At 42.4% G+C, this 57671-nt stretch carries 55 protein-coding genes and 1 riboswitch (1 of these 56 running past the window's edge); of the genes, 29 read left to right on the top strand and 26 right to left on the bottom strand.

Annotation, left to right across the window (positions count from 1 at the left end):
• The 3 genes in view from FTT73_RS11990 to FTT73_RS11980 are tightly spaced (at most 12 nt apart) and all read left to right on the top strand, a layout consistent with a single transcriptional unit that may run on beyond the window.
• Positions 1-324 carry the 3' portion of a capsular biosynthesis protein gene (locus FTT73_RS11990; RefSeq protein WP_180072067.1) on the top strand. It extends 48 nt beyond the left edge of the window, so the window shows 324 of its 372 coding nt (coding positions 49-372); its start codon lies beyond the left edge, outside the window; the stop codon is at positions 322-324.
• 12 nt (positions 325-336) lie between these two features.
• The gene (locus FTT73_RS11985) at positions 337-1074 is read left to right on the top strand and encodes a glycosyltransferase family 2 protein (RefSeq protein WP_180072066.1); all 738 of its coding nucleotides are present in this window, start codon (positions 337-339) and stop codon (positions 1072-1074) included.
• Positions 1075-1079: 5 nt separating this feature from the next.
• The gene (locus FTT73_RS11980) at positions 1080-2642 is read left to right on the top strand and encodes a hypothetical protein (protein WP_180072065.1); all 1563 of its coding nucleotides are present in this window, start codon (positions 1080-1082) and stop codon (positions 2640-2642) included.
• A gap of 45 nt (positions 2643-2687) precedes the next feature.
• Here FTT73_RS11980 and FTT73_RS11975 read toward each other — a convergent pair whose 3' ends face one another.
• From FTT73_RS11975 to FTT73_RS11950, 6 genes are all read right to left on the bottom strand, one after another.
• A complete protein-coding gene (locus FTT73_RS11975; protein ID WP_180072064.1) occupies positions 2688-3701 on the bottom strand; it encodes a WavE lipopolysaccharide synthesis family protein in 1014 nt (337 codons plus the stop codon).
• Between the two features lie 10 nt (positions 3702-3711).
• A complete protein-coding gene (locus FTT73_RS11970; RefSeq protein WP_180078608.1) occupies positions 3712-4602 on the bottom strand; it encodes a hypothetical protein in 891 nt (296 codons plus the stop codon).
• Between the two features lie 80 nt (positions 4603-4682).
• Complete coding sequence (locus tag FTT73_RS11965; protein ID WP_180078606.1) at positions 4683-5546, bottom strand: lysophospholipid acyltransferase family protein; 864 nt, start codon at positions 5544-5546, stop codon at positions 4683-4685.
• An 18-nt stretch (positions 5547-5564) separates the two neighbouring features.
• Entirely contained in the window at positions 5565-5786 is a 222-nt protein-coding gene (locus FTT73_RS11960) for a hypothetical protein (RefSeq protein WP_004733007.1), read from the bottom strand.
• 114 nt (positions 5787-5900) lie between these two features.
• A complete protein-coding gene (aspS, locus tag FTT73_RS11955; RefSeq protein WP_180191478.1) occupies positions 5901-7685 on the bottom strand; it encodes an aspartate--tRNA ligase in 1785 nt (594 codons plus the stop codon).
• A 162-nt stretch (positions 7686-7847) separates the two neighbouring features.
• The gene (locus FTT73_RS11950; protein ID WP_180191477.1) at positions 7848-8612 is read right to left on the bottom strand and encodes a DUF4184 family protein; all 765 of its coding nucleotides are present in this window, start codon (positions 8610-8612) and stop codon (positions 7848-7850) included.
• A 137-nt stretch (positions 8613-8749) separates the two neighbouring features.
• Here FTT73_RS11950 and znuD point away from each other — a divergent pair, with 137 nt between their 5' ends.
• Together znuD and FTT73_RS11940 are read left to right on the top strand one after the other, a co-directional pair.
• Positions 8750-10927: a zinc piracy TonB-dependent receptor ZnuD gene (znuD, locus tag FTT73_RS11945; protein ID WP_180191476.1), complete on the top strand. Its 2178-nt coding sequence runs from the start codon at positions 8750-8752 to the stop codon at positions 10925-10927.
• A gap of 105 nt (positions 10928-11032) precedes the next feature.
• Positions 11033-12496: a phospholipase D-like domain-containing protein gene (locus FTT73_RS11940; protein ID WP_180191475.1), complete on the top strand. Its 1464-nt coding sequence runs from the start codon at positions 11033-11035 to the stop codon at positions 12494-12496.
• 83 nt (positions 12497-12579) lie between these two features.
• Here FTT73_RS11940 and FTT73_RS11935 read toward each other — a convergent pair whose 3' ends face one another.
• A complete protein-coding gene (locus tag FTT73_RS11935; RefSeq protein WP_005172612.1) occupies positions 12580-13032 on the bottom strand; it encodes a hypothetical protein in 453 nt (150 codons plus the stop codon).
• A 179-nt stretch (positions 13033-13211) separates the two neighbouring features.
• Here FTT73_RS11935 and FTT73_RS11930 point away from each other — a divergent pair, with 179 nt between their 5' ends.
• Positions 13212-13667: an RcnB family protein gene (locus tag FTT73_RS11930; RefSeq protein ID WP_005095740.1), complete on the top strand. Its 456-nt coding sequence runs from the start codon at positions 13212-13214 to the stop codon at positions 13665-13667.
• Between the two features lie 38 nt (positions 13668-13705).
• Here the strand turns inward: FTT73_RS11930 and FTT73_RS11925 are convergent, their stop codons facing one another.
• Positions 13706-14203: a phosphate-starvation-inducible protein PsiE gene (locus FTT73_RS11925; protein WP_005095743.1), complete on the bottom strand. Its 498-nt coding sequence runs from the start codon at positions 14201-14203 to the stop codon at positions 13706-13708.
• Positions 14204-14376: 173 nt separating this feature from the next.
• Here FTT73_RS11925 and FTT73_RS11920 point away from each other — a divergent pair, with 173 nt between their 5' ends.
• Positions 14377-14583 (top strand): hypothetical protein, encoded by a 207-nt coding sequence (locus FTT73_RS11920; protein WP_005095746.1) that lies wholly within the window; start codon positions 14377-14379, stop codon positions 14581-14583.
• A gap of 62 nt (positions 14584-14645) precedes the next feature.
• Here FTT73_RS11920 and FTT73_RS11915 read toward each other — a convergent pair whose 3' ends face one another.
• The 3 genes from FTT73_RS11915 to FTT73_RS11905 form a co-directional block, all read right to left on the bottom strand.
• Positions 14646-16427, bottom strand: coding sequence for an acyl-CoA dehydrogenase C-terminal domain-containing protein (locus tag FTT73_RS11915; RefSeq protein ID WP_180191474.1), 1782 nt, complete (start codon positions 16425-16427; stop codon positions 14646-14648).
• Positions 16428-16595: 168 nt separating this feature from the next.
• Complete coding sequence (locus tag FTT73_RS11910) at positions 16596-18398, bottom strand: acyl-CoA dehydrogenase C-terminal domain-containing protein (protein ID WP_005095752.1); 1803 nt, start codon at positions 18396-18398, stop codon at positions 16596-16598.
• 303 nt (positions 18399-18701) lie between these two features.
• Positions 18702-19313, bottom strand: coding sequence for a hypothetical protein (locus FTT73_RS11905; RefSeq protein ID WP_179999695.1), 612 nt, complete (start codon positions 19311-19313; stop codon positions 18702-18704).
• A gap of 135 nt (positions 19314-19448) precedes the next feature.
• On the opposite strand from FTT73_RS11905, the gene baeS reads away from it, so the two are divergent.
• From baeS to FTT73_RS11890, 3 genes are all read left to right on the top strand, one after another.
• A complete protein-coding gene (gene baeS, locus FTT73_RS11900; protein WP_180191473.1) occupies positions 19449-21101 on the top strand; it encodes a sensor histidine kinase efflux regulator BaeS in 1653 nt (550 codons plus the stop codon).
• Positions 21102-21114: 13 nt separating this feature from the next.
• Positions 21115-21801, top strand: a complete 687-nt coding sequence (locus FTT73_RS11895) for a response regulator (protein ID WP_004278304.1) — start codon at positions 21115-21117, stop codon at positions 21799-21801.
• An 85-nt stretch (positions 21802-21886) separates the two neighbouring features.
• Positions 21887-22393, top strand: coding sequence for a GNAT family N-acetyltransferase (locus FTT73_RS11890; RefSeq protein WP_180191472.1), 507 nt, complete (start codon positions 21887-21889; stop codon positions 22391-22393).
• An 80-nt stretch (positions 22394-22473) separates the two neighbouring features.
• Here the strand turns inward: FTT73_RS11890 and FTT73_RS11885 are convergent, their stop codons facing one another.
• The 7 genes from FTT73_RS11885 to FTT73_RS11855 form a co-directional block, all read right to left on the bottom strand.
• On the bottom strand, positions 22474-22845 hold the full coding sequence (locus FTT73_RS11885; RefSeq protein ID WP_180191471.1) for an MmcQ/YjbR family DNA-binding protein: 372 nt from the start codon (positions 22843-22845) through the stop codon (positions 22474-22476).
• 76 nt (positions 22846-22921) lie between these two features.
• The gene (locus FTT73_RS11880) at positions 22922-23719 is read right to left on the bottom strand and encodes a hypothetical protein (RefSeq protein WP_218955704.1); all 798 of its coding nucleotides are present in this window, start codon (positions 23717-23719) and stop codon (positions 22922-22924) included.
• A gap of 129 nt (positions 23720-23848) precedes the next feature.
• On the bottom strand, positions 23849-25294 hold the full coding sequence (locus FTT73_RS11875) for a YdiU family protein (RefSeq protein WP_180191470.1): 1446 nt from the start codon (positions 25292-25294) through the stop codon (positions 23849-23851).
• A gap of 139 nt (positions 25295-25433) precedes the next feature.
• On the bottom strand, positions 25434-26597 hold the full coding sequence (locus FTT73_RS11870) for an acyl-CoA desaturase (RefSeq protein WP_005095770.1): 1164 nt from the start codon (positions 26595-26597) through the stop codon (positions 25434-25436).
• Positions 26598-27037: 440 nt separating this feature from the next.
• Entirely contained in the window at positions 27038-27751 is a 714-nt protein-coding gene (locus FTT73_RS11865; RefSeq protein WP_100329210.1) for a glycerophosphodiester phosphodiesterase, read from the bottom strand.
• Between the two features lie 142 nt (positions 27752-27893).
• Positions 27894-28478 (bottom strand): cob(I)yrinic acid a,c-diamide adenosyltransferase, encoded by a 585-nt coding sequence (locus tag FTT73_RS11860; RefSeq protein WP_005172582.1) that lies wholly within the window; start codon positions 28476-28478, stop codon positions 27894-27896.
• 91 nt (positions 28479-28569) lie between these two features.
• On the bottom strand, positions 28570-30393 hold the full coding sequence (locus tag FTT73_RS11855) for a TonB-dependent siderophore receptor (RefSeq protein ID WP_180191469.1): 1824 nt from the start codon (positions 30391-30393) through the stop codon (positions 28570-28572).
• A gap of 36 nt (positions 30394-30429) precedes the next feature.
• Positions 30430-30642, bottom strand: a riboswitch (cobalamin riboswitch).
• Positions 30643-30786: 144 nt separating this feature from the next.
• Between FTT73_RS11855 and FTT73_RS11850 the strand changes: the two genes are divergently transcribed.
• The gene (locus tag FTT73_RS11850) at positions 30787-31431 is read left to right on the top strand and encodes a phosphoribosylanthranilate isomerase (RefSeq protein ID WP_180191468.1); all 645 of its coding nucleotides are present in this window, start codon (positions 30787-30789) and stop codon (positions 31429-31431) included.
• A complete protein-coding gene (gene trpB, locus FTT73_RS11845; RefSeq protein ID WP_005095779.1) occupies positions 31412-32656 on the top strand; it encodes a tryptophan synthase subunit beta in 1245 nt (414 codons plus the stop codon). The genes FTT73_RS11850 and trpB overlap by 20 nt, the downstream gene beginning before the upstream one ends.
• A gap of 123 nt (positions 32657-32779) precedes the next feature.
• On the opposite strand, the gene FTT73_RS11840 is transcribed toward trpB, so the two are convergent.
• Positions 32780-34420 (bottom strand): acyl-CoA synthetase, encoded by a 1641-nt coding sequence (locus FTT73_RS11840; RefSeq protein WP_180191467.1) that lies wholly within the window; start codon positions 34418-34420, stop codon positions 32780-32782.
• Between the two features lie 233 nt (positions 34421-34653).
• Between FTT73_RS11840 and FTT73_RS11835 the strand changes: the two genes are divergently transcribed.
• The 4 genes from FTT73_RS11835 (at position 34654) to infC (ending at position 39823) form a co-directional block, all read left to right on the top strand.
• Positions 34654-35937, top strand: coding sequence for a D-arabinono-1,4-lactone oxidase (locus FTT73_RS11835; RefSeq protein WP_180191466.1), 1284 nt, complete (start codon positions 34654-34656; stop codon positions 35935-35937).
• A gap of 12 nt (positions 35938-35949) precedes the next feature.
• Positions 35950-37119 carry an alanine racemase gene (locus FTT73_RS11830; RefSeq protein WP_005172567.1) on the top strand — a complete coding sequence of 390 codons (1170 nt, stop codon included), beginning with the start codon at positions 35950-35952 and terminating at the stop codon, positions 37117-37119.
• Positions 37120-37343: 224 nt separating this feature from the next.
• Positions 37344-39266, top strand: coding sequence for a threonine--tRNA ligase (thrS, locus tag FTT73_RS11825; RefSeq protein ID WP_005095787.1), 1923 nt, complete (start codon positions 37344-37346; stop codon positions 39264-39266).
• Between the two features lie 59 nt (positions 39267-39325).
• The gene (gene infC / locus FTT73_RS11820; protein WP_004647518.1) at positions 39326-39823 is read left to right on the top strand and encodes a translation initiation factor IF-3; all 498 of its coding nucleotides are present in this window, start codon (positions 39326-39328) and stop codon (positions 39821-39823) included.
• Between the two features lie 43 nt (positions 39824-39866).
• On the opposite strand, the gene FTT73_RS11815 is transcribed toward infC, so the two are convergent.
• Positions 39867-40418 (bottom strand): hypothetical protein, encoded by a 552-nt coding sequence (locus tag FTT73_RS11815; RefSeq protein WP_159516258.1) that lies wholly within the window; start codon positions 40416-40418, stop codon positions 39867-39869.
• 103 nt (positions 40419-40521) lie between these two features.
• Positions 40522-40977, bottom strand: a complete 456-nt coding sequence (locus tag FTT73_RS11810; protein WP_005095791.1) for an Hsp20 family protein — start codon at positions 40975-40977, stop codon at positions 40522-40524.
• A 281-nt stretch (positions 40978-41258) separates the two neighbouring features.
• Between FTT73_RS11810 and FTT73_RS11805 the strand changes: the two genes are divergently transcribed.
• The 5 genes from FTT73_RS11805 to rplT all read left to right on the top strand — a co-directional run bounded on the left by FTT73_RS11805 (position 41259) and on the right by rplT (position 43436).
• On the top strand, positions 41259-41879 hold the full coding sequence (locus tag FTT73_RS11805; RefSeq protein ID WP_005095793.1) for a glutathione binding-like protein: 621 nt from the start codon (positions 41259-41261) through the stop codon (positions 41877-41879).
• A 74-nt stretch (positions 41880-41953) separates the two neighbouring features.
• The gene (locus FTT73_RS11800) at positions 41954-42244 is read left to right on the top strand and encodes a hypothetical protein (protein ID WP_005095794.1); all 291 of its coding nucleotides are present in this window, start codon (positions 41954-41956) and stop codon (positions 42242-42244) included.
• Between the two features lie 7 nt (positions 42245-42251).
• The gene (locus tag FTT73_RS11795; protein ID WP_180078584.1) at positions 42252-42674 is read left to right on the top strand and encodes a YqaA family protein; all 423 of its coding nucleotides are present in this window, start codon (positions 42252-42254) and stop codon (positions 42672-42674) included.
• Positions 42675-42870: 196 nt separating this feature from the next.
• A complete protein-coding gene (gene rpmI / locus FTT73_RS11790; protein ID WP_004278281.1) occupies positions 42871-43065 on the top strand; it encodes a 50S ribosomal protein L35 in 195 nt (64 codons plus the stop codon).
• An 11-nt stretch (positions 43066-43076) separates the two neighbouring features.
• Positions 43077-43436 carry a 50S ribosomal protein L20 gene (rplT, locus tag FTT73_RS11785; protein WP_005095799.1) on the top strand — a complete coding sequence of 120 codons (360 nt, stop codon included), beginning with the start codon at positions 43077-43079 and terminating at the stop codon, positions 43434-43436.
• A gap of 455 nt (positions 43437-43891) precedes the next feature.
• Here the strand turns inward: rplT and FTT73_RS11780 are convergent, their stop codons facing one another.
• Positions 43892-44914, bottom strand: a complete 1023-nt coding sequence (locus tag FTT73_RS11780; protein WP_180078582.1) for a hypothetical protein — start codon at positions 44912-44914, stop codon at positions 43892-43894.
• A gap of 158 nt (positions 44915-45072) precedes the next feature.
• On the opposite strand from FTT73_RS11780, the gene pheS reads away from it, so the two are divergent.
• The 3 genes from pheS to FTT73_RS11765 all read left to right on the top strand — a co-directional run bounded on the left by pheS (position 45073) and on the right by FTT73_RS11765 (position 48864).
• A complete protein-coding gene (gene pheS, locus FTT73_RS11775) occupies positions 45073-46053 on the top strand; it encodes a phenylalanine--tRNA ligase subunit alpha (protein ID WP_005095803.1) in 981 nt (326 codons plus the stop codon).
• 136 nt (positions 46054-46189) lie between these two features.
• The gene (gene pheT / locus FTT73_RS11770; protein ID WP_180191465.1) at positions 46190-48571 is read left to right on the top strand and encodes a phenylalanine--tRNA ligase subunit beta; all 2382 of its coding nucleotides are present in this window, start codon (positions 46190-46192) and stop codon (positions 48569-48571) included.
• Positions 48568-48864: an integration host factor subunit alpha gene (locus FTT73_RS11765; protein ID WP_004783565.1), complete on the top strand. Its 297-nt coding sequence runs from the start codon at positions 48568-48570 to the stop codon at positions 48862-48864. Before pheT ends, FTT73_RS11765 begins: the two co-directional genes overlap by 4 nt.
• A gap of 103 nt (positions 48865-48967) precedes the next feature.
• Here FTT73_RS11765 and FTT73_RS11760 read toward each other — a convergent pair whose 3' ends face one another.
• From FTT73_RS11760 to trxA, 3 genes are all read right to left on the bottom strand, one after another.
• The gene (locus FTT73_RS11760; RefSeq protein WP_004647530.1) at positions 48968-49255 is read right to left on the bottom strand and encodes a hypothetical protein; all 288 of its coding nucleotides are present in this window, start codon (positions 49253-49255) and stop codon (positions 48968-48970) included.
• A 402-nt stretch (positions 49256-49657) separates the two neighbouring features.
• Positions 49658-50926: a transcription termination factor Rho gene (rho, locus tag FTT73_RS11755; protein ID WP_005095808.1), complete on the bottom strand. Its 1269-nt coding sequence runs from the start codon at positions 50924-50926 to the stop codon at positions 49658-49660.
• A gap of 322 nt (positions 50927-51248) precedes the next feature.
• Positions 51249-51575, bottom strand: coding sequence for a thioredoxin (trxA, locus tag FTT73_RS11750; RefSeq protein ID WP_004278266.1), 327 nt, complete (start codon positions 51573-51575; stop codon positions 51249-51251).
• Positions 51576-51834: 259 nt separating this feature from the next.
• Between trxA and ppx the strand changes: the two genes are divergently transcribed.
• The 5 genes from ppx to FTT73_RS11725 are packed head-to-tail and all read left to right on the top strand — an operon-like array spanning position 51835 to position 56954.
• Complete coding sequence (gene ppx / locus FTT73_RS11745; protein WP_005095810.1) at positions 51835-53355, top strand: exopolyphosphatase; 1521 nt, start codon at positions 51835-51837, stop codon at positions 53353-53355.
• Between the two features lie 30 nt (positions 53356-53385).
• Positions 53386-54210 (top strand): acetyl-CoA carboxylase carboxyltransferase subunit alpha, encoded by an 825-nt coding sequence (locus FTT73_RS11740; protein ID WP_005095813.1) that lies wholly within the window; start codon positions 53386-53388, stop codon positions 54208-54210.
• Positions 54147-55523 (top strand): tRNA lysidine(34) synthetase TilS, encoded by a 1377-nt coding sequence (tilS, locus tag FTT73_RS11735; protein WP_100534577.1) that lies wholly within the window; start codon positions 54147-54149, stop codon positions 55521-55523. Before FTT73_RS11740 ends, tilS begins: the two co-directional genes overlap by 64 nt.
• A 2-nt stretch (positions 55524-55525) precedes the next feature.
• Complete coding sequence (gene proC / locus FTT73_RS11730; protein WP_005095818.1) at positions 55526-56365, top strand: pyrroline-5-carboxylate reductase; 840 nt, start codon at positions 55526-55528, stop codon at positions 56363-56365.
• A 19-nt stretch (positions 56366-56384) separates the two neighbouring features.
• Positions 56385-56954: a YggT family protein gene (locus tag FTT73_RS11725; RefSeq protein ID WP_005095820.1), complete on the top strand. Its 570-nt coding sequence runs from the start codon at positions 56385-56387 to the stop codon at positions 56952-56954.
• 279 nt (positions 56955-57233) lie between these two features.
• Here FTT73_RS11725 and FTT73_RS11720 read toward each other — a convergent pair.
• Positions 57234-57671, bottom strand: a 438-nt coding sequence (locus tag FTT73_RS11720) for a DDE-type integrase/transposase/recombinase (RefSeq protein WP_180191464.1), incomplete at its 5' end; no start/stop codon positions are given.

Below are 57671 nucleotides of genomic sequence, written 5' to 3'. Positions count from 1 at the left end.
AATGGCGATTATATGAATTCGAAACCGATTTATGAAGTAGTAAAAAAAATGAAGGAATATAAAAATAAAGGTTTTGAAATCGTCATTAATACAAGTCGAAATATGAGAACATATCAGGGAAATACAGGAAAAATCACAGCTAATACATTACCTATAATTATAGAATGGCTAAATCAAAATGATGTGCCATATGACGAAATCTATATAGGAAAACCGTGGTGTGGTTTTGAAGGATTTTATGTGGATGATAAAGCTATCCGACCTGATGAGTTTGTAAATTTAGATTATGATGAAATTGAGAAATTAATAGGTTCGTTTAAATAACAAAGGATTGATATGTTTATAATTCCAATGGCAGGCTTAAGTTCTAGATTTTTTAAAGCAGGTTATGTAAAGCCAAAGTATCAGTTAGTGTTGCCTAATAATTTGAGTATGTTTGAGTGGTCTATGAGGTCATTTGAATATTATTTTAAGACAGATACCTTTTTATTTATAGTACGAGATTTATACGAAACACAAGAATTTGTTAAAGAGAAGTGTACTAAGCTTGGGATCTTAAACTTTATTATTGTAGTCTTAAGTGATGAAACAAGAGGTCAAGCCGAGACTGTATATTTAGGTTTAAAAAATATTATAGATAAAGTTGATGTTTTAACTGAAGAAGTATATGTATTTAATATTGATTCATATAGACATCATTTTAAAAAACCAAATATTTCAAAAAAATGTGACGGATATATTGAAGTTTTTCAAGGCGAAGGAGATCATTGGTCTTTTATAGAAATTAATGATAGCGGAAAAGTGATTAGAACGACTGAGAAAGAACGTATATCAAATTTATGTAGTGATGGACTCTATTTTTTCAAAAATGTAAAAAAATATTTGAATTTAGTTGAAAAGGGAATTGAGCATAACAAGTTTGTAAAAGGAGAGCTTTATATAGCACCACTGTATAACTTAATAATTCAGGAAGGTGGTGATATAAGATATGACTTAATTGATATAACTGACATAGAGTTTTGTGGAACTCCTACAGAATTTATGGATATCTCTAATAAAATGTTGGGTACTTAAGTAGTATGATTTTAATAAGTTCATCAGCATATGTTGTAAATGAATTCCAAACTGAGTTGGGCGAAATCCCCCCGTGCTTTTTACCTTTAGGTAATAAAAAATTAATTGAACACCAAGTTTTTCAATTAAGAGATTATTATCCTAACGAGAAAATAATTCTTTCCTTACCTGAATCTTATATTCTATCGTGTAGTGAATCGAAATTATTGGGAGAATTGGATTTAAATTATTTTAGTGTTCCAGATGAATTTACGCTATCAGAATCAATAAGTTATATTCTAAATGTTGTAGATTTTGAATTGGAAACCTTGAAGTTGATTTATGGAGATACATTAATAAGGGAGTTTCCAAGTTTAGAAAATAAAGATTTAATAGGTACGGCATTTACACAAGATGGTTACAAGTGGTTCATAGAAGATCATATTAATGAATTACCATTAGTTTGGTGTGGTTATTTTATATTTTCATCAAAACAAAAATTATTACAGTGTCTTGCTTTAAACAGGGCTGATTTTATTCAGGCTGTACAAATGTATCGTTCTATAGTTCCAATGAATATTTATATATGTGAACAGTGGTTGGATTTGGGACATATTAATACATATTTTCGATCAAGAGCACTCATAACGACTCAGAGATCTTTTAATGATCTAAGTATAAAGAATGGAATTCTTTTTAAATCAGGAGAGCCTAGTCAAAAAATTTTAGCAGAAAGTAATTGGTTTAAAAGTATTCCTACAGAGTTAAAGATTTTTGTACCACATTTAATTCATGAAGCGACCGAACAAAGTGGTAGAGTAACTTATGCACTTGAATATTTGCCTAATCTTCCCCTAAATGAATTATTTGTTCATGGTAAGAATGCCCCTATAGAGTGGAATACTATTTTTTTGCGTATTAGAGAATTCTTAAATATTTCTAGTTTAAGTAATGTGGATAATAATTTATCTGATGTTGTTGGGAAAGATTTTATACAATTAGTAAGAGATAAGACATTCTCAAGACTTTCAAGTATTAAAGAATATAATAGTGTTAATTTAGATACACACAATTTTTATGATGGTTTGGAATTACCCTCATTAAAATATATTTGTAATTATTGTATACAAAAAGTCTTAGAATTAAAGAGTTATCCTTCCATAATGCATGGGGATTTTTGCTTTAGTAATATTCTTTTTGATTCACGTTCTAATAGAATAAAATTAATTGATCCAAGAGGAATTAATGCTAATGGGGAAATTTCTATTTACGGTGATCAAAAATATGATTTGGCTAAATTAACGCATTCAATAATTGGTCTTTATGATCATATTATGGCTGGTCGGTATTTTATCCTTGGCTCTAAAACGAAAAATGTCAGAATTGATTTTGATATAGATCAAAGAATATATGAAATACAAAAAATATATTTAGATTTAATTTTAATTGAAGATTTGGAGACGGAGAAGATTTTACCTCTAGTTATCTTATTATTTGTCTCGATGGTACCTTTACATAGTGATCGTAAAGATAGACAAGAAGCTATGTTATTGAATGCTTTAAGGCTATACAAAGAATATTGCATTTAATTATGTATTTTGTGCTTGTTACTTCAATAAAGTAACAAGCATATTTTATTTAAAAAGAAGAAATAACTTTTGGATTTTTCGATAAGTTCTCTTTAAATTTAATATTCTTTTAAGTAAATATGGAGACCATTTATAAATTTTAGCTAAATTTTGACGAAATTTAATAGAATCTGGAAAGGAATATTTTGGATTCAAATTAATAATAATATTCCTTTTTTTTCTATACATTTCTAAAATATCATTTGTAGAATAACAGAAAAGATTGCAAAATTCAGAATCATAAGATTTTTGAAATTTAGGCATACTTAGGTCAATATCTTTAGGGTGACATATGAAAAAAGTATCAACTAGAATATTTTCAAAATTGCTAATTATTTCTTTATTATGATCATTGTGGAATGCTATTGGAAATTTTTCTTCTTTGAAAAGAAAGTTTAAACAGAGCCATTGTTCTACTGCATATCTAGACCTAAATTTTTTTTCTATCGTATTTGAAAAAATAGCATGAGGGTACCTTTCATACCAACTTGCATATTCTTCAGTATAATAAGGGCAGGAAAAATATCGTATTAAATCCTCTTTTAAGCCCAGTAAAAGAATGTCACTTATATGGTAAGGAAGTCTTTCATTAAAATTAGGATTAAGAGAGTATAATGAAATAGTGATAATTCTTTCAGAGGATTTTTTAATATCTCTTGTATCACTATAATTTAAAATTTGATTCCATATTTCTAAAATTTTATCTGATTTTAACGTTTGATCTGTTCTTAATTTTAATATTAACTCTCTATCTGATGCTTCAATCCCAGCATAAGTTGACTTTATTTGTCTATTGATATTGTTAACTCTAGAATCAAATTTGAGTGGTGAAAGTACACCTATATCTTCATTAATAATAACTTTATCGAAAATATTTTCTATATCTTCAAAAAACTCATTTGTTGATAAGATGATTTGACAATTTTTAAATTTCTCTCTTAAAATTTTGACATTTTTATTTATTGAGTATTCCTGATAAATAGGACCTTGAATTACTATAGAAAGTTGATCTGATTTCATGATTTATTACTTAATTTACAAGGAGGTTGGTAATTATTAGAACAAGAATTAATATGATAGCTAGACTAAATTTAAAGTATTTTTTATATTTTTCATTGTTATGACCCTTTATTTTATAGTAAAGATTCTTATTAGTAGGACGTACAATAATATTATTTTTCGAATCAAATCTCACTACATCATAGTTATATAAATAAAATTGATGGCTCATATTACGTCTAACAATACTTTCATGAAAAGACATTTCAGGATGAAAACTAAAAGTAGGAAATTGATTTGGATAATCTATATAAAATTTTTCAAAGAAGTTAAAGTCTTTAAAGTAGTTTTTAATAGAAGTCTCTGAAAATAATAAAAATATATCAGACGCTTTATATACTGATTGCATTTTTTGTTCGGTAATTAGCATTGAAGGATAATTACTAAAACTGATTACAGTATTTGCACTTATAATAAATTCTTTGATAAAATTATTTAAATTGAATTCAGTATTCAATTTTACATCAGGTCTAATAACTATTACATAATCATATTCTATGTTATGTATTTTTTGATAATTAGATTTTAGTAAGTATGCTTCATGCATACTATGTAGCATATACTTTAAACCATGTAAAGGAACACTATTTTTTTTTAATTTTGAGTCTTTATCTTTTGAGTACTCTCCTATATCTTCTATAAAGTTTTGATGTTCTACCTTAATGGATTTAGGTTTATAAATTCCCTCTACTTTATGTAGGTTTAGATTATCATTTTTATTTTTAAATCGACTGGTATCTGTTATATCCCATGTATGGATAAAAACATCGCAGTCATATTTTTCTAGTAGATTAGCTTTTAAAGATTGAGAACACTCTTGAAAAGTTCTCATATGTCCAAATAATAATACAGCTAATTTCATATATGATTCAGATAAAAACTATTTCATGAATTATAACGTTTTTCTGAATTAATAAGAAGATAGTTTTCTACAAACTAATTTTACTTGTAGAAGTCAAAAATATTTTTTAACCTCCTAAACCTTTTATATCCCCACAAATACTGTTCTGGAGCGACATTAATCATGCGCTCCATTTCTTTATTTAAGGTATCAACAGAAAGCTGTAAATCCTTCGATAAAATATCATTTGATAATTCAGTCACGTAAATATCATAACCCGATAAATCTTCACGTCTTAAACAACTGAGTCCAACCACAGAGCATTGTGTTTTAGCCGCAAGTTTGGAAAGAAGCGTAGAAGATAGCGCATTTTGACCATAAAAATAAGAATAGATTCCACCAGATTCTTTCGGGACATGATCCGGTAAAATCGCAGAAAAACCACCCTGTTTGAGATGCTTAAATAAAGCACGCACACCAGAATCATCGGTCGGAACCAGTGTCGCATTCAGACGTTGCCGAGCTTCCAGCATAAAGCGATCGACATCTTCATTTTTGCTGGGCTTATACATAATCACAGGAGAGGTATGTTGATTGACCCAGACATTCAACAGCTCCCACGTGCCAAAATGAGGCACTACCGCCAAGCAGCCATGCGGGTTTTTTAAAGCCTGAATAAATAAATCTGCACCATGCACATCTCGAATTAAAGACAGCGCATAATCTGGTGATGAACCCCAAATCTTGACCGATTCCGCATAGGTCATACACTGACTTTTTAGGCTGCGTTTGCTTAAATCAGCACGTTCAGATTTCGAAAGTTCTGGATAAGCAGAGGCCAGATTAATCTCAGTTACTCGGCGTGCAGAAGAATGGCTGAGATACAAAAGAGATCCAGCCAGTTGCGCAAGATTTTGAATAAATCTTAATGGAAATTTGGAGAAATTTTTCAGTAAGGTGTACATGCTATCCAGAGCGTCAGATTATAGGTCTTTATCTGGATTGCCCTTCAGCACCATATAAATCAAACCGACGAAAATCAGTAAGGCACCTAAAATACTGCTCAGGCAAAAATACACAATACGTTCATTGGTATCGAGGTTGAACAGGTTGTTGGCAAGGATATAACGCATGAACAGCCATTGAACCACTGAAAATACAATAAGCATAATGCTGCGATTACGAACTGCAGGACGCATAGCCATTGCGAATTACCTTAGATTAAAAACTATCGCTATTATGCCACTGTTCCAGGGTCGACTCAATCACACAAAAAAAGCCCCGCGCAAGGCAGGGCTTTTCACTTAAATCTTCAAGAATTATTCTTGAGATTCAGCTTTTGGTTTTTCACGTAAGCGAATACCAAGGTCACGCAGTTGGTTTGATTCAACTGGTGCCGGTGCTTGCGTCAATGGACATTCCGCAGTTTTGGTTTTCGGGAATGCGATCACGTCACGGATTGAAGATGCACCAGTCATCAACATTACCAGACGGTCAAGACCGAATGCCAAACCACCATGTGGAGGTGCGCCATAACGTAAAGCATTGAGCAAGAAGCTGAATTTCTCTTCCGCTTCTTCTTCATCAATGCCTAAAGCTTCAAAAATTGCTTTTTGCATTTCAAGGTTATGAATACGCAGCGAACCACCACCCACTTCAGTACCGTTCAATACCATATCGTAAGCAACAGAAAGTGCAGCCCCCGGGTTGTTCTTCACCTCTTCAACGCTTGATTTCGGTAGCGTGAATGGGTGATGTACAGAGGTCCATTTTCCATCATCAGTTTCTTCAAACATCGGGAAGTCAACGACCCAAAGCGGTGCCCACTCACATGTTGCCAATTTCATGTCATGACCGACTTTAATACGTAAAGCGCCCATTGCATCGTTTACAACTTTCGCTTTGTCCGCACCGAAGAATACGATATCGCCATTTTCAGCACCCACACGTTTTAATAGATCAAGCACGATTGGCTCGATGAATTTCACGATTGGAGACTGAAGGCCTTCGATACCTTTTTCAAGTTCGTTAACTTTGATATAAGCGAGACCTTTTGCACCGTAGATGCCGACAAATTTGGTGTATTCATCAATCTGGCTACGTGGCAATGAACCTGCACCCGGTACGCGAAGCGCAACGATACGGCCTTTCGGGTCTTTAGCAGGACCTGCGAATACTTTGAATTCAACGTCTTGCATCATATCTGCAACGTCAACCAGTTTCAAAGGAATACGCATATCCGGTTTATCAGATGCATAGTCACGCATTGCATCGGCATAAGTCATACGTGGGAATTTGTCGAATTCAACATTTAAAAGTTCTTTGAACATTTTAACCGTCAAGGTTTCCATCAAATCCATAATGTCATCGTCACTCATGAACGATGTTTCAACGTCAATCTGGGTAAATTCTGGCTGACGATCTGCACGCAGGTCTTCGTCACGGAAACATTTAGCAATTTGGTAGTAACGATCGATACCGCCGACCATCAACAACTGTTTGAACAGCTGTGGAGATTGTGGCAGTGCATAGAAGCTGCCGTTTGATACACGGCTTGGTACCAAATAGTCACGCGCGCCTTCTGGGGTTGCACGGGTCAAAATAGGCGTTTCAACATCGAGGAAACCATTGTCTTCGAAGTAGTTACGAATCAGGTTGGTCAATTTAGAACGGAAACGTAGGCGATCTAACATTTCTGGACGACGGATGTCCAAGAAACGGTATTTCAAACGAACTTCTTCAGAAATATTGGTGTTTTCGTCATTCAAAGGGAATGGCGGAGTGTCTGACTGAGCAAGAACTTCAATTTCTTTACCCAAGACTTCGATCTGACCGCTCACCATATTGGCATTTTCTGTGCCTTCATAACGGCGACGTACACGGCCTGTAATTTTTAATACGAATTCTGAACGTACTTTGTCCGCAGTTGCGAATGCTTCAGGGGTATCCGGGTCAATAACCACTTGAACAAGACCGTCACGGTCACGCATATCAAGGAAAATCACACCACCGTGGTCACGGCGACGGTGAACCCAACCGCATAATGTTACAGTCTGGTCAATTTGAGTTTCGGTTAAAGAACCGCAGTAATGAGTTCGCATCATAGCGTTAGAAATCCAACTATATGGGTTAAGGTCAGCGAATACGTAAACAGCGTACCGCTTTGAGTAGAGGTAGGATTATGCCTCTTTGGGCATGTTGTCACAAGAACTTGGGTCAAAAACAATATCATTTTAAAGTGAATGAGATAAAAGCCAGCACTTTGCTTAGCCCATCCGGCGATCGCGGTCTAAAAATAAAAACAGCAAACAGCCCAGACTAAAGGTGATCAGAAAACCCTGACTGAATTGATTGATGGAACGGCCGGTAAAATAGTACAGATCGGATTGCCAGACTTCTGTAGAGATATAACGTGCATAATCCCAGACTGAAAATAGGCCAGTGAATATCGAAAACAGCAATAATCCGCAGGCATAAGCTTTGATTTTCAGGTTCACTGCCAGATATCGCTGATGCTTTTTATAGTAATGCACGCTCATCCACAGCATAAACGGTAAGGCCAGAAAGGAAGTGCCGATTTGTAAAATTCGATGCAGCGGATAACTGTGTCCAAAAAGCTGAAATGGTTGTGCTAGAAAATCATGAAAAGCAAAAGTACGAAAGTCTACATGAGTCAAACCATCCCAGATTAAATGCGTGGCAGTACCAATGATCACCGCCAGACAAACTGCCAGAAAAAACTTGAATGCTGAAATGAGAGTGTGAATATTTAGATCATGCTGAATTCCGACAAAGCGGTAAATGGCTGGCCGATATAGAGCATACCAGATCGCACAAAAGCCCAATCCGATCCACAGGTCCGGATGAATCAGCGAGGACCATAAATGCGTAACATTCGAATTGCTGGAACTAAACAGACGATGTAAATCGGGCACCATACAGCCAATCGCCAATGCAGCAATCGGAAGCCGGTTTCCGCTTAAACGTGAAAGAGGTGGTGCAAGTACAGCATGAGACAGGGTAAAGGGCATAAAAGTTTTTTTAAAGATGAAAATAACCAGAAAACACATTTTAATAAAATATGCGAAGGATTATCGTAAAGGATTGCAAAAACAATGAAATGTTATATTATAACATTCATCCAAAATGGTGAATTTGAGCTTCAGTCATGTCCTTCCCTAAGAATCTAATAACACTTTCAATTTTTGCTGTAGCTGCCCCTACAGTTTTTGCAGAACAGACCTCATCTTCCATTCCCGTGCAGACCATGGACACCATTCAGGTGCAAGCTCATCCACTGGTGCAGACTGCAGCGGACTTTGCGGTAGCGGATCATGTTGTAGATCAGAAAGCCTTGTCTGAACGTGCAACCACCATTGGAGATGCATTGGCAGATGAACTGGGCGTATATTCTAACCAGTTTGGTACGGGGGCCAGCCGTCCGGTGATTCGTGGGCAAGATGGGCCACGTGTCAAAGTCTTGCAGCATGCTTCAGAGACAGCCGATGTTTCCACGTTATCTCCAGATCACACCGTCACCGTCGATCCGATTTTGGCAAAACAGGTCGAAGTGATTCGTGGGCCATCGACGTTGCTCTATGCAGCAGGAACAGTGGGTGGTCTGGTTAATGTCACCGATCAGAAAATTCCAACGCAAATGCCTGAAGATGGTCTGGAAGGTACAGTCGGTCTGCGCTATAACACGGGCAGTGATGAGAAACTGGCCAGTGCAGGAATTACGGCTGGAATTGGTGAAAATTTTGCTTTGCGTGTAGAAGGCTCAAAACGTAAGGCCAATGATTATATTGCCCCTGGTTATTTTGATACGCATACCCACAAAGAAGAGCATGTTGAAGATAATGGTGAGATTCATATACATGAGCATGAACATAGTGTAAAAAAACGCCGTGTAGACAATACCTTTGCCGAAGGGCAAACAGTGAATATTGGTGGATCATGGATCCATGACCGTGGTTTTGTCGGCTTATCTTATAGTAACCGCCAAGACCAATATGGTCTGCCAGGACACAGCCATGAATATCATGGCTGTGAAATTCATGGCGATCATTTTCACTGTCCAAAACCGGGTGAAGATGAGCATGATCATGAAGAAACAGCAGGGCCGTGGGTAGATTTAAACTCTGAGCGTTATGATGTTCGTACCGAGCTAGAACAACCTTTTGCCGGTTTTGACAAGTTGCGTGCGCATGCCAGCTTTACCGATTATGAACATGATGAACTGGAAGAAAATGCAGTCATCAGCAACTTTAAAAGTAAGGGTTATGATGGACGTCTAGAGCTGGTACATGTTCCTGTTGCAGGTTGGGAAGGTGTCATTGGCACCCAGCTTTCACAGCAGAAAATTAATTTATCGGCTCCAGAATCGCATAGTCATGCAGAACACGATCATGAAGGACATGAGCACGATCATAGTGAGCATGCGGATCATAATCATGATGTGTTAATGGCAGATACCAAAACCCAAAAATACAGCCTTTTTGCTTTAGAACATAAGCAGTTCGGCGATGTTCATGTTGAACTTGGAGCACGTGTCGATCATCAAAAAGTAAAAGTAGATTCGGAACAGAAAGATTATTCAGGTACGGGTGTTTCTGCATCTGCGGCTGCGAATTGGGAGTTTGCACCGAATTACAAACTGTCTGTAGTGGGATCACATCAACAGCGTTTGCCTCTAGCGCAAGAGCTGTATGCTGATGGTCTGCATTTTGCGACCAATACCTATGAAGTGGGGAATCCTGATCTTGATAAAGAAAGGTCAAATAATCTTGAATTAGGTCTGCACTATGCAGGGGATAAACTGGATTACCATGTGCATGTCTATCACAACTGGTTTGATGATTATATTTATGGCGAAACGGTAGCGCAGAAAGGTAATTTGCGCGGCGTGCAATATACCCAAGACCAGGCCAGATTCTATGGCACTGAGGCTCAAGCCGGTTATCAGATCAATGATATGTACAAGCTGAGTGTCTTTGGCGATTATGTGCGTGGCAAAATTGAAGCTGAGAATGCACCACGTATTCCTGCCGGTCGCTTAGGCAGCAAAGTGGAAGCAGATTTTGCCGATGGTTGGTCAGGTTTGGCTGAATATTATCATGTCTTCAATCAGGACAAGATTGCCAGCTATGAAGAGGAAACCCAAGGCTACAACATGGTCAATCTGGGCTTAAGCTATACCAATACCCTTGCAGATAACAATGCTTATCGGGTGTATTTCAAGGCCAATAACCTGCTCGATGATCAGGTCTATTCCCATACTTCGTTCCTGTCGAATATTCCGCAAGTCGGTCGTAACTTTAGCGTCGGTGTGCAGTATGATTTCTAAAGCAGTGATGAAATAACTGACCAAATCAAAGAGATGTCACTGAAATTGACTTGAAAAATCATCTGATAAAACCTAGCCTGAGCATATTGGGTTAGGTTTTTTCTTATGCGTATCTTTCAACGAATTCACAATAAACTGAACTGGTCAAATCGCCGTTATGCGGCATTGATTATCAGTCTACTGGCGGTCAGTTATCTGGCATCTGCTGTTTATCATACTTATAAGCCTTTGCCGGAAGGTCTGAATTACACCGGCAAGCTGCGCCATGCCGAAGTCAAGTTTCTGGCCGACCGGACTTATCTGGATGCCGAAGGAAAACAGCACTTAGATCATCGTATTTTTAATGAAATGCTGAAGATGATTGAAGAGGCCAAATCACTGATTGTACTGGATCTATTTTTATTTAATCAGCAAACCGGTGCCTCGACACAGGAACATCAGGCATTGAGTCAACAGTTGAGCGATGCCTTAATCAGTAAACGTCTGCTGCAACCGCAAGTTGAAATCAAGTTCATTACCGATCCGATCAATTCGGTTTATGGCGGAATTCAGTCCGAGCAGTATCGTAAGTTACGTCAGCATGGTATCGATGTGATTGAAACCAATCTGATCCCTTTGCGGGCGTCCAATCCGAGCTGGTCGGGGTTCTGGTATTTATGTTGCCAGGGCATTGGTAATAATCCGGAAAAAGGCTGGTTACCGAATCCATTTGGCCCAGAAAAAATTACTCTGCGCAGTTATTTTGATTTATTTAACTTTAAAGCCAATCATCGTAAAACCTTGGTGGTAGACACCGATCAGGGCTGGAAAGCGCTGGTCACCTCCATGAATCCGCATGATGGGAGTTCGCGGCATTCCAATATCGGTTTATTGGTCTGGGGAACCACAGCCGTGGATATTCTGAGAACAGAACAATCGGTTGGTATCATGTCACAGGCCAATATGCCGGCCATTATCGCGGGCGATTTTCAGGCAGAAAATACCCAGCCACAAGTTCAGGTACTGACGGAAAAAGCCATTTATGATGCGACTTTAAATCTGATTCAGACGGCGAAAGAAAATGAACAGATTGATCTGGCCATGTTTTATCTGTCCGAGCGCAAGATTATTAAAAGTCTGATCGTGGCGCATGAACGCGGGGTTAAGGTTCGGGTTTTACTCGATCCCAATAAAGATGCTTTTGGCCGTGAGAAAAACGGGATTCCAAACCGACAGGTGGCTTCGGAACTGCACAAGGCAGGCATTGATGTACGCTGGTGCAATACCCAGGGTGAGCAATGTCATAGCAAAATATTGATGAAGCGTAATGCTCAGCAGGCTGAAATGATTTTAGGCTCGGCCAATTTCACCGCACGCAATCTGAAAAACTATAATCTGGAAACCAATATGCGCGTGCTGGGTCAGCATCAGGCAGAAGTGTTTAAAGATGCCCAACAATATTTTGATGGTGCATGGTCAAATCTGAATGGCCGTGTGATGAGTGTGGACTATAGACAATATGAAGACAATTCATGGTCTAAATATTGGCTGTATCGCTTTATGGAATGGAGCGGCTGGTCGACGTTTTAGCATCTCTAATAATCTCCCTAAATCCCTCTTTTGAAAAGAGGGACTTTACCTCCCTTTTTTAAAGGGAGGGTAGGAGGGATTTTTTAAGGCCCCGGATTCGGTGGAACCAGTTCATCCAGTTCTTTATCGGACAATGCTTCAAGTTCAGCAAGATCCGTTTTAATTTTCCATTGCTCTTCATGGTCGACCGGATTGGGTAAACGTGCTTCTAGCCAGTCACAGACTACATCTGGCGGGAAGTCGGCATGATTACATTGAATCACCCAAGACAAGAAATCTTTGGCGACACCATTCATATACGGTGGTGGCGATACTGGCAGGAACTGAGTCGGAAGACGTTCATTTTTAGAAATATAATTCAGGACATGACCTAGTTCCTGTACGGTCTGCCAAGCCAACGGATGATCTACATTGATCTGGAATTTAAACCACCATGCCTGTTTGCCATCTGAACCATAGCTATCAATCCGTTCTTTTTGAACACTCGGCACTTTAGAAAAATATTCATGTAAACGATCGAAATTTAAATCAGACACGGTATTCAACTCGAAACATTAAAAAAGTGATTTTAGCATAAAGCAGTCGCCTGCCGATGGGCCTGCTAGATTGAAAATACGCAGGCACATTACAAAAAATTGCAGGGTCAGTAAGCGTATTCATATTTTCTGCATTTATTTTGTTTAAAATATAAACGAGTGATTGAGAGGAAGCTCAAATGAAAATAGTGTTATTGAGTGCAATATTTGCTGCATTGCTATTGGGGGCTTCTGCACAGACGATGGCCGGAAACGCTTGGGGCGGATATACAGGGGTTGAACGTTCTAAGCCGAATTACCGCGCTGCACCATCACGCTCTTATGATCCACCACGGCACTCTTATCCGCAGCGTCCGATGCCACCTAGACCACATTACCCGCAACGACCGACCCATTGGGGTTATCCGCCGGCTCAAAGTCAAAGTGGTCTCAATATCCAGTATCAGGCACCGACCACGATTTATCAAAATTCCAATAGCTATAGCTGGGTGAATGGCGATCCGAATGTGGCTCGAATTGAAAGTTCAAGATATAGCGTTATCAGTGACTGGCAGCGTCTGGGCTTACCTGCACCACCGCGTGGCAGTTACTGGATTTATGAAAATGGACGTTATGTGCTGGTGCCGAATCGTTAAGTTAAAAATCCCCCTTTATTCAAGGGGGATTTTTTATATCAAGCCAACTCATCATCTTCCGGACGAGGCGTTTTGCCTTGTGGCACTGGTTTCTCGCTGTGTTTGTCACGAATCACCGATGGGTAGGTCCATGACGCATAGCGCACCACTAAAATGGCAAATGCCATAATCAGGATCGAACCGGTAATAATCACCAGATCCATACTGGCTTTATGCGTGTGCTGAATGTCCGCAATGAGCAAGCGGGTCAGTGCGGTAATGGCAATATAAATCAGGAAGCGTACCGGCATATGATTGGTTTTAAAATAGATCCCAACCATGGCACCGAGTTCGAGATAGATGAACAGTAAAAGAATATCGTCAATGGTGGCGAACTGTTTAACAGTCAGAATATCGATGACGGTATGACCGGCGGACCAGATCACCATACAGCCAATAATAAACAGCGCAATATAATGAAAACTTTCTACAGCAAGATTACCAAAACGGTCGAGGAGGGCTTCAAGTTTTTCAACTTTGGGATGGGGTTTCGGCATAAGATCCTCCTGATTTTTATGTGATATAAACAATACTTAGAGAATAACCTGCAAAAATTATGCACAGAATGATTGGATGAAAAATAAAGATTAAATTATTTGAACTTTTGCGCTTTTTTTAGACTAAATTGCTATATTGTATGGGTGGTACATTGAATAAATAGGAGAAAAAAGTGTTAGATAAAATTCAAACAAAAATTGACCAATTAGAAGCCGGAAAAAAATTAATCCTCGGCGTAGGCATTAAGGCTGAAGATATGCAAAAGGTGGTGGAACTCTGCGAGTCTTTAGAGTCAGAGGGGAATATCAAAATTGTGAATAAACATCTGAATCCGAAAAGCAATAATCAACCGGATTCTTTAATGATTCAGAAAGTTTAAGTTTCGAATTGTAATAAAAACGCCTGCATCAAGCAGGCGTTTTTGATTATGGCTGTTTCAGCTTAAGCTTGAGTCGTGAAGTAATCTTCAGAGAAGTTCATGATCAGGTCAGAACCTGATTTTACTTTGGTGATGCGTAGAGCCAGCTCAGGCAGAATGCGTTGCACAAAATAATTCGCCAAAGCCAGTTTGTTTTGATAGAACTCGCCTTCTTTATTTTTCGCAGCATTGGCAATACGTGCGAACATATACGAGAAGCTGAGCAGACCGACAGCGTGCAGATAGTCGACCGCGGTCGAGTTCGGGAAATCATGACTTTCTCTTGCTGCTTCCAGAATAAACTGAGTCACCGATTCGACTTCAGTCGCTGCATCCAAAGTGGCGTCTTTAATGAAGTTTAGGTCTGCATCCAGACTGTTGGCAAAGTCGCGGATTTCAGAGATATATTCAGAGATATATTCACCGCCACATTTAATGGTTTTACGACCGATTAAATCTTGTGACTGTACGCCGTTGGTGCCTTCATAGATCTGAGAAATACGCAGGTCACGGATACATTGTTCCACGCCCCATTCACGGATATAGCCATGACCACCAAACACCATTTGCGCATCTAATGTTGCCTGGAAGGCAGTATCGGTTAAATAGGCTTTTGCGATTGGCGTGAGTAGTGCCACGCGGTCATTGGCTTTTTTCACCGCTTCAGGATCAGTAGAGAATTTGGTAATGTCCAGTTGCTGACCGACATAGACTGCAAAGGCACGAGACGCTTCATTGTTGGCACGTACATTCAGCAGCATACGGCGTACATCACCATGCACCAGAATACTGTCCGCCGGTTTGTTTGGCGATTGAACGCCAGCCGCACTGCGACCCTGTAAACGATCGGTCGCGTATTGTGCAGCATTTTGATAAGCAAATTCAGAAGCACCTAAGCCCTGAATCCCCATGGACAGGCGCTCGTAGTTCATCATCACGAACATCGCAGCCAGACCTTCGTTTTCTTTACCCACCAGATAACCTTTAGCGCCATCAAAATTCATGACACAGGTCGCAGAAGCTTTAATGCCCATTTTGTGTTCGATAGAACCTGGCCCTACAGGATTGCGTTTGCCAACAGAACCATCTTCATTGACCAGGAATTTCGGTACGATAAACAGGGAAATACCACGTGAACCCGCAGGTGCATCTGGGGTTTTGGCCAGAACCAGATGAATGATGTTTTCCGCCAAATCATGATCGCCGCCGGTAATAAAAATCTTGGTACCGGTGATGCTATAGCTACCATCTTCATTGCGTTCAGCTTTGGTTTTGATAATCCCCAGATCCGTACCGGCATGCGGCTCGGTTAAGCACATGGTGCCTGACCATTCACCCGAATAAATTTTAGGTAAATAGGTTTGTTTTTGCGCTTGTGAAGCATAGCTGTTTAAGGCCATACCTGCACCGACAGACAGCAGCGGATACAGCATGAAAGACGGGTTGGTGGCAAACAGCATTTCATCAGAAAGTACCGTTAGCATTTTCGGCATTTCCTGGCCGCCCCATTCGGTATCTGCGCCCAACCCGATCCAGCCGCCTTCGGCATATTGTTTAAAGGCTTCTTTAAAGCCAGCAGGGGTAGTCACATTGCCATTTTCATATTTTGCGCCTTCTTCATCACCGCTACGGTTGAGTGGCAGGGTCACATTTTGCGCAAATTTCGCCATTTCTTCCAGAATGGCTTCTGCTGTTGCAGCATCGAGGTGCGCTAAATTTTCATTGGCTTGCCAGAATTGTTCTGCATTAAAGACATCGTTAAGGATGAATTTCATATCGGCAAGTGGCGCGTTATAAATTGGCATGGTGTGTCACCTGTTTATTGTTTGATTAAATAAGTTTTAATCAGTCTAAAGGACTCAAAATCTGAATGTTAGACGACTAAAGGTTAATTCTGTAACTCGTTATAAAGAAAAAGGACTGTCTGTTCATTGACCGTCCTTTTTCTGTGATGCGATTAGTCTGATTCTAACTTAGAATGCGAAATGTTCTGCATCCAGGTTCATCAATGGCTCTACACCTGTTGCGATCACGTCAACATGTGAACGAACGCGTGGCAGGATTTTCTTGAAGTAGAAGCGTGCAGTGGTCACTTTGGCATTGTAGAAGTCAACTTCAGTGGTGCCAGCAGCCAGTTGCTCTTGAGCAACCAGTGCCATACGTGCCCATAGGTAAGCCAGGGTGACATAACCAGAGAAGTACAGGTAATCGACCGCAGCTGCACCGACTTCTTCAGGGTTTTGCATCGCACGCATACCAATTTGCATGGTCAGGTCGCCCCATTCCTTGTTCAAGGCAGCCAATGGCTCAACGAATTCTTTCATTGCAGCATTGTCTTTGTGCGCTTCAGCAAATTTGTGGATCATCTTGGTGAAGTCTTTCAACATCGCACCTTGAGTACCCAACACTTTACGACCTAACAAGTCCAGCGCCTGAATTTCAGTGGTACCTTCGTACAAACAGGCAATACGTGTATCACGTACGATTTGCTCCATGCCATGCTCAGAAATGAAGCCATGACCACCGAAGACCTGCACACCGTGTTTCGCAGCTTCAGAACCGGTTTCAGTCAGGAATGCTTTTGCGATTGGGGTAAGTAGAGACAGGATATTGTCTGCAAATTTACGATCGGCTTCTTCTACAGCATGTTCAACCACGTCCGCATATTGCGCCAACAGGTAAACCAGTGCACGACCTGCTTCTGCATATGCTTTTTGGGTTAGCAGCATGTTACGTACAGCTGGATGCACAATGATTGGATCTGCTTCTTTTTCCGGGTTTTTAGGGCCAGACAGTGAACGCATCGCCAGACGGTCTTTTGCGTAGGCAAGTGCACCCTGGAAAGAACCTTCAGACGCTGCCAGACCTTGTACTGCCGTACCGATACGTGCGGTGTTCATGAAGGTGAACATGCAGTTCAGACCACGGTTTTCAGGGCCAATCAGGAAGCCTTTCGCGTTATCGAAGTTGATCACACAGGTTGCGTTACCGTGGATCCCCATTTTATGTTCGATTGAACCACAACGTACGCCATTGCGATCGGCAATAGAGCCATCGGCATTTAGGTTGAACTTCGGTACGATGAATAATGAAATACCTTTGGTGCCTTTCGGTGCGCCCGGTAAACGTGCCAGTACGATATGGATGATGTTTTCAGCCATGTCGTGTTCACCCGCAGAGATGAAGATTTTCTCGCCAGAAATGGCGTAGCTACCATCTGCTTGTGGCTCGGCTTTGGTACGGATAATACCCAGGTCAGAACCTGCATGCGATTCGGTCAGGCACATGGTACCCGTCCACTCACCTGAAACCAGTTTAGGCAGGTAAGCATCTTTTTGTTCAGCTGAACCGTGGTGTTCTAAAGTACGAACTGCACCGTGAGACAGGCCAGGGTACATGCCCCATGCCCAGTTCGCAGTACCGACCATTTCAGAAATGGTAATCCCTAAAGAATTTGGTAAACCTTGACCGCCATACTGTTCTTCAGCAGAAAGTGAAGGGAAGCCAAGCTCGATGTATTTTTGATACGCTTCTTTAAAGCCTGTTGGTGTAGTCACCACGCCGTCATTCCAGGTACAACCTTCACGGTCGCCCGCCTGGTTAATCGGAGAAAGTTCATTTTCACAGAAATCAGCCGCAGCTTCTAAGTACTGATCTACCAGTTCACGGCTTACGTTTTCTTGGAATGCAGGGAGATTTGCATAGTGTTGTTCAGCATTTAATAATTCATGCAACACAAATTGCATATCACGTAAAGGCGCTTTGTATTGTGGCATATCGGTTTCCTCAATACTGGTTTAACCAGCGTTATAATCTTAGATGAACTAAAAACGTATCTTCACTGACACGGTTTGGAATGATTCTAATCCTGCAACATCTTCCCCTGCGGTACAAGCTTTTCAGGGGGATTTCTTGGTGACTGTAAAGTCAAAGATTAATATGCATGACGTATTAAACATATTGAGTATAAAGGCTTTAGTCATATTTTGTATGATACGAATAGTCAACTATCCAGGGTAAATAGCACGCAATAAAAAAGCACCCGAAGGTGCTTGTCGTGAATCATTGATTCCTATGCATTAATAGGCAGATGTTTTGGGCTGGAAACGAACATGACATTGACCATTCACTGTTTGTTCACCTGCTTTGATCTGTGCAGCAGTACCATCTTTCTTGCCTTGACAGGCTTGCAGCATCGCTTGTTGTTGTGCCTGACGCTGAGCCAGACGTTGATCAAACTGTTTGGTCAATTCTGCACGTTTTGCATCAGTTAATGCTTCACCGCGCATCATGCCGCCACGGACATCGGCACGCATCGGGCGATGTTCACCTTTCATGCCGCGGTGTTCACCGCGCTGGCCTTGCATGTTTTTACGATCGGCTTTAAAAACGATAGTGCAATTGCCATCAATGGTTTTATCACCGGCCTTGATTTGAACCGCTGAACCTACGGCTTTATTGTCACAGGCCTGTTGCAGCTGTTTGGCAAATTGCAGACGTTCCGCACGCTTTTCCTTAAACTGCTCGCGCTGTTCAGGCGAAAGATGATGCTGTTTTTTACCCTCATGATGATGTTTCATCATTTGGCGATGCTCATTGTTCGGTACATTACTGGTAGATTGACAGGCAGTCAAAGCACCCATAGAAAGAACACTGGCACTGATTAAGGCTATTTTTGTCATGGCTTGCATTGTATTTATTCCCGTCAAGAACCTGATTTTATGTCAGGTAAAGATTAAACAATAAAGATGAAGAAACAATGAAGAGTTTTTTGATGCCATGTTCGCTACAATAATGAATATAGAAGAAAAATTGAGATTTCTGTTTTGAAAATTCGCCGTATTCCGATTGCATTACGTCTATTTTTGACCGTACTGTTGACCACGCTGGTTATTACCACAGTGAGTCTGGGTGTACTGCATCTGAATATGCAGCGTAATTTCGCCCGCTATGTGGCTGATGTCGAAATGCAGAAACTGGATTATGTGATTAAAAATCTGGCGGATGTCTATGCGGTGTATCAGGACTGGGGCAATGCGATTCAGGCCCAGATTCTACAAATGGAAGGGGAGGCTGCGCCAGATGATTATGACCGTTTATCACGCTGGTGGCTGCGCCGTCAGTATGATATTGCCTTGCAGCAGCGCTATTTTCAGGAACAGACCCTGGTTCAAGTCGCACCCAGTATGGTCGATCCGGCTTTGCCACCGCGTCAGGTCAATGAAGAAGAGTTACGCCTCCTGGCTTCCAATCTACCCTCGCAGTTTCAGCCCTTTGAAGGCCTAAAATTCCCGCTCAGTTCCAATCAGAATCTGTTTAGAACTGACCGTAAGAATGGCGAACAAGCAGCACAGCAGCCGACCGGCAAGAAGCAGTTTATCCAGATGCCGGACCGTCTTGGTCTCAGTTCACGTCTTTCATTGTATGATGCAAAACGGCGTTTTGTGGTGGGTGAGGCTTCAGATGAGCAGATTTCCTATCGTCCGATTATGGTGAATAATCAGATTGTCGGCTATTTGGGCTTAAAGCCGGTTCTGGATCAGGATGATGCCTTAAGTATTAATTTTTTTAGTAATCAAAAGCGTTATTTATTTTTGGTCTATGCGCTCAGTATTTTGGCCAGTCTGATTGCCTCCTTGTTATTGGCGACTTATTTCAAAAAGCCGATTCAACGTTTGCTGAATGGTACGCGTGCTCTGACCCAAGGCAATTATCAGTATCAGGTCAAAGTCAACCGCAATGATGAATTGGGTGATTTATCCAATGAATTAAATGCCTTGGCTGTGATTCTGGATCAGCATGAAACCTCACGCCGTCAATGGGTGGCAGATACTTCACATGAATTGAAAACGCCATTGGCGGTATTGCAGGCACAGATTGAAGCAATGCAGGATGGGATTCGTAAACCCACCCCTGAACATTTTGCTTCCATGCTGGCGCAGGTCACCAGCCTGAAAAAACTGACACAGGATCTGGCCGCACTGGCACAGGCCGATGCGCAGCAATTGCAATTTTACTTCTCGACGGTGAATCCGTGGGAAGTGGTACAGCAGGAACTGATCAACTTTCAGCCGAACTTTGAACAGGCTAAATTGACGGTCACCGCAAATGGCGAAGATACTGAGTTAAATCTGGATCTGGACCGCTTTAAACAGATTGTGGCCAACTTGCTCAGTAATAGTATTCGCTATACTGAAGCGGGTGGGCAGGTACATATTCATAGCACGCAGGATGAGAAAGAATGGAGCTTATATGTCGATGACAGCCCATTTGGTTTGAGCGATGAGCAACTGGCGCGGATTGGCGAGCGTTTCTATCGTGTCGATGATTCGCGTACGCGGGCGACTGGCGGAACCGGACTTGGTTTAGCATTATCATGTAAAATTACGCAGGCGCTGGGTGGCAGCTTAAGCTTTGCGCACTCACCACTCGGTGGTTTACGCTGCAAACTGAGTTTCCCTAAACAAATGAAACCCTAAAGGAAATATATTGATGAAACATGTCATGCTGGTTGAAGATGAAATCGAACTTGCACAATTGGTGCGAGACTATCTGGAAGCTGCTGGTTTTGAGGTCAGTATGTTTCATGATGGGCAGGAAGCATATAACAGTTTTACCCAGCGTAAACCGAGTCTGATGATTTTGGACTTGATGGTGCCGCGTATGGACGGTCTGACCATTTGCCGTAAAGTGCGTGAACAGTCAGATTTGCCGATTATTATGGTGACCGCGCGTACCGAAGAAATTGACCGTGTGTTGGGACTGAATATGGGCGCAGATGATTATCTGTGTAAACCATTTAGTCCAAAAGAGTTGGTTGCACGGGTACAGGCAGTCTTACGTCGTCTGGACCGTAAATCAGAACCGGAAAGTAATGATCTGTTCCGTATGGACAAATCCCAGCAGCGTATCTGGTATCAACAAAAGGCCTTGAATCTGACCCCGACTGAATTCCGTTTACTGGAGTTATTCCTGGAACATGTCGGGCAGGTCTATTCACGTGCGCAATTGCTGGATCATATCAATCCAGACAGTTTTGATGTCGCGGATCGCGTGATTGACAGTCATATCAAGAATTTGCGCCGTAAAATTTCGGATGCTGCTGAAACCGGTAACCGTCATGAGTGGATTCAGGCGGTGTATGGTGTTGGCTACCGTTTTGAATATCCTGAAGATTGATTTGAGATTGAGATAAAAAAGCGAATCAGGTATGGTTCGCTTTTTTTTATATTTGAAACTGGCAAGTATAAGAGAGCTAAAAATAATGAATATCATGATCCGAGATGAGCAAATAGATGACATTCAGGCAATTGAAGAGTTAACAAAAGATGCTTTTAAAGACATTGAATATTCAAGTCATACTGAACATTTTATTATCAATGCATTAAGGAAGAAGCATCAACTGACGTTATCGTTAGTCGCTCTTGAAAATAACACTATTGTTGGGCATATTGCCGTTTCTCCCGTATCAATGTCTTCGGGTATAGCAGGGTGGTTTGGATTAGGCCCTATTTCAGTTTTGCCTGATCAAAAAGGTTTAGGCATTGGTTCAAGGCTTGTATATGCAGCATTGGACAGACTGAAAGCATTGAATGCAAACGGCTGTGTGCTGTTAGGCGATCCCAAGTATTATGCTCGTTTTGGCTTTCAACCCATTGCTAATTTAGTTTTGGAAAATGTACCAGCTGAATATTTTCAAGCGATTAGTTTTGATGGGTATTTTCCGAAAGCCCAGGTATTTTATGATGAAGCATTTAATGCAACTAAATAACTGACGGTATATCGAATACCATTCTGATGATGGATCTCAAATTTTTTTATATGCATCATTCCTATAAACAAGGTGGGAACTTATCGTACTGTTTTAAGTAGCTCGATTCGCTGCCGATCGACTTTCTTTAACTTTAATACTACTAACTCATAAGAATTTAGTAATAAATCTTCAATCAAAGCTTCGTCCAGATGTTCATCCTCATAAACTGAAATCCAGTGCTGTTTATTCATATGCCAGCCCGTATGAATATAAGGATAAATGTCTCGAAGCATGGCACCGTGATCAGGCTCAACTTTTAAATTAATCATGGCTTTTCCTTGTAAATGAAAAGCCAACATAAAGACTTTATCGATGACTTTATAAACATCACAGCCCTCACCAAAAGGTTGAGTAACAGTGACTTCCGGTAGTTTTAATGCAGTCGATGAAGCAACAGTGTGTAAGGTCATAAGTTATGGATAACTCATCATAAAACTGTGGATAATGCTTAAATCATCCACAGTTTTTATTTTGGATGTGAATAAATTAACAGGCAAAATAATAATCTACATCAAGGCTGAGCCCCATAGAAAACAATGCTTTTATACTCGCTACACTTAACTTGCGATGATGTGGATTTTCTAAATGCCCATGCGCTTGAATATATTGCTGAATATGAGGGTTGAAAAAGGTTTTTCGTAAGACAGACTGATATGGGTGGAGTTGATCAACGAGATAGTGGAGGTGTTGATCTAAATCGTGATGTTCAGAATTTAAGCGAGATGGCAGTTCCAGCAAGCTAGTTTGTGCATGCTCCAAATATTTTTGTGAACGAATATTTAGACCTTGATCAAAAAGAATATTGAACCGCATGCCTTGAAAATATTCTTGTAGCTGTTGGGCGGTTAAGCATTCTGAACTTATGCGAAAGCTCGCTGATTCTGTGATTGTGAATGGGGTGTCAGCCATTGATGTTAAGGGCTCTGTGAATGTTTCTTGTTCAGAGGAAGTATTTAAGTGGCTATGCACATGAAATTCGATATTAAGTTCGCTGAGTAAACCTAAAAGTTGATGCGTGAGATGAAAACCCGAGCTTTGCTCATTAAACGCTTGAATGTACAAATGCAGGGCTTTACGATAGGTTTCAGTCAACTGCAAGATATTGGTATTTGTTTTGAGTCGATGCAACCACAAGTAGACCTGTTGTGTGAAATCATCATGTAGCTGTACCGCACCGATATTCAGTCGTATGCCTAGAGGCTGTGTGGATTGTTCTAGGTTTAGCAGATCCTCATCGGCATACCACACTTGAACTTGAGATATTTGATCAAGGTGGTATTCCAAGATGAAATCTTCAATAGACTACTGATTACATGCAATAGTGAAGTATAAAGATGCTGATTCTTGAGACATGTGGTTCATATTTTCAATGTTCAGATCATCATAATGTCATCTGTAGTCCAATAGAAAATTTTAAGACGAACAGCTGACCATCACTTCAGGCACATCACTTGGCAAGGGTGCTAAATCTTCAGGCTGTTCCAGATCTGGCTGTTTCTGATAAGGCTGACTGAGCAATTTAAACAAACGATCGACTTCGGAAAAATCATCACGCTCTGCCCGTTCAATGGCTTTCTGTGCCATGTGATTGCGCAGAATGTAATGCGGATTGGCTTGCTTCATGGCGGCATCCAGTTCTTCAATATCCTGATGTGCACGAATAGTTTCATATTGTGTCAGGAAAGCTTCAAACTGACGGCGATCCAGACAATCATCTTTAATAGCATCATAGTCTTTATTTTGCAGGCGGATAAAACTCTGGGTGTAATCCAGTTGCTCGCTTTGCAAAATTCGCAGGAATGCCATTGCACAGTCAAAACTGTCTTTATGGAAACTTGGCAAGCCCACTTTCTGGTTTAAACCATGTTTATAATGTTCCAAGAATGTTGGCTCATAGTGCTCCAGACATGCAGCTAAATCCTGTTTCCATTGTTCTTTGTCATAATTCACAGGGCAGAGGGGAACCAGATTGTTTAACCATTGCCACAAGTTCCAGTGCCCGATACTTGGTTGTTGCTGATAGGTATAACGCCCCTGATAATCCGAATGGTTATTGATCCAGTTCGGACGGAAGCGTTCCATAAAGCCATAAGGACCAAAGTCCAAAGTCGAGCCGGTAATATTCAGATTGTCAGTATTCATCACGCCATGCGCGAAGCCAACCAGTTGCCATTTGGCAATCATCACCGCTGTGCGCTGAATGACTTTTGTGGCAAAGGCTAATATTGGCTGTTCAGTTTGCAGACATTCCGGATAATGCCACTCGATACATTTTTGCGTGAACTCAGCTAATACATCTGGTTGATATTGATTGATCCACTCGAAATGCCCGAAACGAATATGACAGTCTGAAGTACGTAACATCATTGCACCGGGTTCGAGCTTTTCGCGCTGAATACCTTGCATTGATGAAGTAAAACCTACTGCATTACTGGATGCTACACCCAAAGCATTTAATGCATGACCCGCCAGATATTCACGAATCACCGAACGCAGTACTGCACGCCCATCACCCATACGCGAATAGGGCGTTGCACCCGCACCTTTTAAATGCAGGTCAATAATCTGACCTTCCTGATCAAGGATCTGTGCAATTAACAGGCCGCGACCATCTCCCAATTGTCCAGCCCATTGACCAAACTGATGACCTGCGTAGACCATGGCCAAGGGTTGAAACTCAGCAAAGACTTTCTGACCACTACACATCTCGACCCATTGCGCTTTGTCTTCATCTGACCATTGCAGTTGTTCTGCCAAAGCTACGTTAAAATGCCCGGCTTTTGCGCCTTTCAACGGTAGCGGAACTTGATGGTGGTAAAGGGCAGCAGGAAGGGTTTGATAACGAGAGTTAAAATACATGGCACTCAGTACAGGCTTGGAATACCTTGACTATAACAAAGTTGCCTGTAGAAAACTGTTGTATAAACGAGAGTTCAAGTTATCTTTCTTTCAGACATAAAAAAAGCCCCGATTGGGGCTTTTTTGTGAGCAGTTTTTATTAAGATACTGCTGATTTTTTCAAATTACGAACCAGTAGATTTAAGGTTGCCCGGTGATGGGATAAACGCTGTTCAACCAGCTGGAATTCAACTTTCAGTTTGTCATCCATCTGGTGAATTTTTTCTGCCATAGAAGCCTTTTTCACCTGAATTTCTTGCTCTTTCAGTTTGGCCCAGTCATTTAAAGTTTGGGTAAAGGCATCATATTCCTGTGCAATCTTGGTTTTCACAGTAATGATGTCTTCAGAAACATCATGGCCATACACCGCAAGATCCTGTTCAGCATATTTAAACTTCATTGCCAGTTCCGCTTTTTTGATATTAAAGCTAGGAATACGACGTAAGTTTTTGGCTAAACCCAGTTTGGAGCAGGTCCAGATCAACCATTTGGTTGGATCGTATTGCCACCATTTCACGCCATTACGGTAATCGTACTGGAAAATGTGGTGGTAATTATGATAACCCTCACCCCAGGTGGCAATCGCAAGTACGAAGTTGTCACGTGCAGTGTTCTCGTCGGTATAAGGACGATTGCCCCACATGTGACACAGCGAGTTGATGAAGAAAGTCACATGATGGCTCAGGATTAAACGTACTAATCCACCCAGCAGCAAGACTCCCCAGACATCGCCGACTGCCCAGCCAATTGGAAGCAAAATAGCAGCATGAACGGCAATCACTAATGGAATATAGTATTTGTCCTGAAACATGACGACTTTGTCTTTTAACAGATCTGGCGCATTTTTATAGTTTGCCACACCTGATGGATAATCACGTAACATCCAGCCGATATGTGCATACCAGAAACCTTTGTTGATCGAGTACGGATCTTGATCCACATCATCGACATGACGATGATGAGTACGGTGACCAGATGCCCAGAACAAGATACTATTCTGTACAGCAAATGTACCCATAATCATTAAGATGATTTTTAATGGTAGAGTGGCTTCATAAGCACGATGTGCCCACAGGCGATGGTATCCTGCTGTAATGCCAAGGCTGCTTACGCCCAGTAAAACAAACATGCTGATCCAAGCGGCGGCGCTAAAATCATGGTGATACGCATATAACGGAATTGCAATCAGGGCGACAATGGGTAATAACACCAATGCAAACACCGCAATCCAGTTAATGGGGGCTTTGGGTAAGGGAGCATTCATCTCCAACAGCACTCCTAGAACCTCGGAAGGTTTAACAAAAAGCAGAAACCACTGTTGATTTTAACAGCAGCCTATCTTGTTTATATTAGCATGTGGCCTATAGCATCACTAGCATTATTGTACGGTTGTATTGTACTTGTCAGTAACAGGATAAGTAGGGCAAAAACGACCATTTTGCCAGTCTAGACGGGGCTTGATTTCCGACTAAGTGACTGAGGATTATCGGTCTTTTAGACTATTTAATTGGGCTAATATTAAGCGATTTAACTGTTCATCATTTCTACAATATTGCCAGAAAATTTGCAGAATATATCTCATAGAAAATTAATTTAACATTCAAGTCGAATCAATCTAAAAGTCAGACACGCTTTAATAGCTTGACATGAAATCGAGCTGTCTTAAATAAAACGATTTGAACTGATCAATAATCAGGGTGTTTTTTAGAGTTGCTGTAGCATCAGTTTTGGGTAATCGGTAATTAGCCCTTGAATTCCCCAATCACGCAGCTCTTTGGCTCGACTCACATCATTGACTGTCCAGACACTGATATTTAATTCAGCAGCCTGGGTGGCCTGAATCAGGTCTTTGCTGGCCAGCTCATTCATCCAGCCAATATGACAGCAATCCAGTTCTAGCGCCTGATCAATCGCTTGATATTTTAGGTCGGTTTCGATGAGTAAACCGCGTTTTAGCCGGGAATTTTGCTGTTTGAAGGCTTGTAGGACTTTGGCATCAAAACTGGTAATGATGGCCGCCTGCTCATAGCCTTGCAGTTGCTGTGCAACGTCCAGTGCAATTTTCTCAGCCGCAGCTTCGGAATCGACACTTTTGATTTCGACTTCAATATGCTCAAAGTCTCGAATGACATTTAAGGTCTGATTTAAAAGGGGAGTGGCTTCGACTTTATTCCAGTCTGACCAGGTCACAGCATGATTATAGTGTGCAAGATCTTGACGATTGCATTCATATAAATGCTTTTGCAAACCTGTGGTTCGCACAAAGTCGTCATCATGCATGATGATTAAGGCATTGTCTTTGAGCTGACGCACATCAAACTCAACGGCGCGAATACCGATGTCTTGAATATATTGAAAACCGCCTAGGGTATTTTCAGGGGCTTCGCCACGTGCACCACGATGACCAATTATGCGCATAGACTGCCCATAAATTGAGAAGTTGATTTCATTGTATGCGTGCTATGTGACAAAAAGATGATAAGGCTTATTGTCGTCAGATGCACTGTAAAATCAAGATACATCTGACGCGTATTTTTAGATTTAGAATCAAGAAATAATTCTAGTTTTCGATGCTGTCATTGATATTTTTTTGCCACAGCACTTCTGAACCGCCCTCGCTGCGTTGCAAGGTGCGCGATGCTACAAATAGCCAGTCTGATAAACGGTTCAGCAGTTGTAGCGACGCTGCCTGAATATTCTGGTCGCGAGAGTGGACTGACATCACGCTACGTTCTGCCCGGCGGCAGACTGCGCGCGCCTGATGGGCAAAGCTGCAGACTAAAGTGCCGGCAGGCAGAATAAAGTCTTTGAGCATTGGCAAGGCTTCATTCATACGGTCGATATCATTTTCTAAAAAATCAATCGACACAGGTTGTACCAGATTAAAACCCGGAATACACACTTCACCACCGAGATCAAATAACCAGTGTTGAATCAGGCTTAAAGATTTGTCCCAAGTGGCTTTATCTTCAATCGTGCTTGCTGAAATCTGTGCACGTAATACACCAATCACGGCATTGAGTTCATCCACATCACCGAGCGCATCAATACGTAAATCGTCTTTGGCAACGCGAGAACCATCACCCAAACCTGTGGTGCCTGAATCGCCTGTGCGGGTATAAATCTTACTTAAACGGTGACCCATGTGATTTCCTTGATTTTTAAATGCTGTAAATAAAAAGCATCATGCCATAGGCATGACATGATGCTCAAAAGTATTTATTGAAACGCTGAACTTAGTATGTAAAGGTTACACCGGCAGAAGCGAGGCGGCCTTCATCAATATAATAATTATTCCAGTTGTATTCGATCTTATGACGGACATCACCGACATTTTCTATGTTGGTAAAGACTTTGACATGTGGATTGATATTCCAGTAGGCATTTAAATCGACGGTCGCATAGCCCGGATTATGGTCTGAATCACTCCAGCTTTTTGACTTGGAACGAGCAATAAGAGAAGCACTCATTCCATAAACTTCATTTTCCAGGCCTGTAGTCAGAGTGAGGGTCTGACGTGGTCGTTTAGCTAAAGCAACATCCGCTTTGCTATCTTTAGCTTGCACATATGCAAAAGCAGCATCAATGAACCAATCGTTTTTTTTCCAGTTCCATGCAAGCTCGCCACCACGAAGTGTCGCTTCGTTGATATTATTTAACTTGCCATCTACTTTTTGGATCATGTGATCTATATCATTTTGATATACAGAAATTGCAACAGATGAGTTTTGAGTGAGAGCATGGTCTAAGCCGATTTCATAAGACAGGCTTTCTTCGGCTTTTAGGTCTGGATTTGCAGATTCGCCACTGTACAGCTCATTCAGATTCGGTGAACGGAAAGCAGAGCCGATATTCGTATAGACGCTGAGTTGAGGTGATATTGCATAACGTGCAGCGGCTTGGCCTACCGTATGGGTGCCATATTTTTCGTTGTCTTCAACACGGATGCCAAGTTGCGTATTAAGTTTGTCTGATTGATATTGATGTTGTGCATAATAGCCTTGTGATGAAACATCACCTTGATAGGCTATTCCATAGGACAGCACATCGCCATCAAGCTTGCTGTAAGTTGTGCCTAATAAAAAATGATGCTGATCATTTAAATTGAGTTTGGCATACATTTCAGCTTCTTGAGTGGTGCTATATGAATAATCGACCTGACCCAGATAATTCGCAGCATTTTGATCGAGTTGATCATCAAACTGCGATAAGCGAGCATTGAGTTCTAATTGTGAACCTAGGTTAATGCGCCCTTTCAGGTTAAACATTTCATTTTCAAAATCTTGTGAAGTAAGGCTACCTGCGTTGTAATCACTTGTGCCTTTATTTTGGCTGTAATCAAGAGATAACGCATATTGGTCTTTGTCGACACCAAATTTGGTGCTGAAACCTTTTTGGTCAAAGGAATAGTTTTCATCTTCATTATCTAGAACAGATTTTCCGTCAGTTTCTAGACGTTGACCACGGATTTGCGCATAAAAACCATCTTCAGCTAAATCGGCACCCACAAGTGATTTGTAGGTTTTATTCTCGCCAATTTCACCAGTCATAAATGCAGATGTTTTTTCAGGTGTTTTAGACACGAGTTGTACCACACCACCAATCGCATCTGTGCCATATAGAACGGATGCAGGGCCTTTTAAAATTTCAATTTGCTTGAGATCAGTCGTATCAATAAAAGGTAAGGAAGCTGAACTGCTTAATGCTGTATTCAATCGCATGCCATCACGAAGAACGAGTGTATGTGAAGAGCTTGTACCTCGCATAAAAATAGAGGACTGTTGTCCATAACCGCCGAGCTGAGCGACGTTTAAAGCAGCCTCTTTTTTCAATAAGTTTGGTAATGAAGCAATAGGAGATTGCTCAAGAGTCGCAGCTTCAATAATTGAAATACGCGCGGGTACATCTTTGATATTTTGTTCACTACGAGAAGCAGTCACCACAATGGTATCCAAAGATGCTTTTGCAACTTTTTGCTCGGTAGCAAAAACAGGTGAAGTGATACCCAACGCAAGTGCGATCGCACCTACCAAGGCAGTAGGTTGAAATTGAATAGACATGAAATGCTCCATACATTCACTTCCCCGTGAATGATTGGGTGATAGAACACAACAAGCAGGTTTCCGGACTTAAATGTGCAAAGTACAGGCTTTGCTGTCTATCCACCTTCCCACATCAAGATGCAGTGGTGTAAACCGAAGTGGTTTATTTGATAGACGTTTCATTTTTACCGTTGCGGGGGCAGTGCTGGATTTACACCAGCTTCCCTAAAGCAGGAGGCTACTTTGGCTTGTTGCAAGATGGGCGCAGTATAAAGTTTGTATGCCTTATACACAATCTGCAGCAAGAATAATCCGGATGAACTTTACGCAAGCCGGAAAAATTGCATTACAATGATTTGCCCCAATCTTATAGATTGTTCAAGACATTGGTAGATCTAGAGCCAGAATAATATGCGAACCCGTGCCAAAATTTGTGGAATCACCCGAGTCGAAGATGTACATGCCGTAGTCAATGCTGGCTGTGACGCGATAGGATTTGTATTTTATCCCCCGAGTCCGCGTCATGTCACTTTAGAGCAGGCTGAAATCCTGATCCGGGCGATTCCGGCGTATGTGCAGGCCGTAGGTTTATTTGTGAATAGTCATGCAGATGAAATTCAGGATATTCTGAAAACCGTTCCACTGGATATTTTACAATTTCATGGCGATGAAACACCTGAACAGTGTCAGGCTATCGCCCAGCAGGTCGGACGCCGTTGGTATAAAGCCATTCAGGTCAAGCCTGATCTGGATGTGGTCGCGGAAATTCAGCGTTATCAAGCTGCAGGTGCTAGTGCAGTGCTGCTAGATGCCTGGCATCCTGATCTGAAAGGTGGTACGGGCCACAGCTTCGATTGGGAGACATTTCCCAAACTTGATATTCCCTTGATCTTGGCAGGCGGTTTAAATCCTGACAATATCGAACAGGCAATTCTCACCACACAGGCCTATGCCGTAGATGTGAGTGGCGGTGTCGAGTCCGCAAAAGGTATTAAAGACCAACAACTCATAGAACGCTTTATGCAAGGAGTCCATCGTGGATCAGCAAAGTACTAGCCAGAACAGTCAGGCAGTTGACTATACCCAATTCCCGGATGAACGCGGGCATTTCGGTATTCATGGCGGACGTTTTGTGTCAGAAACACTCATGGCGGCTTTAGAAGACTTGGAAAAGCTCTACTTCCGTATGAAAGATGATGCACAGTTTTTGGCAGAATTTGACCGTGATCTGGCGTTTTACGTCGGTCGTCCGAGTCCTTTATATCATGCTGAACGATGGTCGAAAGAGTTGGGTGGTGCGCAAATTTATCTGAAACGTGAAGACCTGAACCATACCGGTTCGCATAAGGTCAACAACACCATCGGTCAGGCCTTGCTTGCAAAATTGTCAGGCAAAAAACGTATTATTGCCGAAACAGGTGCCGGTCAGCATGGTGTAGCAACCGCCACAATTGCAGCACGTTTAGGTCTTGAGTGCGTGGTATTTATGGGCGCTGAAGATGTCAAACGTCAGGCCATGAACGTGTACCGTATGCGTTTGCTTGGTGCGACAGTTGTGCCTGTACAAAGTGGCTCTAAAACCTTGAAAGATGCCATGAACGAAGCCATGCGTGACTGGGTCACCAATGTCGATTCAACTTACTATGTGATTGGTACCGTGGCAGGCCCACATCCATATCCGCAGCTGGTACGTGATTTCCAGTCGATTATTGGCCGTGAAGCACGCCGTCAGATTCAGGAGCAAGCTGGTCGTCTGCCTGATGCCTTGGTAGCCTGTGTTGGTGGTGGTTCCAATGCAATGGGCTTGTTCTATCCATTCCTGAACGATCAAGATGTGCAAATGTACGGTGTAGAAGCCGCGGGTTTGGGTATTGAAAGCGGTAAACATTCAGCGCCATTGAATGCTGGTCATGTCGGTGTACTGCATGGAAACCGAACTTACCTGATGTCGGATAAAGAAGGTCAGATCATTGAAACGCATTCAATTTCTGCCGGTCTGGATTATCCGGGTGTGGGGCCAGAACATAGCTTCCTGAAAGATATGGAACGTGTGAACTATGTACCGATCACGGACAATGAAGCCCTACAGGGTTTCCGTGATTTAACCAAGATTGAAGGCATTATTCCGGCGCTTGAAAGCGCACATGCCATGGCTTATGTGTCTAAACTTGCACCGACCATGGACAAGGATCAAATCATTATTGCGACGGTTTCAGGTCGTGGTGATAAAGACTTGATGACTGTGGCACGTATTGATGGCGTGGAAATGGTTGAGATGTAACTGTTCTGATCAGCCTCTTCCTATGGGATAGGTTTGGAGAAGGTAAGTTAAAAAAAATCGTGCTAAGAAAACTTGGCACGATTTTTTATTGAGTAGATTTTGAAAAAACACACTGGTATGGAATTAAGAAAACTCACCTTCAGCGCGTTCTTTGGCCCATTCGCGTAAAACAAATTTCTGCAATTTTCCGGTCGAGGTTTTTGGAATTTCGGTAATCACAACATCTTTAGGCACTTTAAAACGTGCCAGATGCTGTTTGCAGAATTCCATAATCTCTTCCGCTGTTGCAGTTTGTCCTGCTTTGAGTTCTACAAAGGCACATGGTACTTCCTGCCAGCGTGGATCCGGCTTGGCCACAACAGCTGCCGTTAAAATGGCAGGATGCTGATACAGCACTTCTTCGACTTCTAGCGAGGAAATATTTTCCCCTCCGGAAATAATCACGTCTTTAGATCGGTCGGTAATCTTGGCATAGCCATCAGGCTGACACACGGCCAGATCGCCGGTATGGAACCAGCCACCGGCAAAGGCTTCTGCGGTCGCTTCTGGATTTTTCAAATAACCTTTCATCACGATATTGCCACGGAACATGATCTCGCCCATGGTCTGACCATCATGCGGAACTTCCTGCATGGTGTCAGGATCAAGCACTTTCATACCATCTTGTAGCGGATATGGCACACCCTGACGTGAATGCAATTGCGCCTGTTCCTGAATAGACAAATCACTCCAGCCGGCCTGTGATGCACAGAGTGCAGAAGGGCCGTAGGTTTCAGTTAAGCCATAGACATGCGTCACATTAATTCCGATATTACGCATGCCTTCAATAATTGCAGCCGGCGGGGCAGCACCCGCCACCATGACTTCGACACGATGGTCAATTTTGGTCTTTTTCTCTTCAGGTGTATTGATCAGCATTGACAGGACAATCGGTGCGCCACAGAAGTAATCGACTTTATGTTCAGCAATTAGTTTGAAAATCAGTTCAGCATCGACTTTACGCAAGCAGACGTTGGTTCCGCCATTGGCTGCCATGGTCCAGGCGAAGCACCAGCCATTACAGTGGAACAGCGGCAGTGTCCATAAATAGGTGGCCCGCGGTGTCATGCCACAGGCAATGATATTGCTGGCTGCGTTAATGTAGGCACCGCGGTGATGATAAACCACACCTTTGGGATTGCCGGTAGTTCCAGAGGTGTAACTTAAGCTGATGGCATCCCATTCATCTTGAGGCAAATGCCAGTCAAAATTTGCATCGCCTTGGGCAATCCAGTCTTCATATTCGATTTGACCAATACGGCTGTCTTCACCTTCAAACTCTGCATCGGCCACATCAATCACATAGATCTCTTGTGAAACCAGCGCCAGTGCTTCGGTCGCAAGTGCAGTAAATTCAGGGTCGACCAATAAGACTTTGCTTTCAGCATGTTCCAGCATAAAGGCGAGAGTCTTGGCATCCAGACGGGTATTTAAGGTATTGAGTACCGCACCTGCCATCGGCACAGCAAAGTGCGCTTCAATCATGGCAGGGACGTTAGGCAGCAGGACAGACACGGTATCATTTTTACCGATGCCTAATTTTTGGAGTTGGTTGGCAAACTGACGGCAGCGATTGTATTTTTCACGCCAGGTAATGCGGCGCTGACCATGAATAATCGCATTTTGATTCGGATAGATATAAGCTGCACGATCTAGATAGCGTAAAGGTGACAAGGCTACAAAATTTGCGGGGGTACGCGGTAATTCATCGTATGCGCTAACCATGGTAAAACTCCGTTGTATCGTTATTTTCATATCCTTTTGAAAAGATATGCACTTCTTCGAAATCTTGCATTTATGCTTTAGTCGAGTAAATTAATATAAATTTTAAGTCATTGAATATTAATTAAAATATTTAGCCCTATTTGATTTTTTTGAACCCGTGGGTTCCCATATTTGATTTTTTAGGTATTTTACTCTAATTGAGTCAGTAAAATAATATGAGCCAGAGAATAATAATGAAAATACAACAGGCGAATGCAGTCTGGCGAAACTGGTCAGGGAGTCAGCACAGCGCTCCTCAAGTTTTTCAGCCCAGAGAAATAAGCGAATTACAAGGTTTGGTGAAGTCACAGGCAAAGATTCGTGCAGTAGGTGCGGGGCATTCATTTAGTGCTTTGGCTAAAACCAATGATGTGCTGCTTCATCTCGATCATTTAAAAGGTGTGGTGGCTTTGGATGAGGCAAAAGTTCAATGTACCGTGCACGCTGGTACGCGTTTATATGATTTAGGTGAATATATTGCCCCGATCAATCAAGCTTTACCCAATCAGGGTGACATTGATCAGCAAAGTCTGGCGGGAGCGATTTCCACGGGAACGCATGGCACCGGCATCGATTTACCCTGTTTATCTGCTTTTGTGGACGGTTTTGAATTGCTGACTGCAGATGGAGAGCTGTTGCAATGTGATCATCAGCAGAATACCGAGATATTTCAAGCGGGGCGTGTGGCGTTAGGTAGTCTGGGGATATTGACCAAAATTACCCTGCAAAATCGTCCGCGCTATAAATTAAAAGAACAGATTCGGCTGTGTCCATTAAAAGAAGTATTTGCGCATATCGATCAATGGAAACATCAGCACCGGCATATTGAATTTTGGGCTTTTCTTCATTCTGATCAGGTCATGCTAAAAACCCTGGATGAAACGAATGATGAAATTCAGCCAAGGCAGGAGAACTGGCCATCTGAAGATGCGTTATTGACTTTGTGTTCTGAATTGACCCGATTTATTCCTGCATCTAATCCTTATCTGCAAAAATTATTGGGTGTTTTTGTTAAACCGAGTTGTTATGTGGATTGGTCATCCCGGATTTTTCCGACTCCGCGTCAGACCAGATTTAATGAAATGGAATATCAGCTTCCGGTCGATTCCGGCTTGCAGTGTCTGGACGAGGTTCTGCGTGTTTTACGCAAACATCGAGTGCCGATGTTCTTTCCAGTCGAGTTTCGTTATGTCAAAGCCGATGAGATATGGCTGAGTCCTTTTTATCAGCGTGATTCGGTTTCGATTTCGATTCATCAGTTTTATAAACAGGATTGCCGAGCTATTTTCGATCTGGTCGAGCCGATTTTTCAGAAGTATCAGGGACGGCCACATTGGGGAAAGTTGCACAGCATGACAGCCGCTTCGCTGTGTGATCTTTACCCAAAATGGGATGATTTTATGAGATTGCGCCAGCAACTGGATCCGCAGCAAAAATGGCTGAATCCGCATTTACAGCAGTTATTTTTGTCTGAATAGCAGGAGCGAATTATGCAATCGAAGTATTTTCAGCAACTGACCCAAGATTTGCAGCAGCAGGGAACTGGTACACCGCAACTGATTCTGGATCTGGCTCAATATCAGCAGAATCTGGAGATTGTACAGGCAAAAATCCCTGCGCAGCTCAAGCCGCGTCTGGTGGTGAAGTCTCTAGCCAGTATCCCGCTACTCAAACTGGCCAGTGAAAAGCTGAATACCCGACGATTTATGGTATTTCATTTACCCCATCTTTTAGAAATGATGAGAGCATTTGAACAGGCTGATATCTTGCTGGGTAAACCGATGCCAATTCATGCGGTACAAGGTTTTTATCAAAACGTTCCTGAACAAAATAAAGCAAATGATCAAAGCAATATTCAATGGCTGATCGATGACATAAAGCGCTTGAAGCAATATCTGCAATTCGCTCAAGAATCTAATCTTCAGTTAAATATCAATATTGAAATTGATGTCGGCTTACATCGTGGTGGGGTGAGTAGTCAGCAACAGTTAATAGCCTTACTCAAACTCATTCAGCAATATCCCGACGCTCTCAGGCTTTCAGGGTTGATGGGCTATGATGCACATGTCGCCAAATTGCCGAATATTTTGAAAAGCCCCGAAAGAAGTTATCAGCAATCGCAGCAGATTTATCAACAATATAAAAATACTATTCAGCAGCAATTCCCAGATTTATGGCGGGCAGATTTGTGTTTTAACGGTGGTGGCAGTCCGACCTTTATGCAGCATTGCCAGCAGAGTGTCTGTAATGATCTGGCTTTTGGCTCGATGCTGCTCAAACCCAGTGACTTCGATCTGGACAATTTATCCGCTTTAAAATGTGCGCTCTGGATTGCCGCACCGATTTTAAAGGTATTGTCTTATAGCCAGATTCCGGGTCTGGAAATGCTGAATCATTTGCCGCATCGGCATAAAGCACTGTTTATCTATGGTGGCTATTGGCAGGCAGATTATATTTATCCTGAAAAAAGCCAGCCGCATCTGTTGTATGGTCGCAGTAGTAATCAGGAAATGCTTCAGGTACCTAGGCAATGCGATATTCATGTCGATGATTATGTGTTTTTAAGGCCGACACAAAGTGAAGCCATCATTCCACAATTTGCCCAGCTCTATGTTTATCGTGAGAGAACATTTATTGAGTGGCAGACTTTCCGGGAATAACCACATTTTGAATTAAAAGATGAGCCTAAGTCTTTAAAGATCAGGGAAAGATTTGGGAGTAAATCTGATTTTTATTGGGGAAAAGGTTTAATCATGCGGCCAAGCCGTGTAAAATTCGAATCGATTTTATTTATCCACCGTTTTTATCTTTTGAGGTTTTCCTCGATCATAATCTCGCGGTGACATGCTCCATGGTACGGGGCATCACTCCTTAAGGATTTCTTATGCCAATTATCACTTTGCCAAATGGCGATCAAAAACAGTTTGATCAAGCCGTATCTGTGATGGACGTTGCACTCAGCATTGGTCCTGGTCTTGCAAAAAATACCGTTGCTGGTCGTGTAAACGACCGTTTAGTGGATGCGTCTGATCTCATCACTGAAGATGCAACCTTACAAATTATTACGCCTAAAGACGAAGCCGGTGTCGAAATTATTCGTCACTCTTGCGCGCATTTGGTGGGTCATGCGGTTAAGCAACTGTTCCCAGAAGCAAAGATGGTCATTGGTCCGGTCATTGAAGAAGGTTTCTACTATGACATTTGGATGCCACGTCCATTCACATTAGACGACATGGCAGCCATCGAAGAGCGTATGAAAAAGCTCATCGATCAAGACTATGATGTTGTGAAAAAAATGACCCCGCGTGACGAAGTGATTGCAGAATTCACAGCGCGTGGCGAAGAATACAAATTACGCTTGATCAACGACATGCCTGAAGAAACACAAATGGGCTTGTACTACCATCAAGATTACTTGGATATGTGCCGTGGTCCGCACGTACCAAATACCAAATTCTTAAAATCGTTCAAGCTGACTAAAATCTCTGGTGCTTACTGGCGCGGTGATGCGAAAAACGAACAGTTACAACGTATTTATGGTACAGCATGGGCAGACAAGAAACAGCTTGCAGCTTATGTAAAACGTATTGAAGAAGCAGAAAAACGCGATCACCGTAAAATTGGTAAAGCGCTTGATTTGTTCCATATGCAAGAAGAAGCACCGGGTATGGTGTTCTGGCATCCGAACGGCTGGACCATTTACCAGGTACTTGAACAATACATGCGTAAAGTTCAGCAAGACAACGGCTATGAAGAAATCCGTACCCCGCAAGTGGTTGATTTCACGCTGTGGGAAAAATCAGGACATGCTGCCAACTATGCAGACAACATGTTCACCACGCATTCTGAAAACCGTAACTACGCGGTTAAACCAATGAACTGTCCTTGTCACGTACAAGTGTTCAACCAGGGTTTAAAATCATACCGTGATCTTCCGGTACGTCTGGCAGAATTTGGTTCATGTCACCGTAACGAGCCATCAGGTTCTTTACACGGCATTATGCGTGTACGTGGCTTTACTCAAGATGATGCGCATATCTTCTGTACCAAAGAACAGATTGGGCCTGAAGTTGCAGACTTTATCAAATTGACACTCGACGTATACAAAGATTTTGGCTTCGAAGAAGTACAAATGAAATTATCAACGCGTCCTGAAAAACGTGTCGGTGATGACAAACTTTGGGATATGGCTGAAAAATCTTTAGCAGATGCTTTAGATGCTGCGGGTCTTGAATGGGAGCTTCAGCCGGGCGAGGGTGCATTCTATGGTCCGAAGATTGAATTCTCTCTGAAAGACTGTCTGGGTCGTGTCTGGCAGTGTGGTACCATTCAGTGTGACTTTAACTTGCCAGAACGTTTAGATGCGTCTTATGTCACAGAAGATAACGACCGCGATCAGCCAGTAATGTTACATCGTGCAATTCTTGGCAGTTTTGAGCGTTTTATTGGTATACTGATTGAACACTACGCAGGCTTCATGCCACCTTGGTTGGCGCCGATGCAAGCGTGTGTGATGAATATTACCGATTCTCAGGCAGAAGCATGTGAGTCAGTTGTCGCAAAACTTAAAGAAAACGGTATTCGTGCAATTTCTGACTTGAGAAATGAGAAAATCGGCTTTAAGATTCGTGAACGTACATTAGAGCGTATTCCTTACTTACTGGTACTTGGGGACCGGGAAGTTGAAGAAGGTACAGTAAACGTCCGTACCCGCTCAGGAAAAAATTTGGGTACTATGTCAATCGATGCTTTCGTTGACCTAGTAAAAGCAGCCGTTGCCGAACGCGGCCGGTACATTGTGGAGTAACAGCGATTAAACAGCCTGACCGTAATCAACAGGGCGGTAACAAATCAAACCGTCCTGCCTTGAATGATGAAATTCGTGCGAAAGAAGTCCGTCTTGTAGACGAAAATGGTGAGCAAAAAGGGATTGTAAGCTTAGCTGAAGCCCTGCGCGCAGCAGAAAGTGTGGAACTTGATCTTGTCGAGATCGTAGCCAATGCTGAGCCACCAGTATGTAAGATCATGGACTTCAACAAGCATTTGTTTGATCTTAAGCAAAAGCAGAAAGAAGCGAAGAAAAAACAACATCAAGTCCAGGTGAAAGAAATCAAGCTACGCCCGGGTACTGATGTTGGTGATTACAACGTAAAACTACGTGCAATCATCAAGTTCCTTGAAGAAGGTAACAAGGTGAAAATCACCCTTCGTTTCCGTGGCCGTGAAATGGCGCACCAACAGTTGGGTCTGGCTCAATTGCAAAAAATTGAAGCTGACGTGGCTGAATTCGGTACTGTTGAACAGATGCCGAAAATGGAAGGCCGTCAAATGGGTATGCTGCTTGGTCCTAAAAAGAAAAAGTAAGCACTCATGAAGCGAACAAAGCCCTGCAGATGCAGGGCTTTTTTTATGCCCTAAAATTCCAAGCAGTTTGTATGGCCTGCATAATCTGTTGAGCCTGTTGCCGGGAAAACATTGACAATTGAATCCGGAAAAACCCGAGACAGATTTGGTTGATCAGACCAGGCTGGCATAATCTAAAATCTAGCGTGCCATCGCGTTGACTGATGACATGCGCTGGAGTTCTACTCAGCCAGCGCTTGAGATGGGCTTTGAGAGAATCGTATCGAGGATTCAGAAAGCTATAGTGTACCGAGTGTCGTTTTAAGCAGAGGCTGATCCGGAAACCGGCCAAAGTATAATAAATTGCCTGAGACGTTATTTTTAGTTTGGTTCCCAGCATGAGCAGCGAAAGACCAAGAAAGCCGACGATATAAACATAAAAGCCAGGCGACTCCTGCCATAAAAATAACAATCCTTGCAGAAAGCTGGAATTGCTACGCAGACTGCTTAAATAAAAAATGCTGAATATGCCAACCGGATAACAGAGTAGTAAATATCCGATAGCGCGCATGATCGGACTACTCTGATGAAACAAGATTTTTTCTGACGCGTTCATAGCTTATTTTTATGATCATAAAGCGTATTATTTTAATGAGCTTAGAGAATCTGGAGTCAAAAAGAAAGGCCCTTTTGGGCCCTTCTTTTAAGTCAAATCCAGCTTATTCAACTGATTTTTCATCATTTTCGATCAGCAGTTTATTGCCAATCGGAATTTGGCGCGGCAATTTCTCTTCTGGAATGATACGTTGCAAGTCAATGATCAATAGACCATTTTCATAATCTGCCTGTTGTACTTCAATATATTCATCCAGACGCAAAGACAATTTAAATGTACGTCGTGCAATGCCTTTGTGCAAGAATTCGGTATGGTCATTGCTCTGGTTTTCAGGCTTACCTAAAATGGTCAGTAACTTATTTTCCAGACGAATGTCGAGTTCTTCCTGACGGAAACCCGCAGTTGCGACCACAATCCGATAATTATTTTCGCCATGCTTTTCGATATTATACGGGGGATAATTCGGCGCATCACTTTGCATGGCATAGTCAATAAAGTCATTCAAGCGATCAAAACCGATACTACGACGAAACAGAGGATGAAGATTTAAGTTGCTCATGATTAGAACCTTCTCGATTAAGCAAAGTTATAAAAACAAGAAAATAAGATCTGTCATGTCAGACATCGACAGTACATAAGATTGACGCAATCCTTATGCACAAATAAATATGTGTCTGCTGTAAAAATTTTCAAGATAAAAAATAAAAAAATACATGAATTTTTATTAAGATAATGATATTTATATAAAAATATTTTTGAAATACAGGCTTGTTGTTTCTGGCTGAATCCTCTATGTTGAATGCATCATGGCATAGATAAAGTGCAGGGAGTATTAAAAAAATGATCGATTTATATTATTGGGGCACCCCCAACGGCCATAAAATTAGCATTGCTTTGGAAGAAATGGGGCTGAAGTATCAAATTTTTCCGATTAATATTCTGGAAAATGACCAGTTCCAGTCTGACTTTCTGGCTATTTCTCCTAACAATAAAATTCCGGCGATTGTCGATCAGGAAGGGCCAGATGGCCAGCCGATTTCAATCTTTGAATCGGGTGCGATTTTGCAGTATTTAGGTCGTAAAACCGGCATGTTCTATCCGACAGATGAAATCAAACGTATTCAGGTAGAACAATGGCTGATGTGGCAAATGGGTGGACTAGGCCCGATGCTTGGGCAAAATCATCACTTTAGCCGTTTTGCGCCTGAACGTATCGCCTATGCCACCGAGCGTTATGTCAATGAAAGCAAACGTCTGTATGGCGTGTTAAACAAGCAGCTGGTCGGGCAGGATTATGTGGCTGGTGAATATTCGATTGCCGATATGGCGATATTCCCGTGGTTGTTGCGACACGACTGGCAGCAGATTAATCTGGCAGATTATCCTGAAGTGGCTAAATATATCGATCGCTTGAATGCACGTCCTGCGGTTCAGAAAGCGCTTGCTATACAGGTCAGTTAAGCTGCAGCCTTTATGCTAAAATAGCCTTAAATAAATAAAGCCACCCTTAAGGTGGTTTTTTATTGGATGGATATATGAACGATTTTCTTCTGAATTTTACCAAGATTGTTGAAAGCAATACCCGAATTTACTGGAGTATTCTCTTCGGTATTGCTGCATGTTTAGTGCTTTATATTGCTGAAATTGTACATATTGATCAGGTAATTGCTGCTCTCAATACCAAAGATCAGCAGATTTTGCGTGCAGCGATTGAACCCATTACCCAGCAGTATAAATGGGGACGGATCATGGCAATGGTGGCAGCAGTACTGTGGTCCAGCTGGGAATATAGCAAAGCCAAGAAAAAACTGCGTTTAAGCCATTAATACTGGCATGAGCCTGTTTCTGCTCTTTCTATCAGCCTTCGGTGCAGCGACATTACTGCCTTTACAGTCTGAAGCTGTGCTGCTTGGTCTTTTGGTACAGGCAAGCCATAGTGTGGCACTGTTAATTGCGGTGGCCAGTCTAGGGAATATTCTGGGTTCCTGTGTCAACTGGTATCTGGGGCTAAAAATTGAGCATTATAAAAATAGAAAATGGTTTCCGGTGTCAGAAGACAAGATGCTCAAGGCACAAATGATATATCAGAAATATGGCTATTGGTCTTTGCTGCTGAGCTGGGTGCCTATTATTGGAGATCCCATTACTTTAATTGCAGGACTACTGAAAGAAAACTTTGCCCGATTTTTGCTTATTGTTAGCCTGGCGAAAATTGGACGTTATTTGTTTATTTATACGGCTTTTGCCCTGTTCTAAACCTGAAGCGATTTTCCTGATTCCGTTTTGCGCACTATTTTTAAAGTGAAATTATAAAACCATCCTGTTTAAATTCGCTTATTGGATGAAGATGCTTTTGTTTTAAACAAAGATGCTTTAGAATACTCGCTCCCTTACCTGCAGGTCGTTTTGTAATGGTGCAAACGAGCCGAACAGGTGTTCAAAAGAGGTTGTTATGCCTAAGATGAAAACTCGCCGTGGTGCAGCTAAACGCTTTAAAGCGACTGCTAACGGTTTTAAGCGTAAACAAGCGTTCAAACGCCACATTTTGACCAAAAAATCTGCTAAGCGTATTCGTCAATTGCGCGGCTGTGTAATGGTTCACGTAAGTGACGTTGCTTCAGTTCGTCGTATGTGCCCGTACATCTAAGGAGATTATAAATGGCTCGTGTAAAACGTGGTGTACAGGCTCATCGCCGTCACAAAAAAATTCTTGCTCGCGCTAAAGGTTACTATGGTGCTCGTTCACGCGTTTACCGCGTAGCGTTCCAGGCGGTAATCAAAGCTGGTCAATATGCATACCGTGACCGTCGTCAGAAGAAACGTCAATTCCGCGCTTTGTGGATTGCACGTATCAATGCTGGTGCACGTCAAAACGGTTTGTCATACAGCCGCATGATTTCTGGCTTGAAAAAAGCTCAAGTAATCATCGACCGTCGCGTTCTTGCTGACATCGCTATGCATGACGCAGTTGCGTTTGCTGCGATTGCTCAAAAAGCAAAAGATGCGTTGGCTGCATAAGTCTTTATGACTTGAAAAAAGACCGCCATTTGGCGGTCTTTTTTTGCCTGAAAAATGGGAAATAGCTAATGCGCGATTTTCGTGAAATATGGTCGCCCATCGATCAGACTAAAAAAAGTTAAGTTTGCGAATAACGACACCGATACTATTTCAGAAAAATGGGCTGAAACTAATACTGTAATCTGCTTGAATTTAACCTTTTATTCCCATCTTTACTGATCAATAAAAAGAGCATTATCTCGAGCGCTGAGTAAAAAATAATTGCGATTAAATTCAAATAATCGAAAAAATATCAAACCCTGGTTGAGTCGAGATTCAATTGTTTGATGGATGATCAAAACTCATCGCGAAAACCGACAGCATTATTTCAAGCTCATCTCTGCTGTCGAATATCAATATATCCACTGGATTCGGCTAAGTTTTATCCAAGAAGTTAATATTTTCTTGCTGAAATCTTAAAGACCAAAATAGTAGCCAATCAGACAGATAATCACGGTAATCACAATCAAGGTCAGTACATTTGCAGAATTAGATTTGCCCGGATCTTGAGGTTTTTCCGCTTTAGATATTTTGGGTGAACGGTGTTCGGTACTCATACCCACAAATGGGTCAGGCGCAACTTTTGGGGTGAGCTGTGCAGTTTTATAGTGGTTGGCAACTTTGCTGATGAATTTGGCACTTAAATCATCAATTTTTTGTGAAAAGTGGCGTAAATTGAGCTGCTGATCTGGGCTCAGGACTTCACCATCTGACGTATAGGGGTGTTGAATTTTAGTTTGAATAAACTCATTTAAGGCATCTAGCCGGTATAAAGTCTGATGCGCATAATCAGTTGAATAGTCGGTTGGAATCAGGGCCAAATGACTTTCTGTATCTGCCTGAATTGCCGGTATCGTGCCGTAGTATGGAAGATTGGTATACGCCGGTTCTATAAAATCTTGAGCTAGGCTGCTTTCAAATAACTCATAATTGGTATAAGCCTGGATATCGTCCCAGTTCGGTGCTTCCAGATCTGTGTCAATACGCTTGGCCAGTTTGGGATTCAGCTCATAACACCAGAATGTTTCATGACGTAAAGGGGATTGCTGCGATTTAGGCGCTTCGTAATCATTGTCTGCGCTATACCATTCCGGCAATTCTTTGCCAATAATCCAGGCAGTTTTGGCTTTGGCACCATGGCTGACGATAAAATGCGCCAGAGGTAGCAGCTCGACATTGGCATTCGGATTTTTTTCATCAACCAGTAAATCCGAGCGATGCAAGCTCAGTCGGCGAACCCCTTGTTTTTTCAGTCCTTCCAGCCAAATCTGAAAATGCTGGGCCAATAGGTGCTGTGACATCAGATCCCGGAAGGCAAACTGATGCTGATTAAAAATGGAATGTTGAATCCAACGATTGAAACTCAGGTCCTGAGTCAGATACTCATTGCCATAAGTGACCAAGGTCAGCTGCTGTTTCCAAATTTGATCGAGTGCCATAGTGATTTGATCTGATTGATATTGTGTTTATCTTATACTTTTTATATTTAATCATGCCAATCTAATTTTCCTTAAAACGTATCTTCATCAAAGTGTCTAAAAACTGTTAGAATGTGGGGTTTTAAAATATTTTTTAACCTGTTGCTTTGAGAGTTACTATGTCACTGGAAGCCCTGACCACTGAAGCGCTCGCTGCGATTGCAGCAGCAGAAGACCTTGCTGCACTTGATCAAGTACGAGTGCAATTTACGGGGAAAAAAAGCCAGCTCGCGGAACAATCTAAGTCGCTTGGTAAAATGGATCCTGAACAACGTAAAGTCTTCGGTGCACAAATCCATGCTGTGCGTGAAGCCATTACCGCTGCATTAACATCACGTCAAGCTGAACTGCATAAAGCGGCGTTAGAACAAAAATTGGCAAGCGAAACCATTGATATTACCTTGCCCGGTCGTGGTCAACAGGTGGGCAGTATCCACCCTGTGACCCAGGTACAAGAGCGTATTTGTCAGTTCTTTACCAAAGCCGGTTTTACGGTAGCGACTGGTCCTGAAGTTGAAGATGACTATCATAACTTTGAAGCGCTGAATATTCCGGGGCATCACCCGGCGCGTGCCATGCATGACACCTTTTACTTCGATGTAAATCATTTGCTACGTACGCATACGTCTGGTGTACAGATCCGCACGATGGAAACACAACAGCCACCGATCCAGATCGTGTGTCCGGGTCGTGTCTATCGTTGTGACTCGGATCAAACCCATTCGCCAATGTTCCATCAGATCGAAGGTTTGTATGTGGCTGAAAATACCAGCTTCGCAGAACTGAAAGGTTTGTTGATTAACCTGCTGAATGAATTCTTCGAAAAAGATTTGAAAGTACGCTTCCGTCCATCTTATTTCCCGTTCACTGAGCCGAGTGCTGAAGTGGATATCATGGATGAACGCGGTCGCTGGTTAGAAGTTTTGGGCTGCGGTATGGTGCATCCAAATGTGCTACAAGCTGCCGGCATTGACCCTGAGAAATACAAAGGCTTTGCTTTCGGACTGGGCGTAGAACGTTTTGCGATGTTGCGCTACGGTGTGAACGACTTACGTATGTTCTTCCAGAATGATGTGCGTTTCTTACGCCAGTTTGCTTAAAACTTTTTATTTAATCCTCTCCTAACCTCTCCTTTAAGAAAGGAGAGGGACTCCACGAAATAAATGGGGTTCTCCCCCTTAGAAAAGGGGGAGTCAGAGGGGGATTCTAGAGATTTGAATTACAGGTTTTATATCAATGAAAATTAGCGAAAATTGGCTACGCACATGGGTCAACCCAGCCATCGATAGCGACAAACTTTCTGATCAATTGACCATGTTGGGTCTTGAAGTCGATGAACTTGCACCTGCAGCAAAAGCATTTACAGGCGTAGTGGTTGGTGAAGTTCTGACAGTAGAACAACATCCAGATGCAGACCGTTTACGTGTGACCACTGTGAATATCGGTACAGCTGAGCCATTACAAATCGTCTGTGGCGCGCCAAACGTACGTGTAGGCATGAAAGCGCCTGTAGCAACCATTGGTGCGGTATTGCCGGGTGATTTGAAAATCAAGAAAGGCAAGCTACGTGGTATTGAGTCTCAAGGGATGCTGTGCGGCGCTTCTGAGATTGATCTCGAAGATAAAATTGACGGTCTGTTAGAGCTACCAGACGACGCAGCTGTGGGTGTCAACATTCGTGAATATCTGGATCTTGATGACAATGTGATTGACATCAGTATCACGCCGAACCGTGGTGACTGTTTCAGCATTCGCGGGATCGCACGTGAAATTGGTGTGATTAACCAATTGCCAGTGACTGCGCCTGAAATTAAAGAAGTGACTGCAACCATTGCTGATGAAAAGCAGGTTGTAGTCAGCACTGAAGGCTGTCCACGTTACTTAGGTCGTGTGATCAAAAACGTCAATACCAAGGCAGCGACTCCTGTATGGATGGAACGCGCATTAGCACGTTCAGGTATTCGTCAGCACAGTATTCTGGTCGATATTACCAACTATGTCTTGATGGAGCTGGGTCAACCGCTACATGCATTTGATGCTGCTAAGGTGCAAGGCGCAGTCCATGTACGTCAAGCCACTGCGGACGAAAAACTTGTGCTTTTAAACGAGCAAGAAGTTGAGCTTTCTGACAACGTGATGGTGATTGCGGATGACGAAAAAGCATTGGCGATTGCCGGTATCATGGGTGGCCTGTCTTCAGCAGTCAGCGATGCAACCACTGAAATTTTCCTGGAATCTGCTTTCTTCGCGCCATTACATATTGCCGGTCGTGCCCGTAGCTTTGGTTTACATACGGATGCCTCACAACGTTATGAACGTGGTGTGGACTTTGAATTGCCATTAATTGCAATGCACCGTGCATCTCAGCTTATTTCTGAGCTGGCTGGCGGTGAATTCGGACCAATCACCGTGGCGGAAAAAGCTGAACTTTTGCCAAAACGTGATGCGATTGAATTAAACCAAGCTCAAGTCGATCAGTTATTAGGTTATAAAGTTGAAAGCGACTTTATTACTGATGCATTGACACGCCTTGGTTGCACGGTGACGGTAAAAGCAGAAGGCGAATGGTCTGTAGTTCCGCCATCACATCGTTATGATATGGCGATTTATCAGGATTTGATTGAAGAAGTTGCACGTATTCATGGCTATGACAACATTCAAATCAGTCTGCCTGTGATTGATGTGAAGTTGGCAAAATACCAGGATCAGTTTGAACTGGGTCAATTACGTCAAACGGCGGTGACTTTAGGCTATCAAGAGGCGATCAGTTTTAGCTTCGCTGACTTGAAGCTTGAAAAGCAACTTAATTCCGGTGTGAATCCATTAGCATTAGCAAATCCAATTTCAAGTGATTTGGCTGTCATGCGTTCTACCTTGTTGTCTAGTCTGATCCCTTGTGTTCAGTACAATGTTAACCGTCAGCAAAGCCGTGTACGCTTCTTTGAACTGGGTTTACGTTTTGACTATCAGGAAGCCAGCAGCATTCATGATTTAAAACAGATTCCAACCTTTGCGCTGATTGCAACCGGTTCACGTCATGTTGAATCTTGGCATGCTAAACCTGCTGCAATGGACTTCTTTGACTTTAAAGGTGATGTAGAAGAAATTCTGGCTGCCGGCCGTGTCAAAGTAGAATATGTACGTTCAGAGCGTAGCTGGTTACACCCAGGTCAATCCGCAGAAATTCTCGTGAATGGTCAATCAATTGGTTACCTAGGGCGTCTACATCCTTCTCTGGAAGACGAGCTTGATCTGGCAACGACTTGGGTGGCAGAATTGGATCAAACGGCTGTTTTGCAAACTTATGTATCTAATTTTACAGAATTATCACGTTTTCCATCGGTTCGACGTGATATTGCGCTTTTAATTAGTGATAAGATTAATGTTAGCGAAATTCAGGGACTTATCGAAAAAACAGGTGGGGAGCTTTTAGACTCGACGTGGTTATTCGATGTGTACACTGGACAAGGAGTAGAAGAAGGGAAACGCTCACTGGCATTTGCACTTCTCTGGCAGCATCCAAGCCGTACACTGGAAGATGCTGAAATTAAATCAGGTATGGATAATATCCTTCAAGTGTTAGAAAACACTTACCAAGCGACATTGAGGGCTTCATGACAGCACTAACTAAAGCAGAAATGGCTGATCATTTAAGTGAGCTCACGAGTTTAAACCGTCGTGAAGCAAAACAAATGGTTGAGTTGTTTTTCGATGAGATCAGCCAAGCGCTGATCTCAGGCGAACAAGTAAAACTTTCGGGTTTTGGTAACTTCGAGTTGCGTGATAAGCGTCAACGTCCAGGCCGTAATCCTAAAACGGGTGAAGAAATTCCGATTTCTGCACGCCGTGTGGTGACCTTCCGTGCGGGACAGAAGTTCCGTCAACGTGTGGGAAATGAGCAGATCAACTGATCTGCTTTTTTTTAAATTCTGTTATTTTTCTAAATTTCAGTTTTTAAAATAAAAAAAAAGAGAGCTCAAGGCTCTCTTTTTTTGTACTGAATAATCTAAAAGATTATTGAGCAGCAGCTTCAGAAGCAGCAGTAGCGTCAGCAGCAGCGTCAACAGCAACAGCAGCAGCAGCGTCAGCTTCAGCAACAGCAGCAGTTTCAGAAGCAGCAACTTCAGAAGTAGCTTCTACAGCAGCAGCGTCAGCAGCAGCTTCAGCTTCAGAAGCAGCTTCTACAGCTTCAGATGCAGCTTGGTTAGCGTCAGCAGCAGCGTCGTCAGCTTTTTTAGCACAACCAACGAAAGCTAGAGTAGTAGCAACTGCAGCAGCAATAGCGATTTTTTTGAATAACATGGCATCACTCTCTAAAAATTGAGATTAAAAAAAACCTAAGTTAGTCTGTTAAGTGCTTTTATTGTTCCTAATTGTGTTAGGGACTAACAACGCAGGAGCAGTCTAACTGGTCTGCAAATATGCTATCACTGCGCCTTTTTAATTGCTACTAGCAAGACTCAAAAAAGTACTGAAAAATGCTAAAAAATCATAAGTTTTTAACAGAAAATAACAATGGAATGAAACATTTAGATTGGAGAAAGGCTTGTTAAGTTTTTAAAAGTTATACAATTTTTAATTTGATTATTTTATTAATCAAAAACTTAAAAATAAGTTTACATAAATGAGGCTCGATTGTTTCATTGTGTAATTTATGTCAACCTAAAAAAAGGCCACCGCTTAGGTGACCTTTCATTTGAAATTTTAATTCGAGGCTTTGCGTTTCATCTGATCAAAGAAGTCATCATTGGTCTTGGTTTCTTTCATACGATCCAGTAAGAACTCCATCGCTGCCAATTCATCTTGAGTATGCAGCAGCTTACGCAGAATCCAGACTTTGCGCAGATTGTCTTCTGACATCAGGCGTTCTTCACGGCGAGTACCAGATTTCTTGATATTCATCGCAGGGAAGACACGTTTTTCAGCAATACGGCGATCCAGAGTAATTTCCTGGTTGCCTGTACCTTTGAATTCTTCGTAGATCACTTCATCCATCTTGCTGCCTGTTTCAATCAGGGCAGTAGAGATAATGGTGAGTGAACCACCTTCTTCAATATTACGTGCAGCACCGAAGAAACGTTTAGGACGTTCTAATGCATGCGCATCTACACCACCAGTCAAAACCTTGCCTGATGAAGGAATCACCGTGTTATACGCACGTGCCAGACGGGTAATCGAATCCAGTAGAATCACCACATCTTTTTTGTGCTCAACCAGACGTTTGGCTTTTTCAATCACCATTTCAGCGACTTGAACATGACGTGCAGGTGATTCATCAAAGGTCGACGCAACCACTTCACCGCGAACGGTACGTTCCATTTCGGTGACTTCTTCTGGACGTTCATCAATGAGAAGCACAATCAGAATAGCTTCTGGGTTATTACGAACAATCGATTGCGCAATACTTTGCAGCAACATGGTTTTACCGGCTTTTGGCGGTGCCACAATGATTGAACGTTGACCTTTACCAATCGGTGCCACCAAGTCGATCACACGTGTGGTTAAATCTTCAGTGGTACCATTACCGAGTTCCATCACCAGCTGTTCAGTCGGGAACAATGGGGTCAAGTTTTCGAATAAGATTTTATTACGTGAATTTTCAGGGGTGTCGTAGTTAATCTGATTAACTTTAAGTAAGGCAAAATAACGTTCGCCTTCTTTTGGTGGACGAATAGTGCCAGTAATGGTGTCGCCAGTACGTAGGTTAAAACGACGAATTTGAGAAGGACTGACATAGATATCGTCAGGGCCTGCTAAATAAGAACCTGCGGCTGAGCGTAAAAAGCCAAAACCATCTGACAAAATTTCTAGAACGCCATCACCAAAAATCTCTTCGCCATTCATTGCATGACGTTTTAAGATGGCAAAAATAATGTCTTGCTTACGGTTACGAGCCATACCTTCAAGGCCCATAAACTCGGCAATCTTGATGAGTTCGCCAATCGGTTTTTTCTTGAGTTCGGTTAAATTCATAGGTGGTCAGATAGAATCAAAGTTCTGAGGTACAGGTTAGAAAGGGAGTAACATTCGGCCGCATACAAGCATTCAAACGAAAGCAATTGAATTTGCAAAAGAACAATTCAGAGATCTGTTTGAGTGTTTCAAAGAAAAATGTGAAAAACAATTTCTATTGCCGAGCGGCATCTTATGTAATGTGTCTTGTAAGAAATTGGCAGGATTTAAGATCCTTTATCTCTTGAGTAGCAAATATAAGAGAAAATGTCGGCTTTGTCAATTTATAGCCGAAAAAAATACGCGATTGTCAGTCGCGTATTTTTTACTGAAAATGCTGGGCTTAGATATTGTCATCAATAAACGCAGTCAGTTTAGATTTTGGCGCAGCACCCACTTGAGTTGCAACAACTTCACCATTTTTGAACATCAACAAAGCCGGGATATTACGGATGTTGAAATTTACGGCAGTTTGTTCGCAAGAAGTTACGTCAACTTTCACGATTTTAACTTTGCCCTGGTATTCATCAGCAAGCACTTCTAGTACGGGTGCAATTGCTTTACATGGTGCACACCAGCCCGCCCAGAAGTCGACCAGTACAGGTACGTCTGATTGAAGAACGTCTGCTTCGAAGTTTGCGTCAGTAGTGTTTACGATGTTGCCAGACATGGAATGTGCTCCAGATTAATATTTTAAAGATAACTAATTATTAGTATTACATAGCCATCTTTAACAATGTAGGGGAATCTGTAAATTTTCAATGCTTAATGTTATTTTGTCTAATGGATGATCACGATAGTGATGATCGTGTCCTACTATTGTTCCCGATATAAAAAGAATCATGCATCAAATTGTCGCTACAAATGGCTTTTAAATTGCATGCATGTGAATTACTCTAAGCACAATTCGTTAAAGGTTTATTTCCGGAATGTCTGACTTTTTGATTGATGAAGAATTACTTGCCGCCATCGATATGGGATCAAATAGCTTTCATTTGGCCATCGCACGTGTAGATCATGGCGAAGTTAAAAAAGTGGCATCAATGTCAGAAAAAGTTCAGCTTGCCGCCGGACTCGATGAAAATAAAAATTTAACCGAAGCTGCACAGCAACGGGGTTTGGCCTGTCTGGCACGTTTTGTCGGACGTTTAGGTGCAGTTCAGCCAAATCGTTTACGGATTGTGGCGACCAATGCCTTGCGTCAAGCCAAAAATGGGCATGAATTTATTCAAAAAGCTGCAGAAATTCTACCCAAGCCAATCGAAATTATTGCCGGCCGTGAAGAAGCCCGTCTGATTTATCTCGGGGTTTCGCATACCATGGCCAACAGTGGTCGTCGTCTGGTGGTTGACATCGGTGGCGGTTCGACTGAGCTGATTATTGGTGAAGAGTTCGAGCCGATTCATACTGAATCGGTGCAGATGGGCTGTGTCGCCTTTACCAAGGCTTATTTTCAGGATGGTGAGATCAGTGCCAAAGCTTTTGATAAAGCGGTTACTGCGGCGCGTAAAGAAATCTCCGGAATTGCCAATACCTATAAAGAAGCCGGCTGGGATGCGGTGGTCGGTTCCAGTGGCACGATCAAGGCCTGTCGTCAGATTTGTATCAATATGGGCTGGAGCAATGACAAAGAACAGCTCACCCGTGAAGGCCTGGAAAAACTCAAAGACAAACTGCTCAAATATAAATATGTCTCGGATATGGAGTTCGAAGGTCTCAAAGAAGACCGCCGCGCGGTATTGCCGGCTGGGATTGCCATTCTCTATGCTGTGTTTGATGTGCTCGGAATTAATCATCTGGTTTATTCGGATGGTGCGCTGCGTGAAGGCGTGATGTATGACTTGCTTGGCCGTTTCAAGCATGAAGATATCCGTGATCGTTCCGTACATGCCCTGATTGGTCGTTATAATGCCGATGCCAAACAGGCCGAGCGTGTGGTCCAGACTGCACAAAAACTGTTTAATGACGTGGAACATGAACTGGGCCTGACGATAGAGGATAGCGATCTGTTACGTCGTGCTGCCTATCTGCATGAGATTGGTTTGGCGATCAGCCATAGTGGTTATCATCGTCATGGTGCCTATTTATTACAACACTCGGATATTGCCGGTTTCTCACAAGTCGACCAAAATCATTTGTCACATTTGGTCGCACACCATCGCCGCAAATTGCGCGTTGATGCCAAGCATGATGTGATGAAAGTCGGTGGATCGAAACTTTTATGGTTATGTTTGCTGCTTCGTCTGTCGGTTTTGGTCAATCACAGTCGTAGTGATGAGATGCTTCCTGCCATTGAACTTAAGGTTGAAAATGCGCAACAATGGCAGCTCAGCGTGTCTGGTGATGCCAAACAATGGCCATTGCTGGTGGCTGAACTGCATGATGAACAGCAGCAATTTAAAAATTGGGAGATTGAACTCTCGATTCAATCCGAACAGTTTGTTAATTAATACCTTTATAGGGATGAAAACGGTTAACCTATGAAAAATAAAGCGACTCCATCAAAAGCATGGGCGACAGTGCAGATTGCACGTCATCCGGAACGTCCACAATTTCTGGACTATGTGGGTGAAATATTCACTGAATTTGATGCTTTACATGGTGACCGCCTATATGGTGATGATGGTGCGATGATCGGTGGTCTGGCTCGTTTTGATGGTCAACCGGTGATGATCGTCGGTCAGCATCGTGGTCGTAGTACCCGTGAAAAATTACAGCATAATTTTGGCATGAGTAACCCTGAGGGTTATCGTAAGGCGCAGCGTCTGTTAGATATGGCTGAACGTTTTAATCTGCCAGTCTTCACCTTTATTGATACCATGGGTGCTTATCCGGGAGTTGGTGCAGAAGAACGTGGTCAGGCTGAAGCCATTGCCACCAGTCTGGCGCAGCTTTCCAATTTGAAAGTACCGGTGATTGCAACTGTACTCGGTGAAGGCGGTTCAGGTGGCGCACTGGGTATTGGTGTGGCAGACCGTGTGGTGATGCTGTCTCACAGTATCTATTCAGTGATTTCACCTGAAGGCTGTGCATCGATTCTTTGGAAAACTGCCGAAAAAGCCGAACAGGCCAGTGAAGCCTTGGCGCTGACTGCAGAAAAATTGCAGAAAATGGGCATTGTAGAATATGTGGTGGATGAAGGTGAGGGCGCTCATTTAAATCCGGATCATGTCATGAACAGCTTGAAAGCAGTGTTGAAAGAAGCTTTGAATGAACTGCAACCAATGGAAGCGCAAGCACGATGCGAAGCACGTTACCAACGTTTAATGAAGTTTGGCAGCGACAATTTAGGTCTGGTTTCTTAAAACAGCTGCAGGGCTTTCCTGCAGAGACAAAATTTCTCATCGGGTGCAGTGGCGGCGTAGATTCTATGCTGCTACTGCATCTGATGTTTTTTTTATGCCCGGAAAAAGTTCGGGCGATTTATGTCGATCATCAATTACAAGTTTTCAGTGCAGATTGGGGTAAGTTCGTGGCTGATCGATGCCAGCAACTGAGTATTCCCTGCATCATCCAGCCGGTTCGGGTCGAAAATGGCAATCTGGAACAGCAAGCGCGTCATTGCCGTTATCAGGCTTATTTACAACATTTGCAAACGGATGAAATTCTGGTGTTGGCGCATCATCAACAGGATCAGGCAGAAACCTTAATGCTACGTTTATTGTCTGGTGCTGGCGTGGATGGTTTGGCGGCCATGAAACAGGTTGATGTACGTGAAAATCTCACCATTTGGCGGCCACTGCTGGATATTTCCCGTGAGCAGATTTGCCAATGGGCAAAACACTTAAATATTCAAAATATTGAAGATCCGAGCAATGCTGATACCCATTATGACCGGGCCTGGGCACGCCAGACCTTGTGGCCAGTTTTGAGTGAACGTTATCCGAAAATGCAGTCTGCGCTGGTACGCACCAGTGAACTGATGCAAGATGCCCAGGAAATTTTGCAAGAAGTATTACAACAAGATTTACAGGCGTGTGGAACCGATACGCAACTTGATTTGTCTAAACTTCTACAACTGTCAAGATCACGGCAACGCCAGTTACTCTCCGCCTGGATGAAAGGCGAAGCGCAGTATCGCCCCTCTTTAGATATGGTCGAGCGTCTGCAACGCGAGGTAATTCATGCCAAACCCGATGCGCAGGCGGCCTTACACTGGAAAGATTATTACTATGTACGCTATCAGCAGCAACTATATCGTTTGACAGAAGAGGTTTATTTGGCCGAGCAGCAACAGCTTCAAACTGGCCTAAAAACCTTGAAAATTGCGTTAAAAGATCATGTGCAGGTCTTGTCCGGAAAATATGTCATTGAATCTGCAAAGGTGGGTTTATCCACAGCATTATTGCAGCAGCCCTTATACTTGCAGCAGCGTCAGGGGGGTGAAAAGATCCATCTCTATGGTCGTGTTGGCGCCTGGCCGCTGAAAAAAGCCATTCAGGAAGCGCAAATATTTCCTTGGGTTCGGCATACTATTCAAATATTAAGCACAGATAATGTTATGCTAGGCGTGTTTACCCCTAAAGGATTTTGGTTGGCCCAATCTGCATATTGTGAAGCAGGGGGATGGCTGCCGATTTCGGTTTCTTCAACTTTAGAACTCAACAACGAGCATTAAACATGAGTGCAGCTTTAAATTGTAATATTAGTTTTATTGGTGGCGGTAATATGGCCCAAGCCTTAATTGGCGGCCTGATTTCGCGTGGTTTGCCAACAACACGTATTACAGTTTCTGATCCGGTCGAACAAGTCCGTGCCTTACTGGCGGAAAAAGAAATCAACGTGACCGATGATAATAGCGCTGCAATTCAGGATGCAGATATTGTGGTGTTTGCGGTAAAGCCTCAAGTTTTGGCACAAGTGTTACAGCCTTTAAAAGGTCTGGTCAATGATAAGCTGATTATTTCCATTGTTGCCGGTGCGGAAATAGCGACATTGGCAAGCTTATTGGGGACAGCGCGTATTGTACGGGTCATGCCGAATACGCCAGCCTTGGTACAAACCGGGGCGCATGGTCTATACGCCCATGAAGATGTAGAAAATAGTGACCGTGATTTGGCCAGTCAGGTTTTAGCCTCTACGGGCTTGACCATTTGGGTGAATTCAGAAGCGCAAATTGATGCGGTGACTGCTGTATCGGGTTCGGGGCCGGCTTACTTTTTCTATATGATGGAAAGTATGATTCGTGCGGGCAAAAATTTAGGGCTGGATGAAAAAGTGGCTACGGCGCTGACCTTGCAAACGGCTTTAGGTGCGGCACAAATGGCGATCACCAGTTCGAACACCCCAGCCGAGCTGCGTAAAAATGTGACCTCTCCAAATGGAACGACACAGGCAGCCCTTGAAGTCTTCGATCGCGCCCAGATTTCTCAAAATATTCAGGCCGCACTTGCCGCTGCACAAAAACGCAGTCAAGAACTGGCACAAGAGCTCAGTGAAAGCAGCAAATCTTCAGTTTAATTTTTAGGAACGTTCAAGTATGGGTGCAAATTCTGCGCTAATTTTTGGCATTATCATTAACGTCGCGATTTTGCTCGTATTCTTCCGATTTTTAATGCAATTGGCTGCTGTCAGCCCCTACAATCCCGTGGTTCTTTCGACTGTAAAAGCCACTAAAATTGTAGATGTGTTTGGTCGAATTTTCCCAACTTTGGCCAAAGGCCGTGTCAATACTGCCGCTTTGGCATTATTGGTGGTACTGTATTTGCTGAAAATTTTCGGCATGATGTATCTCTCTGGTGGCATGCCGAATGGTCCTGTGCATTTACTGATTTTGACCTTTGTCACCATGATGCAGGACTTGATCCGTTTCTGTCGTTATTTGATTTTCGCTACGATTATCTTAAGTTGGGTGGTGATGTTTACCCAGTCTCGTTCACCGTATATTGAAGTGGTTCAGGAGTTGGCTGAACCATTGCTGGCACCTTTCCGTAAGATTATGCCAAATATGGGGATGATCGATCTCTCTCCAATTTTTGCTATTTTAACCTTGATCATCATTGAAATGATCATGAATCAGGTGGCAATTGTATTGTTGACCGGACTTTAATCGGATTCAAATAAAAAGGACGCTGAGGCGTCCTTTTTATTTGCGCCTCCCTTTTCTAAAGGGAGGTTGGGAGGGGTTTAAATTTCCCCAAACCCCTCTTTTTCAAAGAGGGGCTTTACCTTACATCTTCCAACTCAAAATTATGGACTTCAAGAAAGGCATAGGAATAAGTAAATGAAATTTTCTCTTCCTTTGGGATGAGGACTGTAGTGGTTTAATGAAGTTGGACACCAACTTAGGTGAACCGTACCGGGTTTGTCGGAGACTTTTTTATTTAAGTTAGGCCACCTGACCTAACGGATTAATCTTATCATAGTACATTGCTTCAAACTCAAAAGGCGATACATAACCCAGTGCACTGTGTACACGCTTTTTGTTGAACCAATCTACCCAATTTAATGTCGCAAGTTGTACATCCGCTAAACCTTGCCAATCTGCTTTTAAATATTCAATCACTTCTGTTTTGTATAAGCCATTCACCGTTTCAGCCAAAGCATTATCGTATGAATCACCTGTCGTACCGACTGATGCTCGTAAATTTGCTGCTTCTAAACGATTGGTATAGCGAATAGAAAGATATTGAACACCTCTATCTGAATGATGAATCACATTCTTAGGCATACCTCGATCGTGCAATGCTTGCTCCAATGCATCGAGCACCATATCTGTATTCATCCGTGTAGATACTTTCCATCCAACAATTGCTCGTGAGAACAC

The organism is Acinetobacter sp. YH01006 (assembly GCF_013420445.1).
In the GTDB taxonomy this organism is placed as follows: domain Bacteria; phylum Pseudomonadota; class Gammaproteobacteria; order Pseudomonadales; family Moraxellaceae; genus Acinetobacter; species Acinetobacter pseudolwoffii.
Note: the sequence above shows the minus strand (reverse complement) of the source record. Positions and strands in the feature narration are given on the sequence as shown.

Excerpts from the sequence above, each read along its gene's own strand:
- FTT73_RS11965 (WP_180078606.1), bottom strand. The coding sequence starts at position 5,546 with ATGTACACCTTACTGAAAAATTTCTCCAAATTTCCATTAAGATTTATT.
- FTT73_RS11890 (WP_180191472.1), top strand. The coding sequence starts at position 21,887 with ATGAATATCATGATCCGAGATGAGCAAATAGATGACATTCAGGCAATT.
- FTT73_RS11860 (WP_005172582.1), bottom strand. The coding sequence starts at position 28,478 with ATGGGTCACCGTTTAAGTAAGATTTATACCCGCACAGGCGATTCAGGC.
- FTT73_RS11905 (WP_179999695.1), bottom strand. The coding sequence starts at position 19,313 with ATGCAAGCCATGACAAAAATAGCCTTAATCAGTGCCAGTGTTCTTTCT.
- znuD (WP_180191476.1), top strand. The coding sequence starts at position 8,750 with ATGTCCTTCCCTAAGAATCTAATAACACTTTCAATTTTTGCTGTAGCT.
- FTT73_RS11835 (WP_180191466.1), top strand. The coding sequence starts at position 34,654 with ATGAAAATACAACAGGCGAATGCAGTCTGGCGAAACTGGTCAGGGAGT.
- aspS (WP_180191478.1), bottom strand. The coding sequence starts at position 7,685 with ATGATGCGAACTCATTACTGCGGTTCTTTAACCGAAACTCAAATTGAC.
- rpmI (WP_004278281.1), top strand. The coding sequence starts at position 42,871 with ATGCCTAAGATGAAAACTCGCCGTGGTGCAGCTAAACGCTTTAAAGCG.
- FTT73_RS11975 (WP_180072064.1), bottom strand. The coding sequence starts at position 3,701 with ATGAAATCAGATCAACTTTCTATAGTAATTCAAGGTCCTATTTATCAG.
- FTT73_RS11765 (WP_004783565.1), top strand. The coding sequence starts at position 48,568 with ATGACAGCACTAACTAAAGCAGAAATGGCTGATCATTTAAGTGAGCTC.
- FTT73_RS11850 (WP_180191468.1), top strand. The coding sequence starts at position 30,787 with ATGCGAACCCGTGCCAAAATTTGTGGAATCACCCGAGTCGAAGATGTA.
- FTT73_RS11815 (WP_159516258.1), bottom strand. The coding sequence starts at position 40,418 with ATGAACGCGTCAGAAAAAATCTTGTTTCATCAGAGTAGTCCGATCATG.
- FTT73_RS11795 (WP_180078584.1), top strand. The coding sequence starts at position 42,252 with ATGAGCCTGTTTCTGCTCTTTCTATCAGCCTTCGGTGCAGCGACATTA.
- FTT73_RS11740 (WP_005095813.1), top strand. The coding sequence starts at position 53,386 with ATGAAAAATAAAGCGACTCCATCAAAAGCATGGGCGACAGTGCAGATT.
- FTT73_RS11910 (WP_005095752.1), bottom strand. The coding sequence starts at position 18,398 with ATGCCACAATACAAAGCGCCTTTACGTGATATGCAATTTGTGTTGCAT.
- FTT73_RS11930 (WP_005095740.1), top strand. The coding sequence starts at position 13,212 with ATGAAAATAGTGTTATTGAGTGCAATATTTGCTGCATTGCTATTGGGG.
- FTT73_RS11865 (WP_100329210.1), bottom strand. The coding sequence starts at position 27,751 with ATGCGCATAATTGGTCATCGTGGTGCACGTGGCGAAGCCCCTGAAAAT.
- FTT73_RS11800 (WP_005095794.1), top strand. The coding sequence starts at position 41,954 with ATGAACGATTTTCTTCTGAATTTTACCAAGATTGTTGAAAGCAATACC.
- rho (WP_005095808.1), bottom strand. The coding sequence starts at position 50,926 with ATGAATTTAACCGAACTCAAGAAAAAACCGATTGGCGAACTCATCAAG.
- pheS (WP_005095803.1), top strand. The coding sequence starts at position 45,073 with ATGTCACTGGAAGCCCTGACCACTGAAGCGCTCGCTGCGATTGCAGCA.
- FTT73_RS11980 (WP_180072065.1), top strand. The coding sequence starts at position 1,080 with ATGATTTTAATAAGTTCATCAGCATATGTTGTAAATGAATTCCAAACT.
- FTT73_RS11915 (WP_180191474.1), bottom strand. The coding sequence starts at position 16,427 with ATGCCAATTTATAACGCGCCACTTGCCGATATGAAATTCATCCTTAAC.
- FTT73_RS11830 (WP_005172567.1), top strand. The coding sequence starts at position 35,950 with ATGCAATCGAAGTATTTTCAGCAACTGACCCAAGATTTGCAGCAGCAG.
- FTT73_RS11725 (WP_005095820.1), top strand. The coding sequence starts at position 56,385 with ATGGGTGCAAATTCTGCGCTAATTTTTGGCATTATCATTAACGTCGCG.
- FTT73_RS11885 (WP_180191471.1), bottom strand. The coding sequence starts at position 22,845 with ATGACCTTACACACTGTTGCTTCATCGACTGCATTAAAACTACCGGAA.
- FTT73_RS11840 (WP_180191467.1), bottom strand. The coding sequence starts at position 34,420 with ATGGTTAGCGCATACGATGAATTACCGCGTACCCCCGCAAATTTTGTA.
- FTT73_RS11970 (WP_180078608.1), bottom strand. The coding sequence starts at position 4,602 with ATGAAATTAGCTGTATTATTATTTGGACATATGAGAACTTTTCAAGAG.
- thrS (WP_005095787.1), top strand. The coding sequence starts at position 37,344 with ATGCCAATTATCACTTTGCCAAATGGCGATCAAAAACAGTTTGATCAA.
- FTT73_RS11960 (WP_004733007.1), bottom strand. The coding sequence starts at position 5,786 with ATGGCTATGCGTCCTGCAGTTCGTAATCGCAGCATTATGCTTATTGTA.
- trxA (WP_004278266.1), bottom strand. The coding sequence starts at position 51,575 with ATGTCTGGCAACATCGTAAACACTACTGACGCAAACTTCGAAGCAGAC.
- FTT73_RS11855 (WP_180191469.1), bottom strand. The coding sequence starts at position 30,393 with ATGTCTATTCAATTTCAACCTACTGCCTTGGTAGGTGCGATCGCACTT.
- pheT (WP_180191465.1), top strand. The coding sequence starts at position 46,190 with ATGAAAATTAGCGAAAATTGGCTACGCACATGGGTCAACCCAGCCATC.
- FTT73_RS11780 (WP_180078582.1), bottom strand. The coding sequence starts at position 44,914 with ATGGCACTCGATCAAATTTGGAAACAGCAGCTGACCTTGGTCACTTAT.
- FTT73_RS11760 (WP_004647530.1), bottom strand. The coding sequence starts at position 49,255 with ATGTTATTCAAAAAAATCGCTATTGCTGCTGCAGTTGCTACTACTCTA.
- FTT73_RS11875 (WP_180191470.1), bottom strand. The coding sequence starts at position 25,294 with ATGTATTTTAACTCTCGTTATCAAACCCTTCCTGCTGCCCTTTACCAC.
- FTT73_RS11950 (WP_180191477.1), bottom strand. The coding sequence starts at position 8,612 with ATGCCCTTTACCCTGTCTCATGCTGTACTTGCACCACCTCTTTCACGT.
- FTT73_RS11940 (WP_180191475.1), top strand. The coding sequence starts at position 11,033 with ATGCGTATCTTTCAACGAATTCACAATAAACTGAACTGGTCAAATCGC.
- FTT73_RS11805 (WP_005095793.1), top strand. The coding sequence starts at position 41,259 with ATGATCGATTTATATTATTGGGGCACCCCCAACGGCCATAAAATTAGC.
- tilS (WP_100534577.1), top strand. The coding sequence starts at position 54,147 with ATGCGAAGCACGTTACCAACGTTTAATGAAGTTTGGCAGCGACAATTT.
- rplT (WP_005095799.1), top strand. The coding sequence starts at position 43,077 with ATGGCTCGTGTAAAACGTGGTGTACAGGCTCATCGCCGTCACAAAAAA.
- proC (WP_005095818.1), top strand. The coding sequence starts at position 55,526 with ATGAGTGCAGCTTTAAATTGTAATATTAGTTTTATTGGTGGCGGTAAT.
- FTT73_RS11895 (WP_004278304.1), top strand. The coding sequence starts at position 21,115 with ATGAAACATGTCATGCTGGTTGAAGATGAAATCGAACTTGCACAATTG.
- FTT73_RS11985 (WP_180072066.1), top strand. The coding sequence starts at position 337 with ATGTTTATAATTCCAATGGCAGGCTTAAGTTCTAGATTTTTTAAAGCA.
- FTT73_RS11870 (WP_005095770.1), bottom strand. The coding sequence starts at position 26,597 with ATGAATGCTCCCTTACCCAAAGCCCCCATTAACTGGATTGCGGTGTTT.
- ppx (WP_005095810.1), top strand. The coding sequence starts at position 51,835 with ATGTCTGACTTTTTGATTGATGAAGAATTACTTGCCGCCATCGATATG.
- FTT73_RS11810 (WP_005095791.1), bottom strand. The coding sequence starts at position 40,977 with ATGAGCAACTTAAATCTTCATCCTCTGTTTCGTCGTAGTATCGGTTTT.
- FTT73_RS11925 (WP_005095743.1), bottom strand. The coding sequence starts at position 14,203 with ATGCCGAAACCCCATCCCAAAGTTGAAAAACTTGAAGCCCTCCTCGAC.